Consider the following 54,633-nt stretch of genomic DNA (forward strand, 5'->3'; position numbering starts at 1 on the left):
AGACTGCCCAGGCGTTTGCAAAACAATCAGGCGCAGAAGTCATCGTCACAACAGATCCAGTAGCTGCTGTTCAGGATGCAGATGTCATTTATTCAGACGTATTTACAAGCATGGGACAGGAAGCTGAAACAGAGAAACGTCTAGCTGAATTTAAAGAATATCAAGTCAATGAGGAACTCATGCAACATGCAGCAGCAGATTATATCTTCCTTCATTGTCTGCCGGCACACCGAGGAGAAGAAGTGACGGCTGATATCATTGATGGACCACACTCTAAAGTATTCCAGCAAGCAGAAAATCGCTTGCATGTGCAAAAAGCGTTAATCAAAGAGCTCATGTATCAACAACCTAAATAAATCACAAGTGTCCCTGTCTCGACTGAGCAGGGACTTTTTACATATTGGATTGGAGAGGCAATGGACGGGACATAATAACATTAATCGAGAAAGGAGGATGAAAATGGGTCAACAGCATCAGTTTAAATCTGGGAATAAGGCACCTAATAATGGTGTTTATATCGAAATCGGTGAGACCGGTAGTATGGTGAAAGATCCTTTAAAGATAAAGCTTAAAGCAGGAGACGTCTTTCCGGATAACTCGAACCATAACCGTGTTTGGACTTACCAAAGGAAGCCGTAAGCAATTGACTAAGAGTCCATATGAATAAGTCTTTAGAGGCATGTGTCATGCCTCTTTTTTCTTTATAATAAAAAACAATTAAGTTCCAATTTTCAAATAAATAGTATGAAAAAAAGAAAGATTAAGGTAAAATATGTAAGAATAGTATAAGGTTGAAAGGATTTGTGTGATGGAAAAGATGAATCTCAGTGAAAGTGTTTGGAATAAACGCTTCACCTCATTGTTCATATCAAGACTCATAAAAAATACAGGAGAAAGTTTTGCTTTTACATCCGTTCTTTGGTTATTGATTTTAAGAGGGGATGGAGCGCTCGGTACCGGACTTCTTCTAGCAGTGACAGTTCTTCCTTCATCATTGTTGGCCCCAATACTAGGACCTCTTATGAAAAGACACCATTTATCTAAATGGATGTTTGCTTCAGATGTCATTCGAGCAACCATTGTACTCATTATTCCACTACTGCATTTTTCGCACATATTGCCTCTATGGTTATTGATCTCATTAATGGTTATTCAATCGGCAACAGGTGCAGCCTATAACCCGGCTTCTGTGGCCATCCTGCCGCAGATTGTTCCAAAGCATCTCATTCAAAAAGCAAATGCGATCCTGCAATCATCTTTTGAAATTGTCGCACTTGCTGCGGTGATGGTCGCTGGTCTTTTGGTCAAATTAATTGGACCTGCAGATACGCTCCTGATCACCACTGCTTTATTTATCATATCGGGCTTGTTCATTATTGGCGTTAAACTCCAAAAGTCAGATGCAGAAAAAGCAGCAGACATTAAGCAAGCAAAGAATACATATCTGTATAACTTAAAAAGAGGCTTTCTAGTTGTTAAAAATCATCATATTTTATTTGCACTGACCCTTTATTGTATTTTAATGAATGTCGCCGCAGCTCCGTGGCAGGCATTATCCGCTGTATATGTAGCAGAAGCGCTGCAAAGTGATTCAATGGTGTATTCCATTTTAAGAGGTGTCGCCGCAGTCGGTGCATTTATGATGGGCTTTGCACTGGCGAAGGTGAAAATCAAAAGATTCGGCTTGTTCTTTATTGTCGCAGGCATGATTGAAGGAGCTGCATTCTTTATCACTGGAATGAGTACATGGCTTCCAGTCGTTCTTCTAGCTTCCTTTATTTTTGGTGCAGCCGTCAGTGCAATCAATGTCCCAGAGATGGTCATTATTCAAACGTCTGTTGACCAAGAAGATCAGCCGCAAGTATATGCCGTGATCAATGCGTCATCAAATGTCTTTCTCCCGCTTGCAGCCGTCATATCGGGCGTCCTGGCAGAACGCTTTGGAGCAGGACCTGTCATTGCGGGGGGTGGTGTGCTTGAAATTTTATCGGGCATTGCGATCTTCCTGTTCACAGGGCTTGCGAAAAGCCATTTGTCAGCAGACAAACAGAAGTCCGAAACGGTTGAGGTGTAACTCAAAAACCCCCTGTAATTGACGGCAGGGGGTTTTAGCGTGCCCTCTCAACTTCTGGTCATCATTCTGAAAAAAAGAAAAAGAGCTAACCTCAAATCATTAGCTCTTTTCCAGCAATATTAAGAATGTTCTGTTGAACTTTCTGTTTCTTTCATTGGACTTACTTCAGCAAAGATGAATAAAATAACCGTAAACACTATGGCAAGAATGGAAGTTAACGTAAAATCATAAGCAGCTCCATTCATAGATGCAACGATGTAACCAGCCATATGTGTCAGCAGAAAAGTCCAAATGAGGGTGATAATGTAATGCATTATTCCACCGTCCTTTATGTAACAATCTATTGACTATCATACCATAGATACGAGTTCAGAGAAAAGACTGTTTTCCGCCTTTATGTGACCATTTTGAGACCTTCTACTATAAAAATAAAAAGAATTCTTCTGTCTTTAGGGGATTTCCTTATTCCTACAAGAGTTGTTGTTCATATCATAGAAAGCAGAATCACTGAAAGGAGGCTGGCCATATGGGTGTAAGCGAACGTTTTTTCCAGCTTGGTTCCCAGTGGAACGTCATTCACCTTCCTCAAAAACCAAATGGCTTTGGCATTCTAATCCTCGGTGACCGAAATCACTTTGTGCAGGAAAATACATCATTCTGGCTTCAGCATTACGGAAGAAACCAGCTTTTAACTGCTTTAAAGGATGAAGGATATACATTGTTTAATAGTCATCTTCATGGGAATCACTGGGGATGTGAAGATGCTGTTTTTAGTGCGAAACAGCTTGTTCATCACACATTAAAACAAGAAATATTAAACCGGGAAATTCATGTGCTGGCAGAGGGAATGGGTGCACTTGTCGCCATGAGTCTTGCCGAAGAAATGCCAGAAGTGCTAAGGTCTATAGCCATGATGAATCCATGTTTACACCTGCAAGCACAAAGAGAAAGAGAAAAGGAACACAAATTCTTCTACAAACAGTTCATGAAAGAACTCGCACAGAGCTATGGGTGCTCTGCAAAGGAAGCAGAAACGTATCCACTTCCTTCTTGCCCCGTTCATTCAGCTCATGTACCGATTCATATATGGCAGAGACTAAACGGCGCACCGTATGCCTATGAACTACATGCAAAGCCTTTTATTGATCAACATATGATGAATCCAGACCATTGTCAGATGGACCTTACCTTGCATATGTTTGATCATCCAAGAAGAATCTTTCAGTCCATTCACAAGTTTTATAAATCGCATGAAAGAGAATTGTAATGAATAGGATGATAACAGCCCTTCATGGAAAGGGCTCTTCTTTTTATTCGATATGCTAAAAAAGGGGACATGAACATGGAAACAGGACTGATCATAGGTGCAGATGAATTTTTTGGCCTGACACTTTGTGAATATATGATGAAAGAGGGCATACAAGTGGATATCACATATCCTAAGGAGAAGTCAGAGGAGCAAAAAATGTTATTAGAAGAGCGGATGATGTGGCTTGGCCGCAATGATCTTGTCCGCGTTATTGATGGTCAAGATAGGAAAGAGGCATATGACCTGATCTTTTTTCAATCAGATGATTCAATGAACAGAGAGACAGACCTCGAAGCGAAGCATGGCATATACCGCTTGTTTTACGAAGAACCCCAAAGCCATTCGCATGAACAAAGCGTTTCGGCTGTTATCCTTCCACGCATGTTTGGTCCGTGGTCACTCCATGAAGAGAGACGAACAAAGGATGATCACGCATTTTTTGTAGAAGATGTCGCAAAGGAGCTTTTAAAGTGGGCACGGACTGATCAAAGGCAGGAAATGATCCATCAATTGAAGGTAGAAAGACAAACAGGTGACAAACAAGCAGAAGAAATCATAGCAGAATGGAAAAGACAAAACTCAACATTTTTCGACAAAAAGCAAGAATGATCTTCCATCTTATCTTTTTTCAGTATAAAATAAACCTATATTTAACATACAGGTTCATGCCTGCGTGTTGCAAAGGGAGTTGAACATGGCATGAAGTACCAGCGGCTTGTCATGATCTTTTCGTTCCTTCTTCTTATGCTATCTGCCTGCTCGCAGGCGCCGTTAAAAGGACATATTGAGAAGGTGGGTTTACTCGTCCCCGATACGATTAATGATCAAGTTTGGGGAACGAAAGGTTATAAAGGCTTATTAAATATCCAATCAACATTTGGTGTAGATGTTTATTATAAGGAAGGGATGGTCGACAAGGAGAAAATCGTTGATGCCATTGAAGAATTTCATAAAAAAGGAGTCAATTTGATTATTGGCCATGGCAATGAATACAGCGAAATTTTCAACTTGATCAGTGAAGATTATCCGAAAACACAATTTATCACGGTCAATGGAGGCAAGCCTCAAGCTGATAATGTCACAAACGTCACGTTTAAAGGAGAAGCAATGGGCTTTTTCGGAGGCATGACAGCAGCACATATGTCCAAAACAAAAAAGATTGGTATTCTGGCTACATATGATTGGCAAAGTGAAGTAGACGGTTTTATCAAAGGTGCAAAATATCAGGACGAACATGTGCAAGTCCTAGCGGAATTTGTCGAAAACTGGGATGATGCTGACAAAGCGGTGAACCTCTATCAAAAATTGAAAAAACAAGGTGTAGATGTTGTGTATCCAGCAGGTGATGGTTATAATATCCCTGTCATTGAACAAATCAAAAACGACAATTTATCTGCGATCGGATATGTCACTGATCAATCCAACCTTGGAAGCCATACGGTGTTAACTAGCACAGTACAGCATGTCGATAAAGCGTACAGTATCATTGCGAAGAAGTTTAATGAAGGCAAGCTAAACGAACAAGGTGAGTACTCCTTTGACTTTAAAGAAGGAGTGATCGAAATGGGGAAATTTAGCTCAACCATAGACCGCGCTTTTGTGAAAGACATTGAGAAGGATATTGCGAATTACAAAAAAACAGGCAAACTGCCAAATGAAAAGTGAGGACGTTGAACATGCAGCACGAAAAATCGATGGAGTTTTTACAAATTGCGATGAAGTATTTTCCACAAGCAAAAGAAGAATTAGATAAAGCAGGGATTCAGCTTGATCCACAAGCACTTCAGCCGCTTCTCTCTTTGTTTACATCTGTCATGCAAGAGGCATATGAGCTTGGAAAAGCAGATGCAGCATCAGAAAAAGCCACAGAATAGTGGCTTTCAGCGTGTAGACAAACCCTCGCATTCTTTGTCAGTCCTGCGCGCTGGTGCTCACGAATGACAAATTCGCTCCGCTCCAGTGCTCGTCCATCCTAGACTGCAAAGGTTTTCTATCACGCTGAGAAGAAGACAAAGGGCTAAAATATTTTAGCCCTTTGTCAACAATCAAAAAAAGCCACAGAATAGTGGCTTTTTTTTATGATAATTTTTTCTTGAAGGCACTAATCATAGGACCAACATCTTTAAACACAGGCTTCAGCTCATCGATGGAGTTCATAATGTTTCCAATTTGATTCATGACATGCATGTAGTCAATGGAGTCATCACTTGAAGAAGTCTCTGCACGCTCCTCCTTTTTTTCTATCTTGCTTTTCTCCTTTTCTAGCGGCTGACCAAACATCATTGCTGAGAAAATATCCTTTTGCGCCATATCACATGTTCCTTTCTACTATTGGTATATCATTAATCTATGAAAAAAGTGAGAGGAAAGGTTAGACGTTTGTATTGCCAAGGAGAAAAAAATAAGGTAAAATTAGTACCAGATACTAATATAAGATCACAATATCACATGCTCGTATGAGTAAAAGGAGTCTTATTCAATGAATGCTGGAATTATTGGCCTTGGCCGCTATATACCTGAAAAAGTATTAACAAATCGTGATTTAGAAAAAATGGTTGAAACTTCTGACGAGTGGATTCGTACTAGAACAGGTATAGAAGAAAGAAGAATTGCATCTGATGATGTCAATACATCTCATATGGCGCTTGCTGCTGCAAAAAAAGCATTAGCTGACGCAGATGTGGCTGCAGAAGATATTGATATGATTCTTGTAGCGACAGTTACGCCAGATCAAGCATTTCCGACAGTCGCTTGTATGATTCAAGAGCAGCTCGGTGCACATAAAGCATGTGCAATGGATATTAGCGCTGCCTGCGCTGGCTTTATGTATGGGCTTGTTACTGGAAAACAATTTATCGAATCAGGCACTTACAAACATGTGCTTGTCGTTGGTGTAGAAAAGCTTTCTCGCATTACCGACTGGGATGACCGCAACACAGCTGTTTTGTTTGGAGATGGAGCAGGTGCTGCTGTACTAGGAACAGTCAGCGAAGGCAAGGGAATTCTATCATTTGAGCTTGGAGCCGATGGAAGCGGCGGGAAGCACTTGTACTTAGATGAAAAAGATCATACAATCATGAATGGAAGAGAAGTATTTAAATTTGCTGTGAGACAAATGGGCGAGTCAAGTGTAAACGTGATTGAAAAAGCTGGACTATCAAAAGAAGACGTAGACTTCTTGATTCCGCATCAAGCAAACATTCGCATTATGGAAGCAGCACGCGAACGCTTAGAGCTGCCAGTTGAAAAAATGTCGAAAACAGTCCATAAATATGGAAACACATCAGCAGCATCCATTCCAATTTCACTATGTGAAGAAATCGAAGCCGGAAAAATTCATGACGGCGATGTGATTGTAATGGTTGGTTTTGGTGGAGGATTAACGTGGGGCGCAATCGCTATGCGATGGGGCCGATAAAAGAGTGGGGTGCACAAATTAATGGATAAGAAACGAGTAGTTGTTACAGGATTAGGTGCTTTGACACCTCTTGGCAACGATGTAGAGACAACATGGAAAAATGCTGTAGCAGGTGTATCAGGTGTTGGCCCGATCACACGTGTTGATTCAAGTGAATATACAGCAAAAGTAGCAGCAGAACTAAAAGATTTTAACATCGAAGATTACATGGAGAAAAAAGAAGCGAGAAAGATGGCACGCTTCACACAATATGCAGTCGTTGCTGCTCAAAAGGCTTTAGATGATTCACGCCTTGAAATTACAGATGAAAACGCACCTCGTGTTGGGGTATGGGTTGGATCTGGTATTGGCGGACTTGAAACATTCGAAGAGCAATTCGAAGTGTATTCGAATAAAGGAGCAAGACGCGTAAGCCCGTTCTTCGTTCCAATGATGATTCCAGATATGGCAACAGGCCAAATTTCAATTGCTCTTGGCGCAAAAGGGGTTAACTCTTGTACAGTAACAGCATGTGCAACAGGAACAAACTCCATTGGTGATGCCTTTAAAGTCATTCAGCGCGGAGATGCAGATGCGATGATTACAGGTGGAACAGAAGCACCGTTAACGAAAATGTCGTTTGCTGGCTTCTGTGCAAACAAAGCCCTTTCGACAAATCCTGATCCAGATACAGCAAGTCGTCCATTTGATAAAAACCGTGACGGATTTGTCATGGGTGAGGGAGCGGGAATTGTTGTTCTTGAAGAATTAGAGCATGCGTTAAAACGTGGTGCGACCATTTATGCAGAAATCGTTGGCTACGGCTCAACTGGAGATGCATACCATATCACAGCACCTGCTCCAAACGGAGAAGGCGGCGTACGTGCAATGAAAGAAGCCATTCGTGATGCAGGTTTAACAGTGGAAGAAATTGATTATATCAATGCCCACGGAACAAGCACACCGTATAATGATAAGTTTGAAACAATGGCGATTAAAGAAGTGTTTGGAGAGCATGCGAATCAGCTTGCGATCAGTTCGACAAAATCAATGACAGGTCATTTACTTGGCGCAGCAGGCGGAGTAGAAGCGATTTTCTCTGTTCTGGCGATTAAAGACAGTGTCATTCCGCCAACGATTAACCTTGAAACACCAGATGAAGAATGTGATCTTGATTATGTAGCAAATGAAGCACGTTCAAAAGAAGTACAAGTTGCGTTGAGCAACTCACTTGGTTTTGGCGGGCACAATGCGACAATTATCTTCAAAAAATACGAAGCGTAATATGTCTTAAGAAGGCGGCGATCTATAAACAGATCGCCGCCTTTTTGCATATGATGAAAATGGAGGTGTTCAGCGGTATGGGTCTGATCAATACACAATATCTCATTGAGCAATCATCATCATTTCAGGAGCTGGCGGCACGTTTTGTCCCTTATTTTAAAGGAGCGGAGAAAAAAGAAGGATCATCTATTCTCGCCCATTTACAACATCACGGAATGGTGCGATCATGGAACGCCTGCCAGGAAATGATCGACAAGCTCAAAGAAAAAGGGTATTTCAAGCTTGTGATGAAAGAATACAAAGCGTTGCAAAAAAAGTGGGGAGGTCCTGATGTCCCTGTCTTTATTTTGCCTGTTAATGAGAGCAGCAAAGAGATCAGAGAACAATTTTACTTTCAATCCGGCATGGCATTTGATGACAAAATCTTTCTTTTTTTATCCCCGCATACACCGAAGGAGCGAATCGGTACGTTGCTGACGCATGAATATCACCATGTATGCAGGTTGCATTTTCTCACGAAAGAAGAAAAAGATTTTACATTCCTTGATACAATCATGATGGAGGGGCTCGCTGAATATGCTGTGTATCATAGATATGGAGAAAGCTATACAGCAAAGTGGACGACTTTATATGACGAATCGCAGCTGCAGCGCATGTACAAGAAATGGGTATCCAGTCACCTTTATCAGAAAGTGCAGGACGACGAAAGGCTGATACAGAATCTCCTTTATGGAAAAGGGAACTACCCCAAAATGCTTGGCTATGCCACTGGATTTTATATCGTGAAAAAGTATTTCGATGAGCACCGAATCAGCGAGGAGTCTATGATTGCGGAGCCAGCGGAAACGTTTTTAAAGGCGATAGAATCGTAAAGACAAACATTCACAAAAAAAGTGACATATTACAATTTTACTAAATACTTCTTGATTTCGTCATGCTGATGTAATAATATACAAATATAAATTTTGATAATTCTTTTTATTCTAAAAAGACGGAATTTTTCGATTCGGTTCATTTGATCTATGGAGAAAGGGGCGAATGCATGAGCACACTGCTTGAAGTGCAAAACTTAAAAACCTATTTTTTTCGAAAAAAGGAACCAATACCTGCTGTTGATGGCGTTGATTTTAGTATCAAAAAAGGGGAAACAGTCGCATTAGTCGGTGAGTCTGGGTCTGGTAAAAGTATTACGTCTTTATCCATCATGGGTCTGATTAATGGGACTGGTGGGAAGATTATGGATGGTTCCATTAAGCTTGATGGAAAAGACCTTGTTACATATAGTGAAAAGGAATTGTGCAATATTCGTGGTAATGATGTATCCATGATCTTTCAGGAACCCATGACCTCACTTAATCCCGTCTTAACCATCGGGGAACAAATAACAGAAATCCTCATTTACCACAAAAAACTTTCAAAAAAAGAAGCGACCAAAAAAGCGATTGACTTGCTAAAGCTTGTAGGCTTTTCCAGGCCAGAACAAATCATCAAAGATTACCCGCACCGTTTATCCGGCGGTATGCGTCAACGAGTCATGATCGCCATTGCGCTAAGCTGTGATCCGAAGCTCCTCATTGCGGATGAGCCGACTACTGCGCTCGATGTGACCATACAAGCCCAGGTGCTGACCTTAATGAAAGATTTATGTTCGACCTTTGGTACATCTATACTTCTCATTACGCATGATTTAGGTGTTGTGTCGGAAGTAGCAGACCGTGTCATTGTCATGTACTGCGGACAGGTTGTTGAAAATGGAACCGTTGAAGAGTTGTTTGATCAGCCGCTTCATCCATACACAGAAGGACTGCTTGAATCCATTCCGGTCATTGACGGAGACATTCAGCCATTAACGGCGATAAAAGGGAATGTCCCTGCGCCAGATCAGCTTCCCGCAGGATGCCGTTTTGCGCCAAGATGCCCGAAAGTAATGGAACGCTGCATAGGTGAATTGCCCAAACTGACAACCTTTGAAAATGGTAGAAGCGTCAGGTGTTTCTTATATGAGGAGGCAAGCCAAACATGACACTTGCTGAAAACCAACCATACATGACAGATCGATCTGAGAAAGAAACCATCCTGGAATTAAAAAATATACGAAAACACTTTCCGATTAAAGCTGGGGTGCTGCAAAAGAAAGTAGGAGCAGTCAAAGCGGTTGACGGCATCGACTTAAACATTTATAAAGGCGAAACGTTAGGCATCGTTGGAGAGTCTGGATGCGGTAAATCCACATTAGGACGGACGATGATTCGTTTATATGAACCAACAGAAGGACAAATTCTATTTAAAGGGCAAGATATCTCTCATGTATCTGAATCAAAACTAAGACAATCAACAAGGAAAAACATCCAAATGGTTTTTCAAGATCCCTTTGCATCACTCAACCCTAGAAAAACACTTCGAAGTATCATCAAAGAACCCTACAAAACACATCACTTATATTCCTTAAAAGAAAGAAATGAAAAAGTAGAACAGCTTTTATCCAAAGTCGGCCTTCACCCAAGTTTTGCGAATCGATACCCGCACGAATTTTCCGGTGGACAAAGGCAGCGGATCGGTATCGCTCGTGCACTTGCCATGAATCCTGAAATGATCATAGCAGATGAGCCTGTTTCAGCGCTTGACGTCTCCATTCAGGCGCAGGTCATCAATTTGATGGAAGAGCTTCAAGAAGAGTTTGACCTCACCTATCTATTTATCTCTCACGATCTCAGTGTGGTCCGCCACATTAGTGATCGAGTGGGCGTCATGTATCTTGGCAAAATGATGGAACTTGCGGATAAGCACAGCCTGTACGATGATCCGCTTCATCCGTATACACAGGCGCTTTTATCTTCCGTTCCAGTCACCCGTAAAAAAGGTCAGGTGAAAAGGGAACGGATTATGCTGCAAGGGGATTTACCAAGCCCTGCAAATCCGCCAAAAGGTTGTGTGTTTCATACAAGATGCCCACACGCGAAAGAAGTCTGTAAAGAAAAAGTACCAGAATTTCAAGAATTAAAAACGAACCACTTTGTGGCCTGCCACCTCTACGACGCTTGATCACGCTTGTATGATCTCATCTTTGAGAGGGGGGATGAAACGGGCTTCTGTCATCATTTTTTAAAAAAGATAGGGGGAATTGTCTATGAAAGATAGAAAGAGAAAGTCCATTTTGGTCAGTTTACTGCTGATCTTTACATTGATCCTTGCTGCTTGTTCTGGTGGAAATAAAACGTCTGGAGAGAGTGAAAAGAAATCCACAGGTAAACCTGTACAAGGCGGCGATCTTGTCATTGGTTCGATTGCAGAGCCTACATTATTTAACTCACTTTACTCAACAGACGTGGCAAGTTCTGATATTGAAGAAAGAATCTATAGCTTTTTGCTGCAAACAGATGGAAAGCTAAACCCACAGCTGGCGTTGGCAGAAGATATTAAAGAATCCGATGACGGCAAACAGTTTGATGTGACCATTAGAAAAGGCGTGAAGTTTCATGATGGAGAAGAACTGACGGCTGATGATGTTGTGTTTACATACAGCATTCCGATCAATAAGGATTACAATGGTGAGCGTGGATCAGGCTTTGAAGTATTAGAGTCTGTCAAAAAAACAGGGGACTATTCGGTCGAATTTAAGCTGAATAAAAAAGATCCATATTTTTATAACGTCACGCTAGGAAGCTATGGCATTTTACCAAAGCATATTTTAGGTGATGTCCCTATAAAGGATCTTGGCGAAAATGAATTTAACCGAAAAAATCCAATCGGCTCTGGCCCATTTAAATTTGCCGAGTGGAAAGAAGGAGACTATGTCAAACTCGAAGCATTTGATGACTATTGGGATGGACGCCCATACCTTGATACAGTCACCATTAAAACGATTCCTGATCAAAATGCAGCCATGGCCCAGCTATCCGCAGGTGATATTGATTTCTTTGCAGTACCTGGAGCAGAACTGCAAACAGCTGAAAAAGTTAGTAACATCAAAATCGAATCTGATCTAGGGCTTAATTATTCATATATTGGCTGGAATCAGAAAAACGAATTGTTCAAAAGTAAAAAAGTCCGTCAAGCGCTTACCCATGCCATTGATCGTCAAACCATTGTAGATCAAGTGTTAGATGGAGACGGGAAAGTAGCCAATATCCCAGAAAGCCCGCTGTCATGGAACTACCCTAAAAATGAAAATGTCCCAGTATTTGAATTTGATCAAGAAAAAGCGAAAAAGATGCTGAAGGAAGAAGGCTGGGAGGATACAGATGGAGATGGTTATCTTGATAAGGACGGTAAGAAGTTCTCCTTCGTCATAAAGACGAACCAAGGAAACAAAGTCCGTGAAGATATTGCTGTCGTTGTCCAGCAGCAGCTCAAAGAAATTGGCATTGAAGCAAAACCGCAAATTGTGGAGTTCAGTGCATTAATCGAACAAACAACCCCGCCAAAATGGGATTATGATGCGTTATTACTCGGCTGGAGCTTAGCGACATTCCCTGACCAATACAGCATTTTTCATTCAAGTCAGTCTGAAAAAGGCTTAAATAACATTTGGTATAAAAATGAAGAAGTCGATAAGCTGCTAGTTGATGCCAAAAACTTGAGTGATCGTAAAGAGTATTCAAAGGCGTATGAAAAAATTTATGAGCTGATTGCAGAAGACCAGCCGTATACGTTCCTTTATTATGCCAACTCACATCGCGCGATGCCATCTAATCTACAAGGCTACTCTTACCACCCGAAAGATGAATATTACAAAATCGAAAAATGGTGGATTGAACAGTAGTTTGCTAGTGAAGAAGGGGAGGGATCTCCCCTTTTTTCATCATAGTATGGCCATCCGATGAAAAAGGAGTTGTGCATATGGTTACATATATCATTAGAAGGACACTTCTTTCCATCCCAATTTTGTTTGGTATTACGATTTTGTCCTTTGCGATTATGAAAGCAGCACCAGGCGATCCGATGTCACTCATGATGGACCCGACCATTAGTGCCGCAGACCGGGAAGCCTTTATTGATAAGTACGGCTTGAACGATCCTGAATATGTGCAATATATGAAATGGCTCGGCAATATGCTTCAAGGTGACTTTGGCACATCCATTGTAAAAAAAGGAACGCCCGTGGCTGATTTGATTTTTGCCCGGCTGCCTAATACTCTCATCCTCATGATCTTTTCTACATTAGTTGCCCTGATCATTGCCATCCCATTTGGTGTTCTTTCAGCAAAACGTCCGTATACAAAACTTGACTATGGTATTACGGTTACATCATTTATCGGACTGGCTATTCCGAATTTCTGGTTTGGTTTGATCCTTATAATGGTGTTATCAGTGAATTTAGGATGGTTTCCGACCGGCGGTGTCTCTACCTTAAATGCAGATTTTAATCTATTTGACCGGCTTCATCATATTATTTTACCGGCCTTTGTTTTAGCAACGGCTGATATGGCCGGCCTTACACGTTATACAAGGTCAAGTATGCTCGATGTGATGCGGCAGGACTACATTCGCACGGCGCGAGCGAAAGGTTTTAGAGAAAACAAAGTCATCTTCAAACATGGATTGAGAAACGGTCTGATGCCTGTTATTACGATCTTTGGACTCATGATTCCATCCTTTATTGGCGGCGCAGTCGTGGTGGAACAAATCTTCACATGGCCAGGGCTTGGGAAACTGTTTATCGATTCTGCTTTTTCAAGAGATTATCCCGTCATTATGGCGATGACTGTTATCTCTGCTGTGCTCGTGGTCGTTGGAAACTTAATAGCGGATATTCTCTATGCGATCGTTGATCCGCGTATTGAATATTAGAAGGGAGCTGAGGCACAATTGGCACAACCTAATATGGGAACACCTCCTGTTGATCTCAAATTAAAAGAAGGCCTTCCGCCAAAACCAGAGACGATGCTTCGTTTATTTTGTGAGAAATTTTTCAAAAATAAATTGGCGGTTGCCGGCTCCGCTATTTTATTGATCATTATCTTTTCAGCTATTTTCGCCCCGGTGATCGCACCTTACGCACCGGAACAGCAAGACTTGTTGAAACGGCTACAGCCTCCAAGTGCAGAGCATTTTATGGGAACCGACAAGTTTGGTCGAGATATTTTTTCAAGGGTGCTATACGGAGCGAGGGTGTCTCTATTAGTTGGCTTTGTCTCAGTAGTCGGAGCCATCACCATTGGTACCGTCATTGGAGCGGTAGCGGGATACTTTAAAGGCTTTGTCGATTCTGTGCTCATGAGAATGGTGGATGTCGTATTGTCTATTCCAGATATTTTTCTTTTGATCACGCTAGTGACAATTTTTAAACCGGGTATTGATAAATTGATTTTAATCTTTGCGCTGACTGGCTGGACAACAACCGCCAGGCTGATCCGCAGTGAATTCTTGTCACTTCGCACAAGAGAATTCGTACTCGCAGCAAGAACGATCGGAACGAAAAACCATGTCATCATCTTTTCGCATATTTTACCGAACTGTATCGGCCCTATTATTGTGTCTGCTACATTAAAAGTCGGTTCTGTTATTTTAGCTGAGTCGACACTTAGCTATCTAGGATTCGGCATCCAGCCTCCAACGGCGAGCTGGGGAAACATGCTTCAAGATGCACAAAATTTCTCCATTATGGTGCAAGCATGGTGGTATCCACTGTTCCCAGGTTTACTGATTCTACTTACCGTTTTATGCTTTAACTTCTTAGGTGATGGACTGAGAGATGCCCTTGATCCTAAAAAGCTAAAATAAGGTTCTGCTTATAGAAAATCGTGAAAGGACTCTGCGAGACGTTCTCCTTTTCCCAGGAAATAAAGCCGTCCTTCCGTCAGGGAGAAGTTTTAATAAAGTTGGAATAATTTCTCTATCCCTTGCCCATACTGTGGACAACAGTTTTTAAAAAGTGAGGGATTGGTTATGTTATTTCTTCATGACGTATGGGTGAATTGGTTTGAAGGGGAAGAGAATGGCTATAATGTGTGCCATTTTCATGAGTGGCGCAAGGAGGACAGCGTGGAGCTGTTAGATCAAGTACCTTTACTCAAGGTGCAGAGTCCTTTGTTTGATTACATAGAGAATGATCTATCAGAGCTGCCGAAGACGCTGCTAGAGTCTGTATTTGAGAAATCATATATTCGAAAAAATCATGAACGCCGTAAATTAGAGTATTGCTTTGTGGTCACGGACGGGATTAGAATCATCGCTGTGGATACGATTGGTTATTCCATCCCTGTGAGAAAGAGCCGATTGATTCCAAGACAGGAGCAATTGGTGTATGAAATGGTGAAAGATGTGAAGGCAGAGGAGTATGAATTCACAACAGACAGCCTTGAATCGACGAAAGAATATCACATCCTATCATTACCACCGCAGCATATCAGCGGATTAACGAGAAAAGAAAGACAGCTGAAGCAGCTGATGTTTATGGCGCTAGATCAACTAAAGGGGCTTCAAAACCGGGCAGAAATTGCCTATTGGTATACAGAATGGAATCCGCGCATGTACAACCAGATCAAACGAATGTCTTTCGAGGAAATTTGGAACATGCTTTATAACGAAACCATTGATGGATGGTCAGAAAACCATTTAGCCTTTTGTGAAAAAATGATTAAAGGACAGCCATTTTTTGAAAAACTTTGGGAAATGGAAAACGAATCAAAAGTGAATTAGAAAAAGCTTGCAGCTGAATATGCTGCAAGCTTGTTTTATTTGCGTTTCCGGCCAAGACCCATTGCATTCTCCATTTTTTTCAGCATTTTGTTTGCCGCACGGTTTGCCTTTTCAGCACCCTCATCTAAAATGCGATCAAGCTCATCTGACTCAATGAGTTCATAATAGCGATCTTGAATTGGTTTTAACGCATCCACGACCACGTTCGCAAGATCTCCCTTAAATTCACCATAACCTTTACCTTCGTATTTTTGTTCAAGCTCTGCAATCGATACGTTCCCTAATACAGAATAAATCGTCAGCAAGTTGGCAATTCCAGGTTTGTTTTCTTTGTCATATTTGACGATGCCCTCTGAATCAGTCACAGCACTTTTGATTTTCTTTTCAAGCTGTTTTGGCTCATCTAATAAGGTAATGAAAGATTTTTGGTTCGGATCAGATTTGCTCATCTTTTTCGTTGGGTCTGTTAAAGACATAATCCGAGCGCCTTCTTTTGGAATTTTGACTTCAGGTACAGTAAAGATGTCGTTATACTTTCGGTTAAAGCGTTCAGCAAGCGTTCTCGTTAATTCAAGATGCTGCTTTTGATCTTCTCCTACAGGAACTAAGTCCGTACCGTATAACAAAATATCGCCAGCCATTAATGGCGGATACGTTAATAGTCCTGAAACGACTGCTTCCTTACCAGCAGATTTGTCCTTAAATTGAGTCATTCTTTCTAATTCCCCAATATAAGCGACACATTGCAGCATCCATCCTGCCTGGGCGTGGGCAGGTACCTCTGATTGGATAAACAATGTTGCCTTCTCAGGATCAAGTCCCACTGCCAAATAAAGAGCGGCTAAGCTTCTAATATTTTGTCGAAGGGCTAAACGATCCTGACTCACCGTAATGGCATGCTGATCGACCACACAAAAGTAGCCGTTGTAATCATGCTGAAGATCGACAAATTGCTTCATCGCTCCAATGTAGTTCCCCAATGTCACAGAACCGCTAGGCTGAATGCCTGAGAAAATCGTCTTTTTTGTCATACTAAAACCTCTTTTCTTCAATATAAAAAGGCCCACCCATCACTTTTCAACAGAAAAGGGACGAATGAACCGTGGTACCACCCTTGTTATTTCAAATCAGAAATCACTCAAGACGTTGATATCGGAGACTGCTCCGTCTAAGCCTACTCACTCTATCAAGTGTTCGGTTAGCTGCTCCAAAGCCCATTCCATACATGCCATTATCTGCTTGCACCAACCGCAGACTCTCTGTAAATGGTGAATATATGTACTCTTCTTTTTCATCGCAAAAATGTAATTTCATTCATTATAAATAAGCAAAAATCAAAAGTCAAAACCTACATATAATAAATCAAGAGCAATATTAACATTTCAATGAGTAAACTCAAACCTAATGTTCTTAAGGTTGAAAAGTTACTTTGAAAAGATGATGATAAATGTTTGTTTAAACTGTCATCAACATGGTCCTTTTGCTTATTTAAAGAATCAAACACCTTTCGGAAGCTGTAAGATATTTGATCAAAAAATCCACTTTTTAAAGTGATGAACGATAACCACACTAGCAAAGTGCCAGAAGCTAAATAAAATGTGATGTTAATCATGCTTAAGAAAGATATGTGCCCATAAAAGAGGAAGCTTAAAATGAAAACAAGGCCATTAGAACTAAGTAAAAGAATAAAAAATCTAATAACAATCACTCCTGCGCATTAAAACTTTACTGTACTAAAATAGCAATAAAAACATTTAATTCAAGACTTTCACTATATAAGAAAAACGAAACAAGGAACGAAGCTGTTGTTTTAATCAATTTCTTGATATCAGTTTACAATGAATCATGAAGATTGCCAATTGTATAGACAGGATTACCTCTGATTAGGTATTTAAGATCACAAAATCTCAGAAAAATAACCAAATTATTTCAATTTTTTAATAAAAATATTAAAAAACAGTGGAAATATGAAAATTTTCTTAAAAAAATGAATGCACAATTACTTATTTGCTAGTATAATAGTTCCTGTAGTTCATTTATGAAGGGGAGGTCAACAACTAGATGAAAAAGTCTAAATTTTCACTGCTTTTAGTTTTTTTATTGGTGCTGACTATTTTTGTATCTGCATGTTCAGGTAAACAAAGTAGCGACAAGGGCACTGCATCCAAAGATTCAAAACAAGAGGCTACAATTTTAGAATCACAGGAAATGCCTGCAATGGATACAATCCAAGCGAGTGATACAATCAGTTTTACGACTATGAATAACGTGTTTGAAGGTTTGTATCGTTTCAACGATAAAGAAGAATTAGTGCCTGGTATGGCTGATGGGGAACCAGTTGCTAACAAAGATAAAACAGTTTACAACATCAAAATTAAAGATGCAAAATGGTCTAATGGTGACCCAGTTAAAGCTCAAGACTTCGTATATGCATGGCAACGTGCTTTAGATCCAGAACAAAAGTCTGAGTATGGCCCATATATGATGGTTGGTAAAATTAAGAATGCTGATAAAGTATACAACAAAAAAGCAAAGCCTGAGGAACTAGGAATTAAAGCTGTAAGCGATAAAGAACTGCAAATTACACTTGAAAAACCAATTCCTTACTTCCAATCTCTGCTTTCATTCCCAACATTCTACCCAGTGAATGAAAAGTTCGTTAAAGAACAAGGTGACAAATATGCGAAGACTGCAAAGAACCTTGTATACAACGGACCATTTGAACTTTCTTCTTGGGATGGCCCACAAGCAACTACTTGGGAATACAAAAAGAATGAAGAATATTGGGACAAAAAGAACGTCTCTATGACAAAACTTACTTTTAAAGTATCTAAAGATCCACAAGCAGCTGTTAACGCATTTGAAGCGGGAGAAGCTGATATTACACCTAAATTATCAACACCTGCCATCATCTCTCAATACGAAGGTGATAAGCGGATGAAAAGATTACTAGAACCTACTGTGTTCTGGTTGAAAATGAACCAAGGAAATAAATCTTTAAAGAATGAAAACGTTCGTCGCGCAATTGCAACGGCAATTGATAAAGAAGCGTTTGTAAATGATGTGTTGCAGAATGGTTCAGTTGCTGCATACTATCAAATTCCAAAAGATTTCGTACATGATGAAAGCGGAAAAGACTTCCGTGATGGAATGCCTAAATACTTAGAAACTAATAAAGATGAAGCGAAAAAGCTTTTTGAAAAAGGGTTGAAAGAATTAGGAACGTCTAAAGTAACGCTTAATTACTTAGGTGATGATTCTGAGACAGCTAAAACAATCGGTGCTTTCATTAAAGATCAGCTCGAGAAAACTTTACCTGGCTTAGATATCAATATTCAAAGTGTTCCTTTCGCTACTCGTATTGATCGTGATAAGAAAGAGGATTACGATCTTCAGATGGCTGGATGGGGTCCAGATTACCTTGATCCGATCACGTTCTCTGACTTGTTCATCACAGGTGGCGGAAACAACCACATGGGTTACTCAGATAAAAAATATGATCAGTTGTTAAAAGATGCATCTGGCAAATTAGCTGCAAAACCTGAAGAACGCTGGAAAGCTTTACAAGAAGCTGAAAAAGTATTATTACAAGATGACGCAGCACTTTCACCAATTTATCAGAGAGCAACTAACTATCTGATTAATAACAAAGTAAAAGGATTTGTCATTCACAAAGTTGGACCTGAATTCAGCTACAAATGGATGAAAATTGAAGGATAATTAACAATCTTATAGAAAAGAGAGTGTATTCTCTGAATATACTCTCTTTTTCACTGAGAGAAATATGTCGAAATATACAGAAAAGTCAGTTTTATCAGGAGGTGCAAGTATGCTGAAATACTTAATTAGACGGGTTGCCTACATGGTTGTTACCCTCTTCATCATTGTTTCAATCACTTTTTTCTTAATGAAACTTATTCCGGGTTCTCCTTTTGTTAATGCGCAAAAGTTGTCAGAAGCTCAACAAGCTGTACTTAATGCAAAATATGGACTAGATCAGCCAATTCCTGTTCAATATTTTCATTACATGATTAATACATTCACTGGGGATTTAGGTGTTTCATTCCAATTCAACAATACCTCCGTAACAGAACTTCTTTCATATCGAGTAGGACCATCTGCTGTCCTAGGCCTTCAAGCGATTATTTTAGGAACGATTGTTGGTATCTTTTTGGGAGTAGTTGGAGCTTTAAGACAGAACACATGGGTGGATTACTCTGCTACTTTCTTGGCAGTTATCGGTAAATCAATTCCGAGTTTTGTATTCGCTGGATTACTTCAGTACTATATTGCGGTGAAATTGGGGTTATTACCAACTCAATTTTGGAATGGGTTTGAATATACAATTTTACCTACTATAGCGTTAGCAATGTTCCCTATCTCCATTTGTGCTCGTTTTATGAGAACAGAAATGGTTGAAGTACTTGAGACAGATTACATTTTGCTTGCAAAAGCAAAAGGAGCAGGCTATTTTGAGATCGCATTTAAACATGCAATGAGAAATGCTTTAATACCTGTTGTCACAGTACTTGGTCCATTGACTGTTAGTTTAATGACGGGATCACTAGTAATAGAAAAAATCTTCTCAATTCCTGGAATTGGTGAGCAGTTTGTTAAAGCCATTACAGTAAACGACTACCCAGTCATCATGGGTACAACTATCTTATTTGCCGTTCTTTTTGTAGTGGTTGTATTTATTGTCGATATTCTATATGGAATTATCGATCCTAGAATTCGTGTAGCGGGAGGTAACAAATAATGAAACAGCAAGAAGAAAATATTGATAAAAGTCTGTTTGAACCCGCTGGTGTTGATACATTATCTGCTGAAAAAATTGAAAAACCAAGTCTAAATTATTGGCAAGACGCATGGCTTAGAATTAAAAAGAATAAAGCCGCTGTTGTTAGTATGGTGATTTTATTTTTAATTGTATTCATGGCGCTCGTCGGACCATTAATTAGTGGCAAAGACTTTAGTACTCAAACAACGTCTGAAGCGAACTTACCGCCTCGAATCCAAGGATTAGAGCATGTTAGTTTCTTACCTTTTACTGGTGAAAGAACACTAAAAAATGGTGATGTGGTTAATCCATATGAACAAAAAGGGATTGAACATTACTACTGGTTCGGTACCGATAATCTTGGGAGAGATCTATTTACACGTGTGTGGAAAGGAACTCAAATCTCACTGCTTATTGCTGTTGTTGCAGCTGTGATCGATTTAATTATTGGTGTTGCCTACGGCGCTATTTCTGGTTATTTCGGTGGGAAAATTGATAATGCGATGCAGCGTATTTTGGAAGTTCTAATGGGGATTCCAAACTTAATCGTTGTCATATTAATGATTCTCGTCTTAAAACCAGGGATTATTCCAATTATTATTGCACTAAGTATTACCGGGTGGATCAGTATGGCTAGGGTCGTGCGTGCTCAAGTCATGAAGCTGAAAGAACAGGAATATGTACTAGCCGCTAGAACTTTGGGATTAAGTAACTTTAAAATTATCTTTAAGCACATGTTGCCAAACTTAACAGGTGTGATGATTATTAATACAATGTTCACTATTCCTAGTGCGATCTTCTTTGAAGCTTTCTTAAGCTTTATTGGATTAGGTCTGCAAGAGCCGCAAGCTTCACTAGGGACATTAATTGAAGATGGGTTTAAATCAATGATCGCTTTCCCATATCAGATGGTTTATCCAGCAATTATCATTAGTGTTATCATGATCGTCTTTAACCTTGTTGCCGACGGTGTGAGAGATGCACTTGATCCAAAAATGAAAGATTAGTACGGGGCGGTGATGTTGATGAATAAACAAGAAACGATTTTAAAAGTAAATGACTTAAATATTTCATTCCACACATTTGCTGGCGAAGTTAAGGCAATTCGAGGTGTGAATTTTGAATTGAAAAAAGGTGAGACGCTTGCCATTGTTGGAGAATCAGGCTCTGGTAAATCGGTAACTTCTAAATCAATCATGGGTCTGCTTCCTAAATCTAACTCCGAAGTGAAAAAAGGAGAGATTTTGTTTCAAGGTAAAAACCTAACAAAACTTTCTGACAAACAGATGCAGAAAATAAGAGGGAAAGATATTGCCATGGTCTTTCAAGATCCAATGACATCTTTGAATCCGACTATGACAATTGGCAAGCAAATTATAGAACCCATCTTAAAACATCAAAATGCAAGTAAAGAAGAAGCTAAAAAAAGAGCACTTGAGCTTTTGAGTCTTGTAGGTATTCCGAAACCGGAACAGAGGTTCAAGCAATACCCCCATCAATTTTCTGGTGGGATGCGACAAAGGGTTGTCGTTGCAATAGCTCTTGCTTGTAATCCGAAAATTTTAATTGCAGATGAGCCAACTACTGCTTTAGATGTAACCATTCAAGCCCAAATCTTAGAACTGATGAAAGATCTTCAAAAGAAGATTGAAACATCTATCATCTTTATCACACATGATTTAGGGGTCGTTGCGAATGTAGCAGATCGTGTAGCGGTTATGTATGGTGGTCAAATTGTTGAAATTGGCACCGTAGATGAGATCTTCTATAACCCAAAACATCCATATACTTGGGGATTACTGAGCTCTATGCCAAGTCTTGATGCAAAAGAGGAGAAATTGTTTGCCATTCCAGGCACGCCGCCTGATTTGTTGAATCCTCCAAAAGGAGACCCATTTGCGGCTAGAAATCAATTTGCAATGAAAATTGATTTTGAACAGCAGCCGCCTTTATATCAAGTATCAGAAACTCATTTTGCTGCTACATGGCTTTTACATCCTAACGCGCCAAAAGTAGAACCTCCTGAATCAATTAAGCAAAGAATGCGACAATTTAATGCGCAAAAAGGGGGGGATCACATTGAGTGAAAAAGATGTTATTTTACAAGTGAAAAATCTTAAGCAATATTTTAATGTGGGTAAACCTAATGAAGTAAAAGCTGTTGATGATGTCAGCTTTGACATTTATAGAGGTGAAACATTGGGCCTTGTAGGTGAATCTGGTTGCGGGAAATCCACTACTGGGAGAACCATCATTCGTCTATACAATGCAACAGGTGGCGAAGTTATTTTTAACGGGCAGAATGTGCATGATAAAAAATCAACAACAGATCTTAAACAATTTAACCGAAAAATGCAAATGATCTTTCAGGATCCATATGCCTCCCTCAATCCAAGAATGAAAGTTGTGGATATTATTGCAGAGGGTATCGATATTCATGGTCTTGCAAAATCAGCACAAGCACGTAAAGAGCGTGTGTATCAATTGCTTGAAACAGTTGGTTTGAATAAAGAGCATGCGAATAGATACCCGCATGAATTTTCAGGTGGTCAAAGGCAGCGTATTGGGATTGCTCGTGCGTTAGCTGTTGAGCCGGATTTCATCATTGCCGATGAGCCAATCTCTGCTCTAGATGTGTCCATCCAAGCGCAGGTTGTCAACTTAATGAAAGAATTGCAAGAAGAAAAAGGCTTAACGTATTTATTCATTGCCCATGACCTTTCCATGGTGAAATATATCAGCGATCGTATCGGTGTGATGTATTTTGGGAAATTGGTTGAGCTGGCACCAGCGAATGAATTATATGAAAACCCGCTTCATCCATATACAAAATCATTACTATCTGCGATTCCGCTTCCAGATCCTGATTATGAGCGTAACCGCAAACGGATTAAATACGATCCATCTGTTCATAAAGGAACAAATACGGAATTTCGTGAAGTGAAGCCAGGTCACTTTGTCAGCTGTACTGAGGAAGAATTCAAAGAGATCAAAGCAAAACAATAAGAACAGAGAAGAAGCACTGCGATATCAGTGCTTCTTTTTTATTTTACAAAAAAACAAGTTGATGGTAATTTTTATATAAAATGAGTAAACCAGGAGGAAATCAAATGTTGTTATGGAAGACGTTTCGCTATTCATGTCTTCACTTTTTTATCGTCACGATGCTATTTTCAATATCTTTTTTAACGGAACCAAACGGAGGAAAGTGGATGATCGCATTTTTAGTGCTCATCTGCATCATTTCGTTTTCGGTTGAATTTGCTGTGTATCGGCGCACGAATAAACAGAAGGAAGAAGTCCGGCGTATGAAGTACCTTTATTTCATCATGTTTCAGATCGCCATGACACTTCTTTTGTTTGCTTGCTTTCAAATGCTCATGAATCGTTCGATATAAAACTTTTTTGCTTTCTCTTGAAAAAAAGTGAAACCACCAATGGCATTGTTGCGTCTTACTAGTACAGGCGTTTAAATAGCAGGAAATCGGGAATAGATAAGGAAGTGGTTCTTAACTACATCATAAGGAGCGGATCCATGAATTGGTATGAAAAGCTCAGTGAATACTTCCCGATAGAAGAAATGAAGTCAAAAGAGCATATGGAAGCTTTATTAAAGGAAAGAAGTGATATTTATCATAAAGAAGAAGGGCCTCATCATGTGATGATGTACGCTGAATTTGATTCTTTCATCTTTATTGATTATTTATTTGTTTCCAAGGATGCAAGAGGTGAAGGCCTCGGCTCAAAGCTCATTCATAAGCTGAAGGAAAAAAGAAAACCGATCTTGCTTGAGGTCGAGCCTGTAGATGAAGATGATGCAGATACTGCAAAACGCCTAAAGTTTTATCAGAGAGAGCACTTCAAGCATGCTGAATCAATTGGTTATAAACGCAGGTCACTTGCAACAAATGAAGTGAACCGCATGGAAATTCTTTATTGGTCGCCTCGTACAGATAATGAGGAAGAAATGATGGAGGCCATGAGAAAGACGTACGAAGGAATCCATACGTATAAAGACGAAGAATGGTATGGACAATCGTATGAGGATGTTGATGATGTGCTGAAGCTCGTTGAAAATAGAAAACAAAAAAATATTTTCGATCATCTCGACTAAATGAGAATGTTCAGACTTCAAACATCAGCACAAAAAGAATGAAATTGTCTAGTTTTTGTCACAAAAATTGCAAGAAAATCTGTTCACACTTACTTTTTTATAGTATAATCACTATAAAGATTACTTATTTAGAACAATTTTAATTTAAGAATACAGATCAATATTCATTCTACAAATTGAGGAGTGAAGATTTATGGTAACATTATACACATCACCAAGCTGTACATCATGTAGAAAAGCAAGAGCGTGGTTAGAAGAGCACAATATTCCATACCAAGAGAGAAACATTTTTTCTGAGCCTCTTTCAATCGATGAAATCAAAGAGATTCTTCGTATGACGGAAGATGGTACAGATGAAATTATCTCAACACGTTCTAAAGTATTCCAAAAACTAAATGTAAATGTTGAGACAATGCCGCTTCAACAATTGTATAAACTAATCAATGAGCACCCTGGTCTTCTAAGACGTCCAATTATTTTGGATGAAAAAAGACTGCAAGTTGGGTACAACGAAGATGAAATTAGACGTTTCCTTCCTAGAACGGTTCGTACATTCCAACTTCGAGAAGCTCAGCGACTTGCTAACTAATAGACAACACGAAAAGCTGCCGATCATTTGGCAGCTTTTTTTATTTATTTTCAGCCGTTTGTTCGTAAAAGAGACTGGCTAAAATAACGGTTGCGACGGTTAAAAAAGGAAGCAACAATTCAAGTGTTGTATGCTGCGCCATAAATTCATTCAGTTTTACATCACGGACAATCATTTCTCCGCCAGTAAAAGCTAAAAGTGCACTCCCTCCGTATAAAAGAATCGGAAACTTGGTTAGTGCTGCATGAATCAGCTTACTCCCCCAGATAATAATCGGGACTGAAATCATTAAGCCAAAGGCAGTGAGCACCATGTTCCCTTTAGCTGCCCCTGCAACAGCGATCACATTATCAAGTGACATAAAAAGATCTGCAATCACGATGGTCTGAACAGCACGCCAAAGGGAGCCGCTGCTTTTAATCCGAATGGATTCTTTCTTTTGTTCAATTAACAAATTGTATCCTATATAAAGGAGAAAGAGACCGCCGATAAATTGCAAATAGGGGATGGTCAATAAATAAACGGCAGCACCAGTCATGGTGATTCTCATCAGCACTGCCAAAAGTGTGCCGATCCATATGGCTTTGTTTCGTTTTTCATTTGATAAGCTTCGACTGGCCATCGCAATGATTAATGCATTATCTCCGCCTAGTATGAGGTCTATGCCAATAATCATCAGTAAGGATACGATCCACTCTGTTTCCATCCAGTTCACCTCATTTCACTAAAATAGCTCGTACAACCAATATATGAAGACAATTCAAATATATGTTTCTGCAAGTTTTCTCTGCAAAAAATGCGTTTTTATTTCTTTTATTCATGTTTTATCATAAAATAGACAGTACACAGCAATACCTCATTTCTTTAAATGGTTAACATGTAGACGGAACGGGTAAAGTGTAGTAAAGTACTATTAATTGGGAGCTTGTATGTCCCTTCAACATCTTATATAGAAGGGAAGGTTGGCAAAATGGAAATCGAAAGAATAAATGAACATACAGTCAAATTTTATATTTCCTACGGTGATATTGAAGATCGCGGTTTTGACCGTGAAGAGATTTGGTATAATCGTGAGCGCAGTGAAGAGCTGTTCTGGGAAGTGATGGACGAAGTGCACGAAGAAGAAGAATTTGCAGTAGAGGGACCACTTTGGATTCAAGTACAGGCACTTGATAAAGGTCTTGAAATTGTCGTGACAAAAGCCCAACTTTCTAAAGATGGACAAAAGCTCGAATTGCCGATTCCAGAAGATAAAAAAGATCAAACAGATGAAGAAAGTTTAGATGCTCTGCTTGATGATTTTCATAAAGAAGAGCAAGATCAAGAAGATCATAATGAGAAGGACAAAAAACTTCAACTTCAGTTCGTATTGAAAATGGATGACTTTGAAGATTTGATTGCACTTTCTCAATTAAATATGCAGGATTTTACGACAAGTTTATATTCGTTTGAAAACCGTTATTATCTATATGTTGACTTCCACGAGGATTTGTCAGATGAGCAGGTGGAGAATCAGCTTAGTATTCTGCTTGAATATGCTCATGAATCAGTGGTCAGCATCTACAGACTGCAAGAATACGGTCAGCTGATTGTCAAAGAGAATGCGCTTGAAACGATTCAACAGCACTTCTCGTAACAACCAAAAGTCGATTTCTATAGAGGAATCGACTTTTTTATCTGAATGAAAAAGTAAACAAAGTGATCGGCAAGGAGAAAATGAAATGAGAAATGTAGTCAAAGTTCTATTTTTTCTTATCATTACGATAGGTGCTTATTTGATTATCCAAATTTTTGCCGGTGATCTAGCGGTAAGTGTATTAAGTTCCGTCAGTGTTCTATTCACTTTATCGATTATCTTCATCGGGTTTGTTATTTTCTTAGAAAACAGAAACCCCTCTCAAACGATTACGTGGCTTGTGCTGCTTGGGAGCTTTCCGCTTTTCGGGTTTTTGTTTTATATTTTCTTTGGACGCAATATTAAAAAGCGCAGACTTTTTGAAAAGAAAGCGGTACTAGACGAACAGCTTGTCCAGGAAGATGAACGTATCCACAGAGAAGCGATTGAAAAAATGACTCATATGGGTGACCATCAGCAGCTCTTATTTAAACTGGCCCACAGACTTGGACATACCCCTATTACGTATCGCACATCCTCTAAAGTTCTGACCAATGGAGAAGAAACGTTCTCTCATATTTTTGAAGAGATCAAAAAAGCAACACATCACATTCATCTAGAATATTATATTCTCCGTCATGATGATCTGGGACAAGAATTAAAGGACATTTTAATCGAGAAAGCAAAAAGTGGTGTGATTGTCCGCTTTTTATATGATGATGTAGGCAGCCTAAAACTCTCTCGTCAATATATTGCTGACTTAGAAAAGGCTGGCGTGCAGATCGTTCCGTTTTTACCAGTGAGACTGCCCTTATTAAATAATAAAATCAATTTCCGAAATCACCGGAAAATCGTGGTGATTGATGGAGAAGTAGGATTTGTCGGCGGACTTAACATTGGGGACGAATATATGGGCAGAAGCAGACAATATGGATTTTGGCGTGATACGCACCTGATGATTAAAGGTGAGGCCGTTCGTGATTTGCAGCAAATTTTTATGCAGGATTGGTATTACATGACCAATGAAAGATGCTCGGGTGTGGATTATTTTAAAGATTTCAGTCATATGGAGAGTCGAGCAGAAGGAGTACAAATGATTGCTGGTGGTCCTGATAAACAGTGGGAAGTCATTAAAAATCTCTTTTTCTCCATGATTATCTCCGCCAAAAAATCAATTTGGATTGCTTCACCTTATTTTGTACCTGATGATGATATTTTGTCCGCACTGAAAATTGCTGCTTTGAGCGGAGTCGATGTACGAATCATTGCGCCGAAAAATCCAGATAAACGCATCGTATTTCATGCGTCCCGTTCATACTTCCCCGAACTTTTAGAAGCAGGTGCGAAGGTATATGAATATGATCAAGGCTTTATGCATAGTAAGTTTATCATTGTGGATAGTGAGCTAGCATCAATTGGTACAGCAAATATGGATATGAGAAGTTTTCATCTGAACTTTGAAGTGAATGCTTTCCTCTACAAAACAAAAAGCACAGAGAAGCTGGTCAACGACTTCTTAGGTGACTTAGAGCAGTCACATGAAATTGTTCCAGAAGAATTTGCGAAGAGGCCTTTAAGGGTGAGGCTGTTTGAATCAACAGCAAGATTATTATCACCTCTTTTATAAAAATTGTATTTCCCCCCTTTTCTAAAAGGGGGATTTTTTATTTTACTAAGGGAAAGTAGGTTGAAATCGTGTTTTGATACGATAAAAATTCATTTTCGATATTCGCTTCCTGATGAGAGAAAAAGCTATAATACGGTCATCAAAGAGCAAGGGGCGAAATATATGAATGCAGCAATCATGGAGAATGGCAAGCTGATTCGCATCACACAACATCTGACTAAAAGGCGGCTAGAGCATGTAAGAGCTACGTGCAAATTTTACTGTCCTGAATGTAGGCAGGAGGTTCTATTAAAGCTAGGTGAGCATCGTGTCCATCATTTTGCACATAAACAGCTCTCGGCATGTCCATTAGCGTCCACCGGTGAAACAGCTTATCATCAGGCAGGGAAGATTGCTCTTAAGGATTGGCTCACACAGCTTGGATATGAGCCGTTACTAGAGAAATATGTCTCAAACATTCAGCAGCGCCCTGATGTGACCGTTGCTATAGAAAATAAAAGCTATGCCATCGAATTTCAATGTGCAAATATTTCGTGGAAAGAGCTACATAAACGAACGGAAGGTCTCCGTGCTGCGGGGCTCTATCCTATATGGATCATAGGGGCGAATCGTTTAAAACGAATGGCTGGCCAGCTCTTTTCATTCTCCTCCATTCATTGGGGCATTTTAAGGCAGTCAAAGAATAGGAGACTCATTTTTTATTGTCCGATCCAAAATAGATTCATCCACCTGGATCAACTTCTCGTGTTTCAGCCAACGAAAATATGTGCCTCAATGACTGTTAGACCGCCTTCAGCTTATCGCCAACTACCAGCACTCTTATCTGTTTCCTCGAGCAATCATCAATTGTATAAAGAGTGGCTCAAGTGTATTCGGCAATTTAGGGAGCGGCCACCCCGCATTTTAGCAAATGAAAGCAAGCGTTTAAGAACCATTTTTTATGAGCATCATCAAACAGCATGGCCATTTCTACCGACAGAATTATTTATCCCCCTGACAGAAGCATATATCTTTTCAAGCCCTGTTTATGTGTGGCAAGGATGTCTTTATGATTGGATGGTTAGAAAGGGAAAAGAACAAGTGACCATTCATCTTCTTTTAAAAGAAATTGAGCGATGTGTCCAGAATAAAGAAGTGAAGCTCCGATATACCAATGTCACAATAGAAGAAATCAAAGAGGTGATCATTTCATATGTACGGGCGCTTGTGAAACTAGGGTTTTTATACATGACGAAAGAGGGTAATTATCAAGTAACGTCGAATCAAAAGCCTATACGAACAGCAGATGAAGCGATAAAACGAGATGCTTTCTTATTTCATTAGCATGTTTCATGCCCACTTTGATCATGATAAGAAAAAGGTGGTGCTGCTATTGAATAGAAAGAAACGCTTTTTTCTCATTTTTTTAGTTTGTTTGGTATTTATTTCTGCATATGATTTGACAAATATAGTTCAAAACAAAGAAGATAAATACAACACCAATTTCTTTCACTTTCCGAAAGGTTGGTTCAACACAACTCATGCAAGGGGGATTCATATGACTTCACAAAATAACAACAATCATTTACCAGACAGAAGCGAAGTAAAAGAAGAAAACAAATGGCGCCTTGAAGATATTTTTGAAAGTGTCGATTCTTGGAATAAGGAATTCGAAGCTGTAAAAAAAGAAATTCCGAAGCTCGCCCAATTTAAAGGCAAGCTGGCCCATTCTGCTGATGTCTTGTATGAAGCCCTAACATTTCAGGATCAACTTTCTGAAAAGCTTGGCAAGCTTTATACATATGCGCACATGAAATACGATGAAGATACAACAAATTCATCATTTCAGGCTTTAAATGATAAAGCATCCAATTTATTTACACAGCTGTCTAGTACATCTGCCTATATTGTTCCGGAAATTTTATCTATTCAAGAAGATAAGCTGCAGCAATTCATTTTGGAAAAAGAAGAATTAAAACTTTATTCTCACGCTCTCGAAGAAATTAACAAAGAGCGTCCGCATATTTTAAGTGAAGAGCAAGAAGCTTTATTAGCTGAAGCCTCTGAACCTTTATCAACATCATCCACTACGTTTAGTATGTTTAATAATGCAGATATTTCGTTCCCTTCTGTTAAGGATGAAAATGGAGAAGAAAAGAAAATTACTCATGGCAACTTCATTACCTTTTTAAACAGTGATGATCGTGAAGTGAGAAAGAATGCTTTTAAAGCCGTTTATAAAACGTATGATCAATATAAGAATACTTTAGCGTCTACACTCAGCGGCTCGATTAAAAAGGATAATTTTTATGCGAAAGTACGTCATTACAAATCGGCAAGAGAAGCAGCGTTATCACGCAACAGTATTCCTGAAGAAGTGTATGACAATCTAATTGATACAGTTCATCAATATTTACCGTTATTACACCGCTACATTGAATTGCGTAAAAAGGTATTAAAGCTTGATGAAGTGCACAATTATGACTTGTATACACCATTAGTAAAAGATGCTGGCATGAAGCTGACCTATGATGAAGCAAAGGATTATATGCTGAAAGGGTTAGCTCCATTAGGAGAAGAATATGTTTCGGTATTAAAAGAGGGACTCGAAAATCGCTGGGTAGACGTTTATGAGAATAAAGGGAAACGAAGCGGCGCATATTCTTCTGGAAGCTATGGTACGAATCCTTATATCTTAATGAACTGGCAAAATAATATTGATAATTTATTTACGCTGGCTCATGAATTTGGTCACTCTGTTCATAGCTACTATACAAGAAAGCATCAGCCATATCCGTACGGAAACTACAGCATTTTTGTAGCGGAAGTTGCTTCTACAACAAACGAAGCATTACTAGGTGAATACTTACTCAATCATTTAGAGGACAAAAAGCAGCGCTTGTATGTGCTCAATCACTTGTTAGAAGGATTTAGAGGGACGGTATTCAGACAAACGATGTTTGCAGAGTTCGAGCACCTGATTCATGTGAAAGCGCAAGAAGGGGAGGCATTAACGCCAGAGTTTATGACGAACCTGTACTACGACCTGAATAAGAAGTATTTTGGCGACGGTATGGTTGTGGATAAGGAAATCGGATTAGAATGGACCCGAATTCCGCATTTCTATTACAACTATTATGTGTATCAATATGCGACAGGCTATAGTGCGGCTCAGGCATTAAGTAAGCAAATTTTAGAAGAAGGGAAACCTGCAGTGGAGCGCTATACAGACTTCCTTAAAGCAGGAAGCTCTGACTATCCAATTAACGTGCTGAAAAAAGCTGGTGTAGATATGGCATCAAAAGAACCAATTGAGGCAGCATGTCAATTGTTTGAAGAAAAATTAAAGGAAATGGAAGAGCTCATCTCAAAGACTGGTGAGTAACGAGAAGACTTCTGTCAGATGTGTGAGTGCAAACTCACCTTTTGGCAGGAGTTTTTTCTTGAAATAAAAAAGACCAGATTGTTGACAAAGGGCTAAGATGAACTTGATTTTAGCCCTTTGACTTCTTTTTAGCGTGATAGAAAACCTTTGCAGCTAGGAAGGTCGAGTTACTCGCGCAGAGCGAATTTGACATTCGTGAGCACCAGCACGCAGGACTGACACCGAATGCGAGGGTTTGCCTACACGCTAGACCTCGTCTATATGAACGAGGTTTGTACATTCAATGATTACGCTTTAAATCCTTTGAAGGTTTTTCGGTGATTCATTCGATAGAGTGTAAAGAGAATGGAAGCGAATAGGAGTGGAGATGTCAGGTAAAGAGGTAGCATCTTCATTAAGCCTAATATATTTAAACAGAAACATAAGCCAATGGCAACAAGTCCAATGGTTGTGCTGCGCATGCAGATCCCCCCATTTTTTTGTTACTTTCACTATATGAAAGTGACAGTCCTCTTATGTTTTGTGACAAAAATATGAACATATAGTATATCGGTTGTCATAAGTCGACAAAATTTGATATACTACAGATGTGAAATTAATCACATACAAACATTACCCCTTTGTTTGACCGTGAAAAATTTCTCCCATCCCCTTTGTTGTCGTTAAGACATAGTGAAACCGCGCTTATCCCGGCGCGGTTTCTTCGTACTTATAAATAGAACAAATGTTCTTTTTTGGAGTTAAGAAAAAACATGGGTCAGCACCCATGTTCATTCTCACAGCGGTAGACATCAAGATCTGAATGATTGTCTCCTTCTGTATAACGCCAAAACATTTCCTGATGTACTTGTACACGTTCTACCTTTTTAGCAAATGCGAGTTTTTTCATCTCGCGCTCAACTTCTTCAAGGGTCAGGTCATATACAACGGCAATTTCTTTTGCTGATGCAAATTGAAAGTAAGCGATAAACCATTCAATTGGCGGTCGTTCTGAAGGTGTTGGTTTTTCGCCAATCATTTCAAAGAGAATTTCCTCGTAAATATCATAAGAATATGCACCTGAAATCTTTAATCCTTCTTCACCATTGATCGTATTAAAAAAGGCGAAAGTGGGAAGCTCAGACACATCCATTTCAGCTGCGATTTTCATATCACATTGGAGCGCTTTGACAGCACTTTGAGAATGGATATCTCGCTGGAACTCTTCAATGTCCAGTCCAGCCGTTTTTGCATTTTCTAGCAAGACTTGTTCACTGGTGACGTCTTGCTGATGGCAAAAAAGCGATTCTTGAATAAGTCGTAAAAATTTCATTCCGCATTTTCTGCCCTGTAGTTCAGCTGCTTTTAATGCAAGAGAGGCGAGATAAGGTGATGTCACAATTTGTTCAGACAGCATTTGTTCTTTTTTGGTCTGAGTTTTCGTGGCAAATTTCCCCCACGCTTCGGTTAGTAAATGTTTTTTTCGTTTCCGGTTCAAAGCATTAATACTAGAACTTGTAACCGTTCGTAAAGTGAAGAAACGGCCATATTTCATTTTCAACTTTTTAATTGATGGCTCTAATAACCAGCAGTCCGGGCTGAGAGGATCAATGAATACATAGATTTCAATCGGCTTTTGAGGATGTCCGTGACAATGTGAGAAATATTGCTCATGCGGATTGCAGCTCAAGATCGTCCGTCCTTTTCAGGTATTTGGTTGACCATGTGACGAGCCGTCAAAGACAGTCGCTCAAATAAAAAGTCACGAATATCGCCGGTTAGTCCTACTTGATCCATTGCATCCTCCATGCATTCAAGCCATGCGTCCGCCCGCTCCTCAGTAATCGGAAAAGGGAGATGTCTCGCCCGTAGCATTGGGTGACCATGCTCCTCAGTATAAAGCGGCGGTCCGCCTAAATATTGAGTTAAGAACTGTTTTTGTTTTCTTGCTGTTTCTTTTAAGTCATCCGGGAAAATAGGATGAAGCAAAGGATGACACTTTACATTTTCATAAAAAGTATCAACAAGTTGCGATAGAAGTTCCTCTCCAACCGCTTCGTAAGGTGCGTTAAACGATTGTACCATGTTGACTACTCCTTTAACTCGTAGCTAATAGGATGGCTCACCCTATTGCGAATTTCATGTATTTCAAAAGTGATATTCAGTTTGTTCTATTTTGTTGTTTCTATTCTTGTATACTTATTTTAACAACCTCAACTCAATTCCACAAACAAACCGCTTTGGTCCTTTGGGAATAGTGAGGGAGACAGGTTCCGTGTTCAATTGACCATATCATAACACATTCAGTCAAAAAAGGGTGAAAAGCGACATACAAAAAACCGAAGAGGTTATTCTCTTCGGTTTAGGCGAAATATTGAGCTGTGATTTTCTTTACATAATTTTGTGTTTCTTTAAATGGAGGAATGCCTCCGTACTTATCTACATTCCCTGAGCCTGCGTTATAAGCGGCTAAGGCGAGTGAGACATTTCCATTATATTTTTGAAGCATTTGTTTTAAATACTTCGTTCCGCCTTCAATGTTTTGGGCTGCATCAAAGGCATTGTTCACGCCAAGTGATTTAGCAGTAGACGGCATAAGCTGCATCAGTCCAAGTGCACCAGCATGGCTGACAGCATTCGTGCGATAACCGGATTCTTGCTTGATCACTGCGTGGATCAGCTTTTCTGGAACTCCGTGCTTTTGAGCCATTTGTGAGACGATCTGATTAATCTCTTTTGATGAAGAGCCTGAAACAGCTTTTTGAAGCGGCGGTGTGTAGCTGTTATTTAAGACGTTTCCAATACCATTTGCGGTATTCAATTGGCTGTCATTTGCATAAAGAGACTGAGATTGAAGCTGCTCACTGCCTGCTATCGCAGATAAATATGGGTTCATGCGTGCATATTGCGTGTTCGGAGACGTAGATGGGTCCGATCCCATGAAAGCAGAAATGGAAAGCGGGAGACGAGATAATTCAGATCCGCCTAAAAAATCTTGCAACAGCGACTGGAATGAAGTCTCAGCGCTTGATTCTTGTCCAGCTGTGAGTTGTGTTTGTCCATTATCAGATTGTAACGTTTTGAGTGCTTGAAGCTGCATAAAGGATTGAAGTTGATTGACGTTCATCATGTTCCTCCTTCAAGGAATTCATCTATTCTTTTGTTTTCATTTTTTCTTCATAAAAACGTGCGACTTTGTTTTTCGTGTGTCTTGGTGGGATCTGAAATTGCTGAAGCAATGCTGTGAAAGCGGCTTGTCCAATGTCTAAATCGCTCACTTCAAATTCAAGTTCATAGTCCTCTACTGTTAAATATCGGCTGTGATCCAAAACAATTAAGCCTTCTTTGATCATTTTTTCTGCTCTTGACGTTTCCAGTGAACCAAAATACACGATTTGATCTTTTTGGATGTGAAGGTTTACTAATCTGTCTGCCACTTCACCTTCTGGCAGATGGAAATGTTCAAGACTTGCGGGAGGATCGATCGTTTGGTGAGTTTCCAAAAGGCCGATCTTATGCGGTTCCTTTAATGTGAGGACCCACTGCCCGCCTTTTTCTCTCATTCGTAATGCAGCGAATTTGGATTTTATATCAAATTGAGGTGTATCAAAATAATAGTTGGTTTGAGTGTGGAAGTCCTCGTCCTTTAATTGAAAATATTCTTTTAGCTGTTCAAATTCTTCTTTCATTAATAATTGTTTTAGTTCTATCTCAATTTCCTGTGCCATTTTGACATCAACCTTTCATTTAGAGGAAATATGATTATTGTACATGAAAAGCTTCTTTTTTTCTTATTTATTCCTTAAAAAGAGACGTATATAGATGCTAAATGAGGCAAAATGAACAACGAAATGGAGAAATCAAATTTTCTCAAAAAGTTCGGTTTATCAATATTGAACTTGATATGATAAAATAAAGCTGTACTTTGTTGTAAAGGAGATCATGATGCAAAACAGAATTGAAATCACAGAAGCAACTTTAAAAGAAGACAGGCTGATCTTGACGGTCCAGTCAGATGAGCAAATTCAAAAAGCAAAAGCATCAGGACAAATGCTTGTTGATTCTGATCACTTTGCGTTCGTTTACATACTTGAGACTGAGGAGTCTTTTACGTATCTTATTTTAGGAGAACATACATGGGCTCCATTAAAAGAAGCAATGAATCGTGAAATCCCTGTCTATTTGGCGGCGGAAGAGCAAACGCTAGAACTCATTCAACTTCATCAGGAATTAAACTATTTAATCGACAATATTAAAGACAATGCCAATTACGGAGATATGGAAGAGAAAGTGAAGAGCACATTCCTCTGAAATAATTAGGTATTTGGAATTGGGGGAAGTTTCATGGACAAAAAACAATGGGATCAATTCCTCGCACCATATAAGCAAGCAGTCGAAGAATTAAAAGTGAAACTAAAAGGCATTCGAAAACTGTATGAATTTGAGGATGACCATTCACCAGTAGAATTTGTCACTGGCCGAGTGAAACCCGTTGCCAGCATATTGGAAAAGGCAAAGCGTAAAAACATCCCGATGCATGAGATTGAAACAATGCAGGATATTGCAGGGCTTCGCATTATGTGCCAATTTGTAGAAGATATACAAGTCGTCAAGAAAATGCTTCAGTCACGAAAAGACTTTGTGGTTGTAGATAAACGCGACTATATTGCAGAACATAAAGAAAGCGGATACCGCTCGTACCACCTTGTTGTGTTATATCCGCTGCAAACGATCAATGGAGAGAAGCAGCTCCTCGTCGAAATACAAATCCGTACATTAGCCATGAACTTTTGGGCGACCATCGAGCATTCTCTGAATTATAAATATAGCGGGAATATCCCGGAGAAGGTCAAGCAGCGCCTTCAAAGAGCTTCTGAGGCAGCATCTCTTCTTGATGATGAGATGTCTGAAATCAGAGGGGAAATTCAAGAAGCGCAAGTGGCATTTTCCCGGAAAAAGAAAAACGATAGTTGAGCATAAGCTTGATCAAATATGATGCTGCTTTCTCGTCGCAGCAAGGTGGAAAAGGAGAAGAATTCATGAAATTTGCAGTTTCTTCGAAAGGGAATTCTGTATCTGACACACTTAAAAATAAAATACAGACCTACTTATTGGATTTTGGAATGGAATTAAATGAAGAGGAACCCGATCTCGTCATTACAGTTGGCGGAGACGGAACCCTTTTATACGCTTTTCACCGGTATAGCAACCGTCTGAACGAAACCGCTTTTGTCGGCGTACATACAGGCCATCTTGGTTTTTATGCGGACTGGGTCCCGAGTGAAATTGAAAAGCTTGTGTTAGCCATTGCCAAAACGCCTTATCATATTGTGGAATATCCGATTCTTGAAGTCATCGTCAGGTACAACGATGGGGGCAGGGAAGAAAAATATTTAGCAATGAATGAATGTACGATTAAAAGTATGGAAGGTACACTTGTGGCAGATGTTGAGATTAGGGGTCAGCTTTTTGAAACATTCAGAGGAGATGGTCTTTGTTTGTCTACACCATCTGGTAGTACAGCCTATAATAAGGCACTTGGCGGGGCTATTATTCACCCATCCATTAGGGCGATCCAGCTGGCAGAAATGGCTTCAATCAACAACAGAGTGTTTAGAACGGTCGGTTCGCCGCTCATTTTGCCGGACCACCATACGTGTGTGATCAAACCGATTAATGATGTGGATTTTCAGGTGACGATAGATCATTTGTCGCTGCTGCATAAAGATGTGAAATCCATTCAATGCCGAGTGGCAGACGAGAATGTCCGGTTTGCCCGATTTAGACCATTTCCGTTTTGGAAAAGGGTGCAAGATTCCTTTATCGGCAAAGGAGAATAAGAAAGAGGTTGTTCTCGCTGGAATACTTTAAGATAAACAAAACCATATCAGCCAAAGAAGAAGGCAGGCTGCTGAAGGACTACTTAATCGATCTTGGCATTTCAAAACGAATGCTGACAGATATTAAATTTGATGGCGGTGACCTTCTGATTAATGGAGAGCATGTGACCGTGAGATATGAGCTGCGCGAGGGAGACAGGCTCACCATTTTATTCCCTGAGGAAAAAGTGAGTGAAGGGCTAAAACCTGCGGCCATTCCGCTTGATATTTTATTTGAGGACGAGCACGTGCTTGTGCTGAATAAAAAGCCGTATATCCCATCGATTCCTTCTCGAGAGCACCCTGAGCATAGTATTGCAAATGGACTGCTTCACCATTATGCTAAGCAGTCTGTTCGACTGACTGTCCACTTGGTGAACCGTCTTGATCGTGATACTTCTGGTGTCATGTTAGTCGCTAAACATCGCTTTGCACACAGCCTTTTATCAAAGGCGCAGAAAAAAGGGGAAGTCAAGCGAACATATAGAGCCATGACACATGGCATGATCACGCAAAAGGAAGGAACAATTAGAGCAAAAATTGCTCGAAAAGGGGACAGCATTATTGAACGAATGGTGGATGAATCTGGTCAGGAAGCCGTAACACATTATACGGTGCGGGCGGTACATACTCATTTAGATATGTCTGATGTGTCCCTCACCCTTGAAACGGGAAGAACTCATCAAATTCGTGTTCACATGCAATTCCTTGGTCATCCGCTTGTTGGAGATACGCTATATGGTGGAACAAGCGAGAGAATAGGCAGGCAGGCACTTCATAGTGAAACCCTTGTTTTTCCGCATCCGATAACAGGGGAGTCCATGACCTTTTCGGCTCCTTTGCCGGATGATATGACATTATTGCTTCAGTAAACAAGTAAACCCGGTCACCTGTCATGGTGGACCGGGTTTTTTATTGCGTGAAATGCTGAAATCTTGAATCATCAAATGGCATAGATGAAGGAACAGATACTGTCTCAAGCTCTGGATATCTAAGGGCAGAGAGCTTGTGGCCAAAGACGCAGCCTGTATCAATGTTAACCGTTCTACCGATAAATCTTGGTGCTTTTACGGGTGTATGCCCGTACACAATCCATGGTTTTCCGTGATATTCCTTTGCCCAGTCCTTCCTGACAGGTCGACCGTCTGGCCATGTTTCTCCGGTGACTGCTCCAAATAATAGATAAGACCTCATCTGTTTGTTCGGTTTTTTGCCAATATCCTTTTCCTTCATTGCTGCGTGTGCAATGATCAGTTCATTCGGAATCAGTACATCATAAAGCGGTGCCTTTTCAAATAAATGTTTAAATTCACGTGATAAAATGGTTTGTTCATCATGCGGCAGGTTTTTGATTTCGTTCACCGTTGTTTCAATGCCGTGCAGTAATTTTACGGGATTTCCTTTCAAATAGCGATACAGCTTAAAACAATGGTTGCCAGGCACATAGCGGATGGCGCCCTTAGAATAGGCGTGTATGACAAATTGCATCACGGCAACTGATCGAGGGCCGCGGTCTGTTAAATCACCAACAAGGGCCAGTGTTCTCTTATCAGGGTGGACAGGTAGTCCGTGTTTGAGTTCGTATCCTAGTTTGTGTATGAGGGTAAGCAGCTCTTCGTAGCAGCCGTGGATATCGCCGATGATATCGAATTTCATAAAGGTTCCTCCTGATTTTTTCATCCATTTATCGGATATAAAGAAGTTTGAATTTTAGAAAATATAACGAATGGCTTTCATTTCATTTGGGCAATTGTTAGAATCAATGCTTTAACGTAAAACTTAAAAATTAAACATGAATGTTAGGAGGCTTTAGCCAATGGAGCATACATCTGTTTCATCACTCGTTGTCGTTATTATTGTAGCCTTTTTCACCCCCATTTTATTGCACCGATTTAAGCTGACCATCCCGGTCGTTGTCGCTGAAATCATCATGGGGCTCATCATTGGAAAAAGCGGTCTTCAACTAGTTGTTGAACACGACGCATGGCTAGATACGTTATCCATGCTAGGTTTTATTTTTCTTATGTTTTTAAGTGGACTTGAAATAGATTTTTCTTCTTTTGAATCAAAGAAGAAAGCGCGAGAACTGCCAAATGGTTTAAAAGAACCGAATACATTTAAAACAGCGACCATTATTTTTGTTGGCGTATTTTGTATGTCCTTTATCCTGTCTTATGCGTTTGTCCTTGCAGGATTTATTCAAAATGCCTTTTTAATGACGCTTATTATTTCCACCATCTCATTGGGTGTGGTAGTTCCTACCTTAAAAGAGGAAAAGTTGATGCAGACGAATATTGGTCAAATCATTTTGCTTGTAGCCGTCATTGCTGATTTGGTGACAATGATTTTACTTGCTGTGTTTTCCTCCATTTATGGCGATGGAACAGGGAACATGTGGTTGCTCTTATTATTATTTGGGGCAGGTATTCTTCTTTATTTATTTGGCCGGGTATTTAAGACAAAGTCCATTTTTCAGTCCATGTCAAAAGGAACGGTGCAAATTGGGACAAGAGCCATCTTTACTCTCATTATAGTCTTAGTTGCCTTATCTGAATCACTCGGTGCTGAAAATATTCTTGGGGCTTTTTTAGCAGGTGTGCTTGTGTCTCTTCTTTCGCCTAATAAAGAACTCGTACAGCAGCTGGACTCGTTTGGCTATGGATTTTTAATTCCGATCTTTTTTGTGATGGTCGGTGTGGACCTGAATATATGGTCACTCTTTAAAGATCCAACCATCATGATCATGATTCCGCTGCTGTTTATCGCATTATTGCTTAGTAAACTCGTTCCGATTCTTTATTTAAAAAAATGGTATGACATGAAAAAAGTCATTGGTTCTGGTTTTTTATTAACCTCGACGTTATCCCTTGTCATTGCTGCTGCAACGATTGGTGAGCGGCTTGGTGTCATTGATCATAAAATGTCAGGAGCCCTTATTCTAGTCGCTGTGCTCACGAGTATTTTAACGCCTGTTTGGTTTAAGGCGTTATTTAAACAAGAACGTGAAACCAATCATAAAAAGCGTGTGACGTTTATTGGGGCGAATCAGCTGACGTTACCTGTGACGCTTGATTTGCATCAGGATGAATATGACATCCGTATTTTACACGTCTTTCAGGAAAATAAAGAAGCCTTGCTTGCTGACTCCATCTTTGAAGTTGAAGCGATTGAACAATATGACGATGATACGCTCAGACAGGCTGGCATCGGGCAAGAGGATGTGCTCGTTGTGGCTACAGGCAGTGAAACGAAAAATAAGGAAATTGCTTTATTTGCAAAAGAAGAAGGAGCTAAACAAGTCATTGCAAGTGTCAACAAAGCAGAAGCCGAGCTGACATTAAAGGAAGCAGGGATCGATACCTTTTCTAACTTCCTATCATCTAAAACGGTGCTGAGGGCATTGATTGAAGCACCTGATGCGATTCGCTTGTTAACAAATGAGGATTCTTCTTTGTATCAAATTCAAATGAACAATCATCGGTATCATAATGTCATGCTGCGGGAATTTCCTTTTACCGGCGATTTGGTGTTTGTCCGTATTTTTAGAGGAATTGACAGCTTAGTACCGCATGGGGATACGACGCTTAGAAGCGGTGACCGCGTGCTTGTGTCTGGCTCCCGGGAGTATGTGGCAGGACTAAGAGCCCAATTAGAGTTGCAATGAACCCTTGACCGATGAACAAATCCTGATTAAGATAGAGGTACAACAATATATGTTTGATCCACTAGGGGAGTCCTTTAAAAGGGCTGAGATAAAAGTGTAGACTTTTAGACCCTCATTACCTGAACAGGTTCATACCTGCGTAGGGAAGTGGTGCGGTGTTTGACTATGCTTTTTACAAATTCCAAACCACTTTCCACGCGGAAAGTGGTTTTTTTATATGGAAAAACAGGAGGAGAGGAACATGACATTTTCGAACGAATGTAAAGAAGCAGCAGCTAGATGGTGGAATGGGAGCTTTACACACCCTTTTGTGAAAGGGATTGGTGATGGCACACTTTCACTCGATCGTTTCACTTATTATGTGATGCAGGATTCGTACTATTTAACTCATTTTGCAAAAGTACAGTCGTATGGAGCCGCCATTAGTGAGGACTTACATACGACAGGCAGAATGGCATATCATGCGCAGGGTACGTATGAAGCAGAGCTATCACTGCATAGAAAGTTCACAGAACTGCTCCAGATCTCTGATGAAGCGCTGGCAAACTTTAAACCTTCTCCAACTGCTTATGCATATACCTCTCATATGTACCGATCTGTGAAAAGCGGTCGTTTTGAAGAAATTTTAGCCGCATTATTGCCGTGCTACTGGCTTTATTATGAGGTAGGAGAAAAACTGAAACAAACAACTCCTGACCATCCGATTTATCAAGAATGGATTTTGACATATGGCGGGGATTGGTTTAAAGAGCTTGTTTTTGAACAGGTGAACCGTTTTAATGAACTTGCAGAAAAAGCGCCAGAACATGTGCGGGCTAATATGAAAGAAAATTTCGTGATTTCGAGCTATTACGAATACCATTTCTGGGAGATGGCGTATGAAAAAGAAATGTGGCAAACAGCATGCTTAGATGGGGTTGGTGCAAATGGAACTCCATGCAGTGACAAATGATATGCTTCCTGTCAGGGAGCTCATCAAGCAAATAAAAGACATTGCGTCTGAAGTAGACTTTATTCATATTCGTGAACGATCGAAGGCAGCAGGTGAGCTGGTTCACCTCGTGAAACAACTCCTAGCAGAAGGTGTTCCGAAAGAAAAGCTGATTATAAATGACCGAGTTGACGTTGCGCTGCTGACCAATATTCACCGGGTTCATCTTCCAGGACACAGCTTTTCGCCAAAGGAATTAAGACAAAAATTTCCTCATCTCCATGCGGGGGTATCGGTTCATTCGATAGAAGAAGCCAAAGCAGCAGAGAAGAACGGGGCAGAGTATGTCATGTTTGGGCATGTGTATGATACCGCATGCAAACCCGGACTACAGGCGAGAGGCATAAAGATTGTGGAAAACATGACTTCTACGCTGTCCATTCCAGTCGTTGTCATTGGTGGAATCACACCAGAACGATTGCCAGAATTGATGCATGTTGAGTTAAAAGGAATAGCCGTCATGTCGGGGATTTTTGCTCATCCTCAGCCGCGCAAAATGGCGCAAACATTTTCTGAAAAGCGAAAGGAGAATCCTTATGAACAAGCATTATGATGTTGCAATCATTGGTGGTGGAATCATAGGGATGTCGATCGCTTATCACCTTGCAAAAGCAGGAAAGCAGATTGTCTTATTTGAGGCAAATGAGATCGGGAAGCAAACGACAAGTGCGGCTGCTGGCATGCTGGGTGCACATGCTGAAGGAGAAGGTGATGAAGATATTTTCTTTCAAGTAGGCAGACAAAGTCAGGCTTTATATGAAAAATTAACGGTCGACCTTCAGCATGAATCGGGCATTGATATTCGGACATCAGTGGGCGGGATTATGAAGGTGGCTTTTACAGAACAAGAAAAGCGTGCGCTTTGCCGGATGCAGTATTTGCCCACATTTGAATGGCTTGAAGCAAGCAGCGTAAAAGAACGTATGCCTCAAATTGCAGATGACATCGTAGGAGCAGGCTTGATAGCAGATGATGTACATGTTGAGCCATATGCGGTATGCAGGGCTTTTTGGCAGGCGGCTGTTCGGCACGGAGCGGATGTGAAGGAGTTTACCCCCGTTATTGATGTAAAGAGGGGAAAAGAAACATTGACAGTCAGTACAGCTAAAGGCATCTTCACATGTGATCATCTGACTGTAGCAAGTGGTGTATGGTCAGGCCGTTTTTTAGAAGAACTGGGGTTATCACATTCTCTCTATCCTGTAAAAGGAGAATGCGTGTCTGTTTGGAATAACGGTCCAGCGCTTGCACACACCATCTATCATGATCATTGTTATATCGTTCAAAGGGATAGCGGTAAGCTAGTGATTGGTGCAACGATGAAACCGAATGACTGGCAGGCCGTTCCGACACTTGGCGGTATTGAAGCAGTTATTCACAAAGCATCTCAGCTCATGCCTTCTATTCGAGAGATGCCGATTGATCAATGTTGGGCAGGTCTTCGGCCAGCGACAAGCGACCGGCACCCCTATATCGGAAAACATCCAGAAGACGAGCGTATTCTTTTTGCAACGGGACATTACCGAAATGGCATTTTACTTGCGCCAATTACGGGGGAAATCATTCGCGGCTTGATAGTAGGCGAGTCTGTGAATAAGGAATGGCTTCATGCGTTTCGTATTGGGCGAAAGGAGGCATTGTTCGTATGAAAATTCAATTGAATGGAAGAATGGTTGATTTCGATAAGGAAAATGGCACGGTTTTTGATCTGCTATCAGCCTATCAACTTGAAAACCGAGTGGTGATCGTTGAAAAAAATCAAGAAATTATAGATAAAGAAGCCTTTCAACAGGTAAAAATTCAACCAAATGACACGATTGAAATCGTTCACTTTGTAGGAGGAGGATGACACCATGCTGCGCATTGGCGGAAAAACATTTACATCAAGACTATTACTAGGGACAGGAAAGTATCCATCATTTGAAGTTCAAAAAGAGGCGGTCAACGTATCAGAAGCTGAAATTTTGACCTTTGCTGTGCGAAGAATGAACATATTTGAACCATCACAGCCCAATTTTTTAGAGCAGCTCGATTTATCAGCCTATACATTGCTGCCAAATACTGCCGGGGCAAGTACAGCGGAAGAAGCGGTGCGGATTGCCCGTTTAGCGAAAGCTTCTGGACTGTGTGACATGATCAAAGTAGAAGTCATTGGCTGTTCAAGGTCTCTTCTGCCAGATCCAGTCGAAACGTTAAAAGCATCTGAAATGCTATTAGAAGAAGGTTTTATCGTGCTGCCATATACGTCAGATGATGTGGTGCTAGCAAGGAAATTAGAAGAACTTGGTGTCCATGCCATTATGCCAGGTGCTTCTCCAATCGGTTCAGGTCAAGGGCTTTTAAACCCTCTGAATCTATCGTTTATTATCGAACAGGCAAAGGTGCCAGTTATTATTGATGCGGGTGTAGGTTCTCCGAAGGATGCTGCTTATGCGATGGAATTGGGCGCTGATGCTGTATTACTGAATACAGCCGTGTCTGGCGCAAAGGACCCTGTGAAAATGGCTAAAGCGATGAAGCTGGCGATTGAATCTGGAAGACTCGGTTTCGAGGCAGGCCGTATTCCACTCAAAAACTATGGAACAGCCAGCAGTCCGCAGGAAGGAATGCCAGCATTTTGAGCACACGTTATTCACGCCAAGAGCTTTTTAGGCCTATTGGAGAGGAAGGACAAAAACGGCTACATGCCTCAAAGGCCGTCATTATTGGGGCTGGGGCACTTGGAACAGCGAGTGCTGAAATGCTCGTCCGTGCCGGCGTAGGATCTGTCACCATTTTGGATAGAGATTATATTGAATGGAGCAACCTGCAGCGTCAGCAGCTATACACAGAACAAGATGTTCTTGATCGGCTGCCAAAGGCTGTGGCTGCTGAGAAAAGACTCAAGCAGGTGAACAGTGATGTTCACGTGAGAGGAATCGTCCTTGACGTGACCGCTCAAAATATTGATGAGTACGTCAGCGGGGCATCCATCATCGTGGATGCAGCGGATAATTTTGAGGTGAGAATGATTGCGAACGATGCAGCCGTCAAACATCAAATTCCGTTCCTTTATGGAGCCTGTGTAGCAAGCTACGGTATTCAATTCACAGTGATTCCTGGTGAAACACCATGTTTACACTGCCTACTTGAGCATTTACCTGCACAAGGCATGACATGTGATACAGCAGGAATTATTAGTCCAGTTGTGCAACAGGTTGCGGCCTATCAAGTGGCGGATGCACTGAAGCTTTTAACAGGACACCAAATCACGCCGGTATTAAGATCGTTTGATTTATGGACAAACGAGCGATCTGATATTCGATCCGTTACGTCTTTAAAAAAGAAACAATGTCCAAGCTGCGGTCTTAAGACATATCCATTTCTCTCATATGATCAAAGAGCAAAAGCAGATGTATTATGTGGACGAAATACCGTACAAATTCGCAGTGCACTAGGGGCACCCCCGGCGCTGCATGAAGTAGCCCGTCAGCTAAAGAAAGCAGGAATGGATGTGCTGGAAAATCCTTATTTGCTTTCGTGTCAGAAGGATGAGTACAAGCTCGTTTTATTCAAAGATGGCAGAGCGCTTGTACATGGGACAAATGATATTGCGAAAGCGAGAACGATTTATCATCAATGGATTGGCTAATGAGAGGGTGAGATGACATGACGATTAAAAAAGCATTAACCATCGCAGGTACTGATTCTGGTGGTGGAGCAGGTATTCAAGCAGATTTGAAAACCTTTCAGGAGCTTGGTGTGTACGGAATGTCCGCCATTACGGCCATTACCGCTCAAAACACACTTGGTGTTCACGGTATTTATCCACTGTCTATCGAGGCGCTCGAAAGTCAAATTGATGCAGTAGCAGAAGACTTGTTGCCAGATGCCGCTAAAACAGGAATGCTGTGGAGTGCCGACATGATCAGTGTCGTTGCTGAAAAGACGAAGCAATATGACTTGAAACTAATTGTCGATCCAGTCATGATTGCCAAAGGCGGCGCTTCTTTATTAAATGAAGATGCGGTCTCTGCTATGAAAACACAGTTACTACCTGTCAGTTATGCAGTCACACCGAATCTCCCTGAGGCAGAAGTGCTGACAGGCATGCGCATTCAGACAAAAGACGATCGCCATAGAGCAGCAGAACGACTTTATGAGCTTGGCACGTCCTATGTTGTGATCAAAGGAGGTCATAGCCCTTCAGGCGGCCTCATTACAGACCTTTTGTACGATGGAAAAAGCTTTTTTGAACTCAGTAATGAACATATTGATACACCACATACACACGGAACAGGCTGTACATTTGCAGCGGCATTAACGGCAGAAATAGCAAAAGGTCATTCCATGAAGGAAGCCTTTGAAACGGCAGAAACCTTTGTCCATGAGGCGATCAAATTTCCTCTGAATATTGGCGCTGGGCACGGACCGACTAACCACTTTGCTTATCAGCAAAACAGAGTCAAAGCATAAAAAGAAGATTGTCTTCACTTGTGAGGACGGTCTTTTTTTCTGAAATAAAAACTTTCTTTCAGCGGAAATTGTCAATATCTCGTGATTTGTGATAAGATTATGATCAGGTACTAATACTATGTCTTGAAAAAATAGGAGGCTTTAATACATATGAACTTTTCTTTAGAAGGCCGTAATATTGTGGTGATGGGTGTTGCCAATAAACGAAGCATCGCTTGGGGAATTGCTCGTTCACTTCACGAAGCAGGAGCTCGTTTGATTTTTACTTATGTTGGAGATCGTCTGGCAGAATCAGTGAAAGAGCTAGCAAGCACGCTAGAGCGTGATGATTCCATTATTCTTCCTTGTGATGTGACAAGTGATGAAGAAATCGAAAAATGTTTTGCAACGATTAAAGAAAAAGTACAAGTCATCCATGGTGTTGCACATGCGATTGCATTTGCGAACAAAGAAGAGCTTGTCGGTGAATATTTGAACACGAACCGTGAAGGTTTCCTTTTAGCGCACAACATTAGTGCCTATTCACTAACAGCTGTAGCAAAAGCAGCACGTCCGCTCATGACAGAAGGCGGAAGCATTGTCACACTTACTTACCTAGGCGGAGAGCGCGTTGTCTCTAACTACAATGTCATGGGTGTAGCAAAAGCAGCCCTTGAAGCAAGTGTGAAATACTTAGCAGCTGATCTTGGAGCGGAAGGCATCCGTGTGAACAGCATTTCTGCTGGTCCAATTCGTACGTTATCTGCAAAAGGAATCAGCGGCTTTAATACGATCCTGAAGGATATTGAAGAGCGTGCACCGCTTCGCCGTACAACGACTCCTGAAGAAGTTGGCGATACAGCACTATTCTTATTCAGTGATTTATCGCGCGGCATGACAGGTGAGAATCTTCATGTTGATTCTGGCTTCCATATCATTGCCCGCTAAACGAATAAATGATTTGCAGCATACCTATCACTGGTATGCTGTTTTTTATTTTTCTTCTGATTTGGGGTGTCCTCTCATATATATAAGGAATGAATCATTCGGGAGGGATCAGTATGTCAAATAAAGGTGATGAGAATCAAAAGCCGCTTATGTATATTGTTCAGCCGAGCTATGATGAATCAGCACCGGCCATGCAAAATATTGTGAGAAAGCGAAAGAAGTCAGAAAAACCTTCAGAAACCAAAAAAAGCGCCAAAGAGGATGCCATTGAAGAGAGCGTGCAAGAACCTATATCACAGGAAGTAAAGCAGAAAAAAGAAGAGCCGCCTGCGCTACAGCAAGAGCGGGAGATCAATCAAGAAAAAGATAATTCACAAAATCGAGAGCCAGTACAAGAACAAGAAAAACAGCCAGAAGGCGTATTTCATGAAACAAAAGAAGAACCAAGAAGAAAACGAGTGAAGAAGCCGTTAAGCCAAATGAATATCGAGGAGAAAGTCGATTTTCTTACAAGTCTGCCGCATAATATGCCAAGAGCGCTTTGCCTCATTGAAGCCGATGGAAAAACATATAGAGGGATCATCATGGAGAGAAAAGACAATATGGTCGTCATCCGCACAGCAGGCGGCGGTAATCCAGTGGAATTAGCAATTGGTGATATTTCTTCTATTCATCCACTTGGTTTTTAATGAACATAAAAAAAGTCCCATAACGGGACTTTTTTTGTTAGCAGCTACGGTTGATGAGTCTTGGATTTAAGCACTCGATTGCGCAGAAGCAGTCAAGGTCTACTTCAATGCAATACTTTGATTTTTCTAAACGGAACACATCACATACGGAATCTTTATCTGTAAAATCTAAAATATGACGATCTTTGTCAAATGCAATAAGCAAGCTGAGTGTTGCGCAGTGATCAGAGATGTGTTCGACTCTGAAAAATGCAGTGCTGAAGCAAGGGCCAGCATCTACTTCTCCGACGTTTCCGAATGCAACGAATGGTTTTGATTTTGAGGTAAATAGAACAAACGGGACAGTGTCACCTAATGAATGTGATGGAGAAAGGAGATTGCTGTAACAGCTGGTCGGGCAATCCTCTTCGACGGCATTTTGTAAGTCGTTTATGTTTTCAACAGCCTCTGCTACACAGTTCCATGAATGTTTGCGGCTCATATTCAACCCTCCTATACAAGGAAATTTGTTTGAGTGTTTGAGCACTGTCATCATCATCTATAAGCTTTATTATGTGTCTCGCCGGTTGATGCATCTAATGTCAATCAATGCGGAAGCGGCCGCCTTTTGCTGACTGCTCCGCATGATTGGTTGTCATTCGTGAGGAAGGGGATGCTTTGACTTATGACAAGTTAGATGAGCGGGCGATTGGTTTAGCCGTGGTGATGATGCTTTTTATCTTTTGTTGGCATGACTCTGTCGACAAGTTCTGGATTTAAACATTGGATCGCGCAGAAACAGTTCAAATCAACTTCGATACAAAAGTCCGCTTTTTCTAAACTAAAGAAGTCAGGATCGCAAGGGTGACAAACGCTTAGCGTATGTCCGTGTACATCAACAGGTCTTAATACAGATAATGTGGCACAGCAGTCATGCAATTTTTCAACCCGGAAGAAAATGGATTCGAAGCATTGGCAATCGTCAACAAATCCTCCAATGTTTCCGAAAGTAGAGAACAATCCGCCCTTTTTATCAAAAAGTAAAAACGGAATCGTATCTTTTCCAGAAACTGTCGGGCTTAATAAATTACTGTAGCAGCTCGTAGGACATTTATCTTCTACAGCTTCCTGCTCTGCTAAAATCTTATCAACCGCATCGCATACACAGTTTTCATCATGTCGGCCATGGTGTTTTCCGCAGCTCATGGATTTCAGCTCCTTTAACAAGGTATTTGACTTTAGTCCTTAACAACATATGTATGCGCCCTCTAGTTGGTGTGGGTAAATGACTATTTATCTTTGTTGTATTTTTAGAAAAAGGAAAAGCAGAGCTTTTCGCTCTGCTTTTGTACATTAGAGGATACCAATTGCAACGATCGTCGCAACAAGTGTCTGTGTAAGCGTTTGGATGGCAATAGAGATGTCCGCATCGATTGTAGAGACTGTAACGTTTCTAGAGTTTTCGATGACAAGTTTCTGGCGATTTGTTTGTTTGTGGCTAGCTGCTTGTAAGAGATCTTGCGTGACGCGGTCAGCTAGGTCACCATCAGCGATTGAGATGTTTGTAATGGTGATGATCGCTGTTTGAACAGCTGCTTGGATAGATGCTGCAACCTGTGCATCAACAGAAGAAACGTTAATGTCACAAGAATCTCTAACGATAATGACTTCCTCAGATGTCTGCTTTGTGACACTCACTTGATCAAAGTCTTGTAAAACATCTTCATCATCATAATAGTGGCCGTCACAAACTGCTTTTCTTTCGTAGTTATGATGGTAATCGCCGTGGTGTGTACAGTTACGATCTAGAGCGACCCAAGAGTATGGTTTAGAATCCATTTCTTTTCCTCCTTCCGTTTACTTTATTAAATGCTGGAATGATTGGTTTTGTCTCGGGCATTTATCCTAGCAGGCAACCCATTTTTATTTAATCGTTATTTTGCTGCGCTTGACGGCGCTGCTGGATACGATCTCGAAGTGAATTTCGTTTAGGGCGCACTTGTGGTTCAGGCTCGACCTCTTCTGCATGTTTTGCTGCCTCTGCCTGACGCTTTTTCTCCTGCTGCTGCTGTACGAAATCATCTGCTTTCTTTTGTAAATCCTGAACCAGCTTCAAAATCATCCTTCTTTGATCTTCTGAAAGGTTTGCTTTCTGATCATCTGTGACATTATTTTTGTTTAAAATATCACTCACAAGAAGGCTTGTTAATGGATCAACATCAGTGTTGATTTGAAACTCCTTTTTTTCGTTCTCTTCAGCCACGATTATTTCACCTCTTTCATACATGATGTTAGAAAAAGAAAGGGTCAAAGAATGCCGGCTTCAACTAAAAGTACATTCAGTGTTTGAGTGAGAATTTGGACGGAGTTCATAATGGATGCATCAGATAATGTAATCGTGACGTTATAACAATTGATGATTTGAATCACGGTTTTCTTTTGAACTGTCACTTGTTGTGCAGCTAAAAGCTGTTCTGTGATGTCTGCAGCCAATTCATCATCTGGTACAAGAATTTGAATTAAAAGAGTAATGATTGTCGTTACGGTCGCTTGAAGGGAGAGTGCGGCTGTTACATCTGTTTTATGAATCGTGACATTTTCGGAATCCTTGATCTCGATGAAATCATCATAATTGCTGATTAATTCGTTTAACAGTTGTGTGTATAATAAATCAGCACTTTCTTCAATAGACAATACTTTCACTCCTTTCTTATCTATACATTATTTAATGCAGCAGAGGCTCAAGGTGGAATCGGAAAGCATGAAAAAGTACAACCCAATTTTATTTACACCCGATTCATCATGGCGGTCTTTCTTTTTGCATATATAAAGAAAGGACGGAAAAAGAAGAATGAAGGAGGTGGAGGTTCCATGAGCGGCGCTTTGTCATTTGCTATATTTGCCCTCGCATCCTTTAGGCTGACGAGATTGATCGTGTTTGATACGATTACAGCCCCCTTTCGCCGTCTATTTCATGAAGAGCAAGAAGAGGTAAACGAACAAGGTGAAGTCGAGACCTATATCGTCATTAAGGGGAAGGGACTGCGATCTTGGATAGGAGAGCTGTTAAGCTGTTATTGGTGTACGGGTATGTGGTGCACTGCTGCTTTACTTGCGATATACATATTTTTTCCTGTCATCAGCATGTGGCTTAATTTACTATTAGCGATTGCCGCCGCAGCAGGCTTGATTGAAGCAGTCGTGTCGAAGCTTGTGAAATAAACAGGCATTCTGATCAGACACGCTTAAAGAAAATGCATATACTAACATGGAATAGGAAAGGAAGGGTTGCGATGAAACCAACTGAAACACCGTCACATATGCTTCAAGGGTATCCAGCGCAGTCAAATCAACAATCTGTATATACGAAGAAAATCAAGAAGACGGGCTGCGGCTGCGGGAAGAAAAAGAAACCTCAATAGGGAAAAACAAAAGCCGGATTTATCCGGTTTTTTTGTTGCCCTTTTTTTGGGTGATGCATATGTAAGAGAGAAGGGGTGACCAGAATGGATGCATTCGAACAATTAATCGGTTCCTTGTTCACTAAACCCCATGATGGGAAAGAGCAAGCGCACGAAAAAGCTGAAATGGATCTAGCGAATAAAGCGAAGGATCTTGAAGAGCACTTAAAAGCATTTGGCGAGAAAATGGATACTTTTGCGAAAGAAACAGAAGCATTCATGATCCGTCATGGAGAGGCAGATTACGTCTTTAAACAGCAGAAATAAAAATTCCGCACTTTTTTATGTGATCGTCCAAACCATTTCATGTATTTTTCATATTTTGTAAGGGAGAAGAGGAGGTGCTTAAATATGAGTTGTTACGGTTACGGTGGCGGTTATTGCGGAGGTTATGGCGGCGGCTACGGCGGCGGTTATGGTTCAACTTTTGTTCTTGTCGTCGTGCTTTTCATTCTTCTAATCATCGTTGGTGCTTCTTTCTTTAACTAAACAGTAAGAAGGTGAGGGAAGCAATAGGGAAGCCTTTTGCTTTCCTTTCTCTTTGCTAACAAGGCAGCAGGATAGGCACATATCTCGCCTATTTTCATATAGTAAGGTGATTACTCCACAAAGAGGAGGCAAAGGAATGGATAATAAGTTCTTTAAAAGTGTGGAAAATAAAACAGGTGTAAATATGAATGATGTCTTTAAGCTTGCAGGTTCTTTGCAAAACGCGAACTTTAAAGATGAGAATACCGTACGAGGTGTCATTAAAAAAGTGGCGCAGCTTGCAAACAAACGTGTACCTAAAGAAATGGAAGACAAAATCGTTCAATCGATCACAAGTGGAAAAGAAAAGCTTGATTTTAATACAATCGCTAAAATGATGAACAACAAAAAATAAACAACAGGCTCTCCATTTAAAGGGGGGCCTGTTGTTTTTGTGTGAATAATTCACGATTTTTCTTTAAAAGAGGGTACAAAAAGCGGGAGCGGTGAGCCATTTTTCCTCTTCTATATGATGGAACGGATAGATAAAGGGATTGTTCTGCTCTCGTCATGGCAACATATAATAAGCGCCGCTCCTCTTCAATGGCTTCTTCATCACCGTTTCTCAGCTCATCAAGTGCAAAGTCATGAGGGAGCGCCCCATCAACCACGCTCGTGATGTACACTGTTTGGAATTCTAGTCCCTTCGCACGGTGGATCGTCATGAGCTGAACGCCTGGTTTATCTGATTTTTCCTTTTCAGCAGATTTCATATGTTCGGCATGAGCGAGGAAGGCTTCAATTGTTTCAAAACGTTTCGCCGCTGTTTTCACATCTCGTACATCATCTGTTCCTTTTTCAAGCACATTCGTATCATTCACACGTTTTTTTAAATAATCACCAAGTCCCATCCTTTGTTCAATAAACGCTACAGCTTCAGATGGCTTTAACGATTTTAACGTTCGAAACAGGGGAACGATCGATTGTAGTTTTTTGCGCTGAAACGGCTGAATGTCTGTTAGCTTTCCAAGTGCCTCTACCATAGAACAATCTTCTGTAATGGTCAGCGCCTTCATGGTATTCAGTGTTTGCTGCTTTAAAAAGAAAACGGGCAGCAGCAGCTTCATTGCGGCGACATCATCTGCATCCTGACTGAGCGAAAGAAAAGCGAGCAGCACCCGAACAATTCTTCTGCTATAAAAGGCTTTTACGCCAGCATCGGTTTGATACGGAATCGCCGATTGATGAAGACGTTCATAAATCGCACGGCCTCCTGTATTCGTTCTAAACAGCACGCAAAAGTCATTCGGTTTCGCACCGTTTTTAATTTTCTCCTGAATATCTGCTACGATCATGGTCGCTTCCTCTTCTTCGTCATATGGATAAAAAAGAGTCGGCGGAATTTTCTCCACGCGTACGGCTTTTAACGTTTTCTCGTAACGATGCTGGTTCTTCTTAATAATGGCGTCAGCACTTGCGACAATCGTATGATGAGAGCGGTAATTTGCATGTAAATGGACGATCTCGGCCGAAGGATAGTCCTGTTTGAAGTTAAGAATAAAAGCAGGATTGCTTCCTCTAAATGCATAGATGGCTTGATCATCATCGCCTACACAAAATAGCTGCTCGGATTCTCCAGCTAAAAGCTGGATTAATTGATATTGTACGGGATTAATATCTTGAAATTCATCTACTAAAATATACTTGAATCGTTCTTGATATTGTTTGAGCAATTCAGGCTGCTTATTCAGCATGTGTAAACAGGCAATCGCCATGTCATCAAAGTCAAATTGTTGATTTTCACGCTTTTGCTGTTCGTATGACTGATAGATTGTCCACATTTGCTTTTCCTTTTCATCTTTCAGCTCAGGAAGTTCGTTTGGTAAAAAAGCATTTTTCCAATAGCCGATTGATTGCAGCACTTGATCGGTTGGATAGTCTTTTTCATCAAGTCCTTCATGCATGATCGCTTTGCGAATATACTGCTCTTTTTGCCAGTCGAATTTAATCAAATGCTGTCCGTTCCATTTGCCCCGATCATCGTGAAGCAGCATTTTATAAAATAGACTGTGGAATGTGCCTGTCACAACTTGGCTCGCCTGTGAAGGATGAAGCTGATACTGCATACGCAGTCTTTCTTTCATTTCACTGCTTGCTTTTGTGGTGAAGGTCACGAGCAGGATATGGTGAGCAGGGATTTGATGGTGCGACATCAGATAAGCAGCTCTTGCTGTCAGTACTCTTGTTTTCCCGCTACCGGCGCCAGCCAGCACAAGCATCGGACCGTCTTTGTGTGTGACAGCTTGAAGCTGCGGTGCGCTAAAGGTGATGTGTGGAAAGAGGTCAA

At 40.6% G+C, this 54,633-nt stretch carries 64 protein-coding genes, 1 riboswitch and 1 other annotated feature (2 of these 66 running past the window's edge); of the genes, 47 read left to right on the forward strand and 17 right to left on the reverse strand.

All coding sequences use genetic code 11. The features are described from left to right. The 3 genes from argF to ACNO7B_RS05515 all read left to right on the forward strand — a co-directional run. On the forward strand, nucleotides 1-356 hold the 3' end of the coding sequence (gene argF / locus ACNO7B_RS05505) for an ornithine carbamoyltransferase (protein WP_417901290.1). 595 nt of this gene lie to the left of the window's left edge; the window shows 356 of its 951 coding nt (coding positions 596-951); its start codon lies off the left edge, out of view; it ends in the stop codon at nucleotides 354-356. Nucleotides 357-459: 103 nt separating this feature from the next. After that, entirely contained in the window at nucleotides 460-639 is a 180-nt protein-coding gene (locus ACNO7B_RS05510) for a YjzC family protein (RefSeq protein ID WP_008348517.1), read from the forward strand. 169 nt (nucleotides 640-808) lie between these two features. Further along, nucleotides 809-2,074, forward strand: a complete 1,266-nt coding sequence (locus ACNO7B_RS05515) for an MFS transporter (protein ID WP_007499050.1) — start codon at nucleotides 809-811, stop codon at nucleotides 2,072-2,074. 119 nt (nucleotides 2,075-2,193) lie between these two features. Here the strand turns inward: ACNO7B_RS05515 and ACNO7B_RS05520 are convergent, their stop codons facing one another. Further along, a complete protein-coding gene (locus ACNO7B_RS05520) occupies nucleotides 2,194-2,388 on the reverse strand; it encodes a YjzD family protein (protein ID WP_008348514.1) in 195 nt (64 codons plus the stop codon). Nucleotides 2,389-2,600: 212 nt separating this feature from the next. On the opposite strand from ACNO7B_RS05520, the gene ACNO7B_RS05525 reads away from it, so the two are divergent. From ACNO7B_RS05525 to ACNO7B_RS05540, 4 genes are all read left to right on the forward strand, one after another. After that, nucleotides 2,601-3,341, forward strand: coding sequence for a hypothetical protein (locus ACNO7B_RS05525; protein ID WP_007499048.1), 741 nt, complete (start codon nucleotides 2,601-2,603; stop codon nucleotides 3,339-3,341). A 75-nt stretch (nucleotides 3,342-3,416) separates the two neighbouring features. After that, nucleotides 3,417-3,992 carry a hypothetical protein gene (locus ACNO7B_RS05530; protein WP_017360175.1) on the forward strand — a complete coding sequence of 192 codons (576 nt, stop codon included), beginning with the start codon at nucleotides 3,417-3,419 and terminating at the stop codon, nucleotides 3,990-3,992. A 90-nt stretch (nucleotides 3,993-4,082) separates the two neighbouring features. After that, the gene (locus tag ACNO7B_RS05535; RefSeq protein WP_008348509.1) at nucleotides 4,083-5,048 is read left to right on the forward strand and encodes a BMP family ABC transporter substrate-binding protein; all 966 of its coding nucleotides are present in this window, start codon (nucleotides 4,083-4,085) and stop codon (nucleotides 5,046-5,048) included. An 11-nt stretch (nucleotides 5,049-5,059) separates the two neighbouring features. Continuing rightward, nucleotides 5,060-5,257, forward strand: a complete 198-nt coding sequence (locus ACNO7B_RS05540) for a ComZ family protein (protein ID WP_008348507.1) — start codon at nucleotides 5,060-5,062, stop codon at nucleotides 5,255-5,257. 202 nt (nucleotides 5,258-5,459) lie between these two features. Here the strand turns inward: ACNO7B_RS05540 and ACNO7B_RS05545 are convergent, their stop codons facing one another. Further along, entirely contained in the window at nucleotides 5,460-5,693 is a 234-nt protein-coding gene (locus tag ACNO7B_RS05545) for a hypothetical protein (protein WP_017360173.1), read from the reverse strand. 169 nt (nucleotides 5,694-5,862) lie between these two features. Between ACNO7B_RS05545 and ACNO7B_RS05550 the strand changes: the two genes are divergently transcribed. From ACNO7B_RS05550 to ACNO7B_RS05590, 9 genes are all read left to right on the forward strand, one after another. Next, the gene (locus ACNO7B_RS05550; RefSeq protein WP_008348504.1) at nucleotides 5,863-6,801 is read left to right on the forward strand and encodes a beta-ketoacyl-ACP synthase III; all 939 of its coding nucleotides are present in this window, start codon (nucleotides 5,863-5,865) and stop codon (nucleotides 6,799-6,801) included. 21 nt (nucleotides 6,802-6,822) lie between these two features. Next, entirely contained in the window at nucleotides 6,823-8,064 is a 1,242-nt protein-coding gene (gene fabF / locus ACNO7B_RS05555; RefSeq protein WP_007499040.1) for a beta-ketoacyl-ACP synthase II, read from the forward strand. A gap of 77 nt (nucleotides 8,065-8,141) precedes the next feature. After that, nucleotides 8,142-8,936 carry a DUF2268 domain-containing protein gene (locus tag ACNO7B_RS05560; RefSeq protein WP_017360172.1) on the forward strand — a complete coding sequence of 265 codons (795 nt, stop codon included), beginning with the start codon at nucleotides 8,142-8,144 and terminating at the stop codon, nucleotides 8,934-8,936. A 170-nt stretch (nucleotides 8,937-9,106) separates the two neighbouring features. Next, complete coding sequence (locus ACNO7B_RS05565) at nucleotides 9,107-10,087, forward strand: ABC transporter ATP-binding protein (protein WP_035392443.1); 981 nt, start codon at nucleotides 9,107-9,109, stop codon at nucleotides 10,085-10,087. A 23-nt stretch (nucleotides 10,088-10,110) separates the two neighbouring features. Continuing rightward, nucleotides 10,111-11,106, forward strand: coding sequence for an ABC transporter ATP-binding protein (locus ACNO7B_RS05570; RefSeq protein WP_025207148.1), 996 nt, complete (start codon nucleotides 10,111-10,113; stop codon nucleotides 11,104-11,106). An 85-nt stretch (nucleotides 11,107-11,191) separates the two neighbouring features. Beyond that, nucleotides 11,192-12,826 carry a peptide-binding protein gene (locus ACNO7B_RS05575; protein WP_417901291.1) on the forward strand — a complete coding sequence of 545 codons (1,635 nt, stop codon included), beginning with the start codon at nucleotides 11,192-11,194 and terminating at the stop codon, nucleotides 12,824-12,826. Between the two features lie 77 nt (nucleotides 12,827-12,903). Next, nucleotides 12,904-13,854, forward strand: a complete 951-nt coding sequence (locus tag ACNO7B_RS05580; protein WP_007499031.1) for an ABC transporter permease — start codon at nucleotides 12,904-12,906, stop codon at nucleotides 13,852-13,854. 33 nt (nucleotides 13,855-13,887) lie between these two features. Continuing rightward, the gene (gene opp4C, locus ACNO7B_RS05585; RefSeq protein WP_017360169.1) at nucleotides 13,888-14,787 is read left to right on the forward strand and encodes an oligopeptide ABC transporter permease; all 900 of its coding nucleotides are present in this window, start codon (nucleotides 13,888-13,890) and stop codon (nucleotides 14,785-14,787) included. Nucleotides 14,788-14,952: 165 nt separating this feature from the next. Then, nucleotides 14,953-15,705, forward strand: coding sequence for a YjbA family protein (locus ACNO7B_RS05590; RefSeq protein WP_008348490.1), 753 nt, complete (start codon nucleotides 14,953-14,955; stop codon nucleotides 15,703-15,705). 35 nt (nucleotides 15,706-15,740) lie between these two features. Here ACNO7B_RS05590 and trpS read toward each other — a convergent pair whose 3' ends face one another. Then, nucleotides 15,741-16,736 (reverse strand): tryptophan--tRNA ligase, encoded by a 996-nt coding sequence (gene trpS, locus ACNO7B_RS05595; protein ID WP_008348488.1) that lies wholly within the window; start codon nucleotides 16,734-16,736, stop codon nucleotides 15,741-15,743. Between the two features lie 53 nt (nucleotides 16,737-16,789). Then, nucleotides 16,790-17,009: a binding site (T-box leader), on the reverse strand. A 44-nt stretch (nucleotides 17,010-17,053) separates the two neighbouring features. Next, nucleotides 17,054-17,317 (reverse strand): DUF3899 domain-containing protein, encoded by a 264-nt coding sequence (locus ACNO7B_RS05600; RefSeq protein ID WP_223255625.1) that lies wholly within the window; start codon nucleotides 17,315-17,317, stop codon nucleotides 17,054-17,056. Nucleotides 17,318-17,766: 449 nt separating this feature from the next. On the opposite strand from ACNO7B_RS05600, the gene ACNO7B_RS05605 reads away from it, so the two are divergent. From ACNO7B_RS05605 to spxA, 8 genes are all read left to right on the forward strand, one after another. Beyond that, nucleotides 17,767-19,425 carry a peptide ABC transporter substrate-binding protein gene (locus ACNO7B_RS05605; RefSeq protein WP_035392439.1) on the forward strand — a complete coding sequence of 553 codons (1,659 nt, stop codon included), beginning with the start codon at nucleotides 17,767-17,769 and terminating at the stop codon, nucleotides 19,423-19,425. 109 nt (nucleotides 19,426-19,534) lie between these two features. Then, the gene (gene opp3b, locus ACNO7B_RS05610) at nucleotides 19,535-20,464 is read left to right on the forward strand and encodes an oligopeptide ABC transporter permease (protein ID WP_035392438.1); all 930 of its coding nucleotides are present in this window, start codon (nucleotides 19,535-19,537) and stop codon (nucleotides 20,462-20,464) included. After that, on the forward strand, nucleotides 20,464-21,492 hold the full coding sequence (gene opp3C / locus ACNO7B_RS05615) for an oligopeptide ABC transporter permease (protein WP_035392435.1): 1,029 nt from the start codon (nucleotides 20,464-20,466) through the stop codon (nucleotides 21,490-21,492). The genes opp3b and opp3C overlap by 1 nt, the downstream gene beginning before the upstream one ends. 18 nt (nucleotides 21,493-21,510) lie before the next feature. Next, nucleotides 21,511-22,572: an ABC transporter ATP-binding protein gene (locus ACNO7B_RS05620; protein WP_035392433.1), complete on the forward strand. Its 1,062-nt coding sequence runs from the start codon at nucleotides 21,511-21,513 to the stop codon at nucleotides 22,570-22,572. Next, on the forward strand, nucleotides 22,541-23,491 hold the full coding sequence (locus tag ACNO7B_RS05625) for an ABC transporter ATP-binding protein (protein ID WP_373467165.1): 951 nt from the start codon (nucleotides 22,541-22,543) through the stop codon (nucleotides 23,489-23,491). The genes ACNO7B_RS05620 and ACNO7B_RS05625 overlap by 32 nt, the downstream gene beginning before the upstream one ends. Nucleotides 23,492-23,595: 104 nt before the next feature. Beyond that, a complete protein-coding gene (locus ACNO7B_RS05630; protein WP_025207152.1) occupies nucleotides 23,596-23,883 on the forward strand; it encodes a hypothetical protein in 288 nt (95 codons plus the stop codon). A gap of 137 nt (nucleotides 23,884-24,020) precedes the next feature. Further along, entirely contained in the window at nucleotides 24,021-24,599 is a 579-nt protein-coding gene (locus ACNO7B_RS05635; RefSeq protein ID WP_007499012.1) for a GNAT family N-acetyltransferase, read from the forward strand. A gap of 193 nt (nucleotides 24,600-24,792) precedes the next feature. Further along, nucleotides 24,793-25,188: a transcriptional regulator SpxA gene (spxA, locus tag ACNO7B_RS05640; RefSeq protein WP_003211421.1), complete on the forward strand. Its 396-nt coding sequence runs from the start codon at nucleotides 24,793-24,795 to the stop codon at nucleotides 25,186-25,188. Between the two features lie 40 nt (nucleotides 25,189-25,228). On the opposite strand, the gene ACNO7B_RS05645 is transcribed toward spxA, so the two are convergent. Then, a complete protein-coding gene (locus tag ACNO7B_RS05645) occupies nucleotides 25,229-25,894 on the reverse strand; it encodes a TerC family protein (RefSeq protein WP_007499010.1) in 666 nt (221 codons plus the stop codon). Nucleotides 25,895-26,158: 264 nt separating this feature from the next. Here ACNO7B_RS05645 and mecA point away from each other — a divergent pair, with 264 nt between their 5' ends. From mecA to pepF, 4 genes are all read left to right on the forward strand, one after another. Continuing rightward, the gene (mecA, locus tag ACNO7B_RS05650) at nucleotides 26,159-26,824 is read left to right on the forward strand and encodes an adaptor protein MecA (protein WP_417901292.1); all 666 of its coding nucleotides are present in this window, start codon (nucleotides 26,159-26,161) and stop codon (nucleotides 26,822-26,824) included. A gap of 85 nt (nucleotides 26,825-26,909) precedes the next feature. Beyond that, nucleotides 26,910-28,430, forward strand: a complete 1,521-nt coding sequence (gene cls, locus ACNO7B_RS05655; RefSeq protein ID WP_008348473.1) for a cardiolipin synthase — start codon at nucleotides 26,910-26,912, stop codon at nucleotides 28,428-28,430. Between the two features lie 162 nt (nucleotides 28,431-28,592). Beyond that, complete coding sequence (locus ACNO7B_RS05660; protein WP_417901293.1) at nucleotides 28,593-29,753, forward strand: competence protein CoiA; 1,161 nt, start codon at nucleotides 28,593-28,595, stop codon at nucleotides 29,751-29,753. 214 nt (nucleotides 29,754-29,967) lie between these two features. Further along, on the forward strand, nucleotides 29,968-31,794 hold the full coding sequence (pepF, locus tag ACNO7B_RS05665; protein WP_282706805.1) for an oligoendopeptidase F: 1,827 nt from the start codon (nucleotides 29,968-29,970) through the stop codon (nucleotides 31,792-31,794). 287 nt (nucleotides 31,795-32,081) lie between these two features. Here the strand turns inward: pepF and ACNO7B_RS05670 are convergent, their stop codons facing one another. From ACNO7B_RS05670 to ACNO7B_RS05690, 5 genes are all read right to left on the reverse strand, one after another. Beyond that, nucleotides 32,082-32,255 (reverse strand): hypothetical protein, encoded by a 174-nt coding sequence (locus ACNO7B_RS05670; protein ID WP_008348466.1) that lies wholly within the window; start codon nucleotides 32,253-32,255, stop codon nucleotides 32,082-32,084. A 296-nt stretch (nucleotides 32,256-32,551) separates the two neighbouring features. Next, nucleotides 32,552-33,463 carry a ClpXP adapter SpxH family protein gene (locus ACNO7B_RS05675; protein WP_007499002.1) on the reverse strand — a complete coding sequence of 304 codons (912 nt, stop codon included), beginning with the start codon at nucleotides 33,461-33,463 and terminating at the stop codon, nucleotides 32,552-32,554. Beyond that, nucleotides 33,460-33,858, reverse strand: a complete 399-nt coding sequence (locus ACNO7B_RS05680; RefSeq protein WP_007499001.1) for a thiol management oxidoreductase — start codon at nucleotides 33,856-33,858, stop codon at nucleotides 33,460-33,462. Before ACNO7B_RS05680 ends, ACNO7B_RS05675 begins: the two co-directional genes overlap by 4 nt. A gap of 277 nt (nucleotides 33,859-34,135) precedes the next feature. Further along, nucleotides 34,136-34,900 (reverse strand): lytic transglycosylase domain-containing protein, encoded by a 765-nt coding sequence (locus ACNO7B_RS05685; RefSeq protein WP_008348461.1) that lies wholly within the window; start codon nucleotides 34,898-34,900, stop codon nucleotides 34,136-34,138. 25 nt (nucleotides 34,901-34,925) lie between these two features. Next, complete coding sequence (locus ACNO7B_RS05690; RefSeq protein ID WP_255233740.1) at nucleotides 34,926-35,501, reverse strand: CYTH domain-containing protein; 576 nt, start codon at nucleotides 35,499-35,501, stop codon at nucleotides 34,926-34,928. Between the two features lie 217 nt (nucleotides 35,502-35,718). Here ACNO7B_RS05690 and ACNO7B_RS05695 point away from each other — a divergent pair, with 217 nt between their 5' ends. The 4 genes from ACNO7B_RS05695 to ACNO7B_RS05710 all read left to right on the forward strand — a co-directional run bounded on the left by ACNO7B_RS05695 (nucleotide 35,719) and on the right by ACNO7B_RS05710 (nucleotide 38,524). Further along, entirely contained in the window at nucleotides 35,719-36,084 is a 366-nt protein-coding gene (locus tag ACNO7B_RS05695) for a hypothetical protein (RefSeq protein WP_008348459.1), read from the forward strand. A gap of 33 nt (nucleotides 36,085-36,117) precedes the next feature. Further along, nucleotides 36,118-36,747 (forward strand): GTP pyrophosphokinase, encoded by a 630-nt coding sequence (locus tag ACNO7B_RS05700; protein WP_008348457.1) that lies wholly within the window; start codon nucleotides 36,118-36,120, stop codon nucleotides 36,745-36,747. A 65-nt stretch (nucleotides 36,748-36,812) separates the two neighbouring features. Beyond that, a complete protein-coding gene (locus ACNO7B_RS05705) occupies nucleotides 36,813-37,613 on the forward strand; it encodes an NAD kinase (protein WP_008355343.1) in 801 nt (266 codons plus the stop codon). A gap of 17 nt (nucleotides 37,614-37,630) precedes the next feature. Beyond that, complete coding sequence (locus ACNO7B_RS05710) at nucleotides 37,631-38,524, forward strand: RluA family pseudouridine synthase (protein ID WP_175415476.1); 894 nt, start codon at nucleotides 37,631-37,633, stop codon at nucleotides 38,522-38,524. 40 nt (nucleotides 38,525-38,564) lie between these two features. Here ACNO7B_RS05710 and prpE read toward each other — a convergent pair whose 3' ends face one another. Further along, nucleotides 38,565-39,308, reverse strand: coding sequence for a bis(5'-nucleosyl)-tetraphosphatase PrpE (prpE, locus tag ACNO7B_RS05715; protein WP_138825548.1), 744 nt, complete (start codon nucleotides 39,306-39,308; stop codon nucleotides 38,565-38,567). A gap of 160 nt (nucleotides 39,309-39,468) precedes the next feature. Between prpE and ACNO7B_RS05720 the strand changes: the two genes are divergently transcribed. From ACNO7B_RS05720 to ACNO7B_RS05765, 10 genes are all read left to right on the forward strand, one after another. Continuing rightward, nucleotides 39,469-41,316 (forward strand): monovalent cation:proton antiporter family protein, encoded by a 1,848-nt coding sequence (locus ACNO7B_RS05720; protein ID WP_035700319.1) that lies wholly within the window; start codon nucleotides 39,469-39,471, stop codon nucleotides 41,314-41,316. 53 nt (nucleotides 41,317-41,369) lie between these two features. Then, nucleotides 41,370-41,479: riboswitch (TPP riboswitch) on the forward strand. A gap of 78 nt (nucleotides 41,480-41,557) precedes the next feature. After that, complete coding sequence (tenA, locus tag ACNO7B_RS05725; RefSeq protein WP_046527496.1) at nucleotides 41,558-42,268, forward strand: thiaminase II; 711 nt, start codon at nucleotides 41,558-41,560, stop codon at nucleotides 42,266-42,268. Beyond that, entirely contained in the window at nucleotides 42,243-42,860 is a 618-nt protein-coding gene (tenI, locus tag ACNO7B_RS05730; protein WP_417901294.1) for a thiazole tautomerase TenI, read from the forward strand. The genes tenA and tenI overlap by 26 nt, the downstream gene beginning before the upstream one ends. Beyond that, the gene (thiO, locus tag ACNO7B_RS05735) at nucleotides 42,844-43,956 is read left to right on the forward strand and encodes a glycine oxidase ThiO (RefSeq protein WP_417901295.1); all 1,113 of its coding nucleotides are present in this window, start codon (nucleotides 42,844-42,846) and stop codon (nucleotides 43,954-43,956) included. The genes tenI and thiO overlap by 17 nt, the downstream gene beginning before the upstream one ends. Further along, nucleotides 43,953-44,156 carry a sulfur carrier protein ThiS gene (thiS, locus tag ACNO7B_RS05740; protein WP_024720130.1) on the forward strand — a complete coding sequence of 68 codons (204 nt, stop codon included), beginning with the start codon at nucleotides 43,953-43,955 and terminating at the stop codon, nucleotides 44,154-44,156. Before thiO ends, thiS begins: the two co-directional genes overlap by 4 nt. A 4-nt stretch (nucleotides 44,157-44,160) precedes the next feature. Then, nucleotides 44,161-44,928: a thiazole synthase gene (locus ACNO7B_RS05745; protein ID WP_007498979.1), complete on the forward strand. Its 768-nt coding sequence runs from the start codon at nucleotides 44,161-44,163 to the stop codon at nucleotides 44,926-44,928. Further along, the gene (locus ACNO7B_RS05750) at nucleotides 44,925-45,938 is read left to right on the forward strand and encodes a thiazole biosynthesis adenylyltransferase ThiF (protein WP_410684792.1); all 1,014 of its coding nucleotides are present in this window, start codon (nucleotides 44,925-44,927) and stop codon (nucleotides 45,936-45,938) included. The genes ACNO7B_RS05745 and ACNO7B_RS05750 overlap by 4 nt, the downstream gene beginning before the upstream one ends. 17 nt (nucleotides 45,939-45,955) lie before the next feature. After that, nucleotides 45,956-46,762 carry a bifunctional hydroxymethylpyrimidine kinase/phosphomethylpyrimidine kinase gene (thiD, locus tag ACNO7B_RS05755; protein WP_410684790.1) on the forward strand — a complete coding sequence of 269 codons (807 nt, stop codon included), beginning with the start codon at nucleotides 45,956-45,958 and terminating at the stop codon, nucleotides 46,760-46,762. 150 nt (nucleotides 46,763-46,912) lie between these two features. Further along, on the forward strand, nucleotides 46,913-47,689 hold the full coding sequence (fabI, locus tag ACNO7B_RS05760; RefSeq protein WP_003211867.1) for an enoyl-ACP reductase FabI: 777 nt from the start codon (nucleotides 46,913-46,915) through the stop codon (nucleotides 47,687-47,689). A 113-nt stretch (nucleotides 47,690-47,802) separates the two neighbouring features. Then, nucleotides 47,803-48,378 carry a CotO family spore coat protein gene (locus ACNO7B_RS05765; protein ID WP_304717258.1) on the forward strand — a complete coding sequence of 192 codons (576 nt, stop codon included), beginning with the start codon at nucleotides 47,803-47,805 and terminating at the stop codon, nucleotides 48,376-48,378. 37 nt (nucleotides 48,379-48,415) lie between these two features. On the opposite strand, the gene ACNO7B_RS05770 is transcribed toward ACNO7B_RS05765, so the two are convergent. From ACNO7B_RS05770 to ACNO7B_RS05790, 5 genes are all read right to left on the reverse strand, one after another. Then, the gene (locus ACNO7B_RS05770; protein ID WP_008348434.1) at nucleotides 48,416-48,859 is read right to left on the reverse strand and encodes a CotY/CotZ family spore coat protein; all 444 of its coding nucleotides are present in this window, start codon (nucleotides 48,857-48,859) and stop codon (nucleotides 48,416-48,418) included. Between the two features lie 212 nt (nucleotides 48,860-49,071). Next, nucleotides 49,072-49,563, reverse strand: a complete 492-nt coding sequence (locus ACNO7B_RS05775; protein ID WP_417901296.1) for a CotY/CotZ family spore coat protein — start codon at nucleotides 49,561-49,563, stop codon at nucleotides 49,072-49,074. A 147-nt stretch (nucleotides 49,564-49,710) separates the two neighbouring features. Further along, a complete protein-coding gene (locus ACNO7B_RS05780; protein ID WP_008348431.1) occupies nucleotides 49,711-50,196 on the reverse strand; it encodes a spore coat protein in 486 nt (161 codons plus the stop codon). A gap of 88 nt (nucleotides 50,197-50,284) precedes the next feature. Next, entirely contained in the window at nucleotides 50,285-50,620 is a 336-nt protein-coding gene (locus tag ACNO7B_RS05785; protein ID WP_008355377.1) for a hypothetical protein, read from the reverse strand. A 44-nt stretch (nucleotides 50,621-50,664) separates the two neighbouring features. Beyond that, nucleotides 50,665-51,051: a spore coat protein gene (locus ACNO7B_RS05790; protein WP_007498962.1), complete on the reverse strand. Its 387-nt coding sequence runs from the start codon at nucleotides 51,049-51,051 to the stop codon at nucleotides 50,665-50,667. Nucleotides 51,052-51,228: 177 nt separating this feature from the next. Between ACNO7B_RS05790 and ACNO7B_RS05795 the strand changes: the two genes are divergently transcribed. The 5 genes from ACNO7B_RS05795 to ACNO7B_RS05815 all read left to right on the forward strand — a co-directional run bounded on the left by ACNO7B_RS05795 (nucleotide 51,229) and on the right by ACNO7B_RS05815 (nucleotide 52,701). Then, nucleotides 51,229-51,579 carry a DUF1360 domain-containing protein gene (locus tag ACNO7B_RS05795; protein WP_019743061.1) on the forward strand — a complete coding sequence of 117 codons (351 nt, stop codon included), beginning with the start codon at nucleotides 51,229-51,231 and terminating at the stop codon, nucleotides 51,577-51,579. A gap of 71 nt (nucleotides 51,580-51,650) precedes the next feature. Next, entirely contained in the window at nucleotides 51,651-51,779 is a 129-nt protein-coding gene (locus ACNO7B_RS05800) for a hypothetical protein (RefSeq protein ID WP_008348422.1), read from the forward strand. An 84-nt stretch (nucleotides 51,780-51,863) separates the two neighbouring features. Continuing rightward, on the forward strand, nucleotides 51,864-52,085 hold the full coding sequence (locus tag ACNO7B_RS05805) for a hypothetical protein (RefSeq protein WP_008348420.1): 222 nt from the start codon (nucleotides 51,864-51,866) through the stop codon (nucleotides 52,083-52,085). Between the two features lie 84 nt (nucleotides 52,086-52,169). Continuing rightward, nucleotides 52,170-52,307, forward strand: a complete 138-nt coding sequence (locus ACNO7B_RS05810; RefSeq protein ID WP_008348419.1) for a YjcZ family sporulation protein — start codon at nucleotides 52,170-52,172, stop codon at nucleotides 52,305-52,307. A gap of 136 nt (nucleotides 52,308-52,443) precedes the next feature. Then, nucleotides 52,444-52,701 (forward strand): stage VI sporulation protein F, encoded by a 258-nt coding sequence (locus tag ACNO7B_RS05815; protein ID WP_008348417.1) that lies wholly within the window; start codon nucleotides 52,444-52,446, stop codon nucleotides 52,699-52,701. 16 nt (nucleotides 52,702-52,717) lie between these two features. Here ACNO7B_RS05815 and ACNO7B_RS05820 read toward each other — a convergent pair whose 3' ends face one another. Next, nucleotides 52,718-54,633, reverse strand: the 3' portion of a protein-coding gene (locus ACNO7B_RS05820) for an ATP-dependent helicase (protein WP_417901297.1). 394 nt of this gene lie beyond the right edge of the window; only the last 1,916 of its 2,310 coding nucleotides appear in the window; its start codon lies beyond the right edge, outside the window; its stop codon occupies nucleotides 52,718-52,720.

It is taken from the genome of Bacillus sp. AK25 (assembly GCF_048270685.1).
GTDB classification, from domain to species: domain Bacteria; phylum Bacillota; class Bacilli; order Bacillales; family Bacillaceae; genus Bacillus; species Bacillus altitudinis.

What these genes read in the sequence shown, in the direction of transcription:
- ACNO7B_RS05510 (WP_008348517.1), top strand. Translation starts at nt 460, where the DNA reads ATGGGTCAACAGCATCAGTTTAAATCTGGGAATAAGGCACCTAATAAT.
- ACNO7B_RS05515 (WP_007499050.1), top strand. Translation starts at nt 809, where the DNA reads ATGGAAAAGATGAATCTCAGTGAAAGTGTTTGGAATAAACGCTTCACC.
- ACNO7B_RS05520 (WP_008348514.1), bottom strand. Translation starts at nt 2,388, where the DNA reads ATGCATTACATTATCACCCTCATTTGGACTTTTCTGCTGACACATATG.
- ACNO7B_RS05525 (WP_007499048.1), top strand. Translation starts at nt 2,601, where the DNA reads ATGGGTGTAAGCGAACGTTTTTTCCAGCTTGGTTCCCAGTGGAACGTC.
- ACNO7B_RS05530 (WP_017360175.1), top strand. Translation starts at nt 3,417, where the DNA reads ATGGAAACAGGACTGATCATAGGTGCAGATGAATTTTTTGGCCTGACA.
- ACNO7B_RS05535 (WP_008348509.1), top strand. Translation starts at nt 4,083, where the DNA reads ATGAAGTACCAGCGGCTTGTCATGATCTTTTCGTTCCTTCTTCTTATG.
- ACNO7B_RS05540 (WP_008348507.1), top strand. Translation starts at nt 5,060, where the DNA reads ATGCAGCACGAAAAATCGATGGAGTTTTTACAAATTGCGATGAAGTAT.
- ACNO7B_RS05545 (WP_017360173.1), bottom strand. Translation starts at nt 5,693, where the DNA reads ATGGCGCAAAAGGATATTTTCTCAGCAATGATGTTTGGTCAGCCGCTA.
- ACNO7B_RS05550 (WP_008348504.1), top strand. Translation starts at nt 5,863, where the DNA reads ATGAATGCTGGAATTATTGGCCTTGGCCGCTATATACCTGAAAAAGTA.
- fabF (WP_007499040.1), top strand. Translation starts at nt 6,823, where the DNA reads ATGGATAAGAAACGAGTAGTTGTTACAGGATTAGGTGCTTTGACACCT.
- ACNO7B_RS05560 (WP_017360172.1), top strand. Translation starts at nt 8,142, where the DNA reads ATGGGTCTGATCAATACACAATATCTCATTGAGCAATCATCATCATTT.
- ACNO7B_RS05565 (WP_035392443.1), top strand. Translation starts at nt 9,107, where the DNA reads ATGAGCACACTGCTTGAAGTGCAAAACTTAAAAACCTATTTTTTTCGA.
- ACNO7B_RS05570 (WP_025207148.1), top strand. Translation starts at nt 10,111, where the DNA reads ATGACAGATCGATCTGAGAAAGAAACCATCCTGGAATTAAAAAATATA.
- ACNO7B_RS05575 (WP_417901291.1), top strand. Translation starts at nt 11,192, where the DNA reads ATGAAAGATAGAAAGAGAAAGTCCATTTTGGTCAGTTTACTGCTGATC.
- ACNO7B_RS05580 (WP_007499031.1), top strand. Translation starts at nt 12,904, where the DNA reads ATGGTTACATATATCATTAGAAGGACACTTCTTTCCATCCCAATTTTG.
- opp4C (WP_017360169.1), top strand. Translation starts at nt 13,888, where the DNA reads ATGGGAACACCTCCTGTTGATCTCAAATTAAAAGAAGGCCTTCCGCCA.
- ACNO7B_RS05590 (WP_008348490.1), top strand. Translation starts at nt 14,953, where the DNA reads ATGTTATTTCTTCATGACGTATGGGTGAATTGGTTTGAAGGGGAAGAG.
- trpS (WP_008348488.1), bottom strand. Translation starts at nt 16,736, where the DNA reads ATGACAAAAAAGACGATTTTCTCAGGCATTCAGCCTAGCGGTTCTGTG.
- ACNO7B_RS05600 (WP_223255625.1), bottom strand. Translation starts at nt 17,317, where the DNA reads ATGATTAACATCACATTTTATTTAGCTTCTGGCACTTTGCTAGTGTGG.
- ACNO7B_RS05605 (WP_035392439.1), top strand. Translation starts at nt 17,767, where the DNA reads ATGAAAAAGTCTAAATTTTCACTGCTTTTAGTTTTTTTATTGGTGCTG.
- opp3b (WP_035392438.1), top strand. Translation starts at nt 19,535, where the DNA reads ATGCTGAAATACTTAATTAGACGGGTTGCCTACATGGTTGTTACCCTC.
- opp3C (WP_035392435.1), top strand. Translation starts at nt 20,464, where the DNA reads ATGAAACAGCAAGAAGAAAATATTGATAAAAGTCTGTTTGAACCCGCT.
- ACNO7B_RS05620 (WP_035392433.1), top strand. Translation starts at nt 21,511, where the DNA reads ATGAATAAACAAGAAACGATTTTAAAAGTAAATGACTTAAATATTTCA.
- ACNO7B_RS05625 (WP_373467165.1), top strand. Translation starts at nt 22,541, where the DNA reads ATGCGCAAAAAGGGGGGGATCACATTGAGTGAAAAAGATGTTATTTTA.
- ACNO7B_RS05630 (WP_025207152.1), top strand. Translation starts at nt 23,596, where the DNA reads ATGTTGTTATGGAAGACGTTTCGCTATTCATGTCTTCACTTTTTTATC.
- ACNO7B_RS05635 (WP_007499012.1), top strand. Translation starts at nt 24,021, where the DNA reads ATGAATTGGTATGAAAAGCTCAGTGAATACTTCCCGATAGAAGAAATG.
- spxA (WP_003211421.1), top strand. Translation starts at nt 24,793, where the DNA reads ATGGTAACATTATACACATCACCAAGCTGTACATCATGTAGAAAAGCA.
- ACNO7B_RS05645 (WP_007499010.1), bottom strand. Translation starts at nt 25,894, where the DNA reads ATGGAAACAGAGTGGATCGTATCCTTACTGATGATTATTGGCATAGAC.
- mecA (WP_417901292.1), top strand. Translation starts at nt 26,159, where the DNA reads ATGGAAATCGAAAGAATAAATGAACATACAGTCAAATTTTATATTTCC.
- cls (WP_008348473.1), top strand. Translation starts at nt 26,910, where the DNA reads ATGAGAAATGTAGTCAAAGTTCTATTTTTTCTTATCATTACGATAGGT.
- ACNO7B_RS05660 (WP_417901293.1), top strand. Translation starts at nt 28,593, where the DNA reads ATGAATGCAGCAATCATGGAGAATGGCAAGCTGATTCGCATCACACAA.
- pepF (WP_282706805.1), top strand. Translation starts at nt 29,968, where the DNA reads ATGACTTCACAAAATAACAACAATCATTTACCAGACAGAAGCGAAGTA.
- ACNO7B_RS05670 (WP_008348466.1), bottom strand. Translation starts at nt 32,255, where the DNA reads ATGCGCAGCACAACCATTGGACTTGTTGCCATTGGCTTATGTTTCTGT.
- ACNO7B_RS05680 (WP_007499001.1), bottom strand. Translation starts at nt 33,858, where the DNA reads ATGGTACAATCGTTTAACGCACCTTACGAAGCGGTTGGAGAGGAACTT.
- ACNO7B_RS05685 (WP_008348461.1), bottom strand. Translation starts at nt 34,900, where the DNA reads ATGAACGTCAATCAACTTCAATCCTTTATGCAGCTTCAAGCACTCAAA.
- ACNO7B_RS05690 (WP_255233740.1), bottom strand. Translation starts at nt 35,501, where the DNA reads ATGGCACAGGAAATTGAGATAGAACTAAAACAATTATTAATGAAAGAA.
- ACNO7B_RS05695 (WP_008348459.1), top strand. Translation starts at nt 35,719, where the DNA reads ATGCAAAACAGAATTGAAATCACAGAAGCAACTTTAAAAGAAGACAGG.
- ACNO7B_RS05700 (WP_008348457.1), top strand. Translation starts at nt 36,118, where the DNA reads ATGGACAAAAAACAATGGGATCAATTCCTCGCACCATATAAGCAAGCA.
- ACNO7B_RS05705 (WP_008355343.1), top strand. Translation starts at nt 36,813, where the DNA reads ATGAAATTTGCAGTTTCTTCGAAAGGGAATTCTGTATCTGACACACTT.
- prpE (WP_138825548.1), bottom strand. Translation starts at nt 39,308, where the DNA reads ATGAAATTCGATATCATCGGCGATATCCACGGCTGCTACGAAGAGCTG.
- ACNO7B_RS05720 (WP_035700319.1), top strand. Translation starts at nt 39,469, where the DNA reads ATGGAGCATACATCTGTTTCATCACTCGTTGTCGTTATTATTGTAGCC.
- tenA (WP_046527496.1), top strand. Translation starts at nt 41,558, where the DNA reads ATGACATTTTCGAACGAATGTAAAGAAGCAGCAGCTAGATGGTGGAAT.
- tenI (WP_417901294.1), top strand. Translation starts at nt 42,243, where the DNA reads ATGGAACTCCATGCAGTGACAAATGATATGCTTCCTGTCAGGGAGCTC.
- thiO (WP_417901295.1), top strand. Translation starts at nt 42,844, where the DNA reads ATGAACAAGCATTATGATGTTGCAATCATTGGTGGTGGAATCATAGGG.
- thiS (WP_024720130.1), top strand. Translation starts at nt 43,953, where the DNA reads ATGAAAATTCAATTGAATGGAAGAATGGTTGATTTCGATAAGGAAAAT.
- ACNO7B_RS05745 (WP_007498979.1), top strand. Translation starts at nt 44,161, where the DNA reads ATGCTGCGCATTGGCGGAAAAACATTTACATCAAGACTATTACTAGGG.
- thiD (WP_410684790.1), top strand. Translation starts at nt 45,956, where the DNA reads ATGACGATTAAAAAAGCATTAACCATCGCAGGTACTGATTCTGGTGGT.
- fabI (WP_003211867.1), top strand. Translation starts at nt 46,913, where the DNA reads ATGAACTTTTCTTTAGAAGGCCGTAATATTGTGGTGATGGGTGTTGCC.
- ACNO7B_RS05765 (WP_304717258.1), top strand. Translation starts at nt 47,803, where the DNA reads ATGTCAAATAAAGGTGATGAGAATCAAAAGCCGCTTATGTATATTGTT.
- ACNO7B_RS05770 (WP_008348434.1), bottom strand. Translation starts at nt 48,859, where the DNA reads ATGAGCCGCAAACATTCATGGAACTGTGTAGCAGAGGCTGTTGAAAAC.
- ACNO7B_RS05775 (WP_417901296.1), bottom strand. Translation starts at nt 49,563, where the DNA reads ATGAGCTGCGGAAAACACCATGGCCGACATGATGAAAACTGTGTATGC.
- ACNO7B_RS05780 (WP_008348431.1), bottom strand. Translation starts at nt 50,196, where the DNA reads ATGGATTCTAAACCATACTCTTGGGTCGCTCTAGATCGTAACTGTACA.
- ACNO7B_RS05795 (WP_019743061.1), top strand. Translation starts at nt 51,229, where the DNA reads ATGAGCGGCGCTTTGTCATTTGCTATATTTGCCCTCGCATCCTTTAGG.
- ACNO7B_RS05800 (WP_008348422.1), top strand. Translation starts at nt 51,651, where the DNA reads ATGAAACCAACTGAAACACCGTCACATATGCTTCAAGGGTATCCAGCG.
- ACNO7B_RS05805 (WP_008348420.1), top strand. Translation starts at nt 51,864, where the DNA reads ATGGATGCATTCGAACAATTAATCGGTTCCTTGTTCACTAAACCCCAT.
- ACNO7B_RS05810 (WP_008348419.1), top strand. Translation starts at nt 52,170, where the DNA reads ATGAGTTGTTACGGTTACGGTGGCGGTTATTGCGGAGGTTATGGCGGC.
- ACNO7B_RS05815 (WP_008348417.1), top strand. Translation starts at nt 52,444, where the DNA reads ATGGATAATAAGTTCTTTAAAAGTGTGGAAAATAAAACAGGTGTAAAT.